Raw genomic sequence first — 57145 nt, forward strand, 5'->3', positions numbered from 1 at the left:
TCATCGCGGCCTTCTTCGTAGACCCGCAGGAAACCGTCGAACAACACCACCTGACCGGTGGCGCGCAGTTCGACCTGACCATCGCCGCTCGCGATATCCACGGTCGTGCGTTCCATGCGCGCGGCCTCCATCTGGCTGGAGATCGTCCGCTTGTAGATCAGATCATAGAGCTTGCGCTGGTCAGGGTCCGCGATCTTGGCGTCCTCGGCGGACAGGCCCAGATCGGTGGGGCGCACGCATTCGTGGGCCTCTTGCGCGTTCTTGGCTTTGTTCTTATAAATCCGCGGCTTATCGGGCACATACTCCGCGCCGTATTTGTCTTTGATGGCATCACGGGCGGCGGTGACGGCCTCCGGTGCCATGTCGATGCCGTCGGTCCGCATGTAGGTGATCAGGCCTGCCTCATACAAACGTTGGGCCGCGTTCATGGTCATCCGCGCGCCAAAGCCGAACTTGCGCGACGCCTCTTGTTGCAGGGTCGAGGTCATGAACGGCGCGGAGGGGTTGCGGTTTGCAGGTTTGGCCTCAACCGATTTGACGGTCAAATCCCGCGACATCACAGCCTGCTGGGCCAATTCCGCCTGCGTGGCGTTTTCCAGATCAAATTTTTCGAGCTTTTTGCCCGCTAGCACGGTCAAACGCGCCTCAACCTGCTGGTTGCGCGGCGTTTCAAGCTGGGCTTTGACGGACCAGTATTCGCGGTTGTTGAACGCCTCGATCTCCATCTCGCGTTCGACGATCAGACGCAGGGTGACAGATTGCACGCGCCCTGCGGATTTCGCACCGGGCAGGCGACGCCACAACACGGGCGACAGTTTGAAGCCCACCAGATAGTCCAGCGCGCGGCGCGCCAGATAGGCGTCCACCAATGGCTGGTCCACCTGACGGGGATTTTTCATCGCCTCGGTCACGGCGGCTTTGGTAATCGCGTTGAACACCACGCGGCTGACGGGGGTGTCTTTCTTGATCGACTTGCGTTTGCGCAGCGCCTCTTCAAGGTGCCAGCTGATGGCCTCCCCCTCACGGTCGGGGTCGGTGGCGAGGATCAGATTGTTGTCCTCGGCCAGTGCATCTGCGATGGCTTTGATGTGCTTTTTGCTGTCGGAGGCGACCTCCCACTGCATCTCGAAATCATCGTCCGGATCAACAGAGCCGTCCTTGGGCGGCAGGTCACGGACATGGCCGTATGAGGCAAGAACGGTGTAGTCGGACCCCAAATACTTGTTGATTGTCTTGGCCTTAGCCGGAGACTCTACGACAACAACGGGCATGGGAATCCTTCCGAAATTCGAAAATGCAATAAGTCGGCAAGATGTGGGCGCGGTTGCTGAATTGTCAATGGAGGTTCGTTGCGGGGAATTTTCAGCCCCCTGTCACCCCGCTGGATCGGGCCCTAGATCGTCCGTGCGAGGATGCCGCCTGATTGCCGGATCACCTTTCCGTCCAGTTCAAGATCGACAAGTGCGGGTGCGACGGTGTTCGCCGATGCCCCCAAGGCGCGGATCAGCTGATCTTCGGCCAACGGGCCGGGCAACAGACGATCCAGAATAGCATCGTGCAGGGCCGCAATATCGCGCAGGGGGCGGGGGGGCGCCGCAGGTGGCACATCAAGCGGCAGTTCCGGTTCAGAGGGTTTCGGATTGCCCAGATGTTCGATTATGTCCTGTGTGCCGCGGATCAAAGTGGCCCCGTCGCGGATCAACATGTTGCACCCCGCCACGCGCGCATCAAAGGGATGGCCCGGCACGGCCAATACGTCACGGCCCTGATCCAATGCGGTACGTGCGGTGCCCAGACTGCCGGATTTCGCCGCAGCCTCAACCACGACAACCGCCCGAACAAGGCCGGAGATGATACGATTGCGCGCCACAAAATGCCGTGCGCGGGGCTGAAACCCCATGGGTTGGTCGCTAAGACACAGACCGTCACGGGCGATCTGTCGGGCAAGTTCCGCGTTTTCAGCAGGATAAAGGACATCGACCCCCCCTGCGACCACCGCAATTGTGCCGGTGGACAGCGATTTAATATGCGCTGCTGCATCAACCCCGCGTGCCAGACCGGACACGATCGTGAACCCTGCTTCCCCCAGTTCTGCTGCCAGTTTTGACGCCATCCGCGTGCCGAGCGAGGACGCATTGCGCGCGCCGATCAAGGCGACCATCGGCGTGTTCAAAAGATCCGCGCGGCCTGTCATCCACAGCGCCACGGGCGCATCGTCTATATCATAAAGAGATTTGGGAAAGCCCGCCTCGCCCGCGAATACAAGGCGCGCACGCGCCAATCGTCCCGCCTTGAGTTCCGCATGTGCGACGCCTTCAGGACAGGCCCTGTAGCCCGCAATACCAGCATCGGCCGCAATCTGTGGAAGGGCATCAAGGGCGGCGTGTGCCGTTTTGTGTTCATTCAGCAAGCGCCTGTAGGTCGCAGGACCCACCCTGCGCGAGCGCAACAGACGGAGATGGGCAACGCGATCATCTTCCGTGGTGGGTGGGAGTGGGGGGTGAGTAGAAGACGTTTCGTCCAATGTCATCCGTGGCTCCGCCTGTTGCAAAACCAGAATTATGGCAACGAGGTTAACGAAAGGTTAGCGAAAAACCTTAATTTTTCACCATTTATGGGGGGGCTGACGGGGGAAGGCCGCCGGTGCGGTCAGGCGCATGCCGAGCCAGAACAACATCGCCAATTCGGCCCCGAACACGCCCCCGATGACCAACGCCTCGGTCCAAGTGCCCGCGATCAGGCTGTAGATGACGGCCCCGACCGGAACGCCGACACCCACCGCCATCAGCCATCCCGCACGCCCTTGGCGTAATGCCACGCCTGCGGCGGGCAGGGCAACCAACAGTCCCACCCAGGAGATCATCGGAGAATAGAGCGTCATGAACCCGAACCCTTCGAGCACGCTCATGGCAAGCCCCGATGGTCCCAGCACCTGAAGCGCGCTGTGTACGGTCAACAGCGCCGCACCCAGTAGCACAGCGCCGACCAGTGCGGCGACTAAGCCTGCCAGCAAGGGCCGCCACAGCGGCCAGCCCCCCGAAACGGGCACGGTGTGCACCGCAGGCCAGCCGCGCCGAGCCTGCATCAGGCGGCGGCCCCACCCACGGTCAGCCCGCCGATCAACAGCGACGGCTGGCCCACGCCCACGGGCACCCATTGGCCGGCCTTGCCGCAATTGCCGATGCCGGGATCCAGCGCCATATCATTGCCGATGCCCCGGATTTGTTTGAGCGCCGTGGCCCCGTCCCCGATCAGCGTTGCGCCCTTGACGGGCGCGCCGACCTTGCCGTTCTTGACGCGGTAGGCCTCGGTGCAGCTGAACACGAATTTGCCGTTGGTGATGTCCACCTGACCGCCGCCAAAGCCCACGGCGTAAATCCCGTCCTTAAGCCCCGCGAGCATGTCTTTGGGGTCGGCATCGCCGCCCAACATATAGGTGTTGGTCATGCGCGGCATGGGGATGTGGGCGAAACTTTCGCGCCGCCCGTTGCCGGTTGGGTCAACCCCCATCAGACGCGCGTTCTGGCGGTCCTGCATGTAGCCCACCAGCACACCGTCTTCGATCAGCACGTTTTTGGCCGATGGCGTGCCTTCGTCATCCACGGTGATGGACCCGCGCCTGTCGGGGATGGTGCCATCGTCCAGAACGGTCACGCCCTTGGCCGCGACCTGCTGACCCATCAGACCGGCAAAGGCGGAGGTGCCCTTGCGGTTGAAATCCCCCTCAAGCCCATGGCCCACGGCCTCGTGCAGCAAGATACCGGGCCAGCCGGGGCCGAGCAGGACGTCCATGACACCGGCGGGCGCGGGTTCCGCATCAAGGTTCACCAATGCGATGCGCAATGCCTCGCGGGCGACCGGTTGCCAATGGTCGGGGGAGGTCAGGCCGATCAGCCCCGCACGCCCGCCGCCGCCCATGCCGCCGCTTTCACGGCGCCCGTTGTCTTCGACGATGACAGAGATATTGAGCCGCGACATGGGCCGCGTGTCCGTGACCAGCGTGCCCTCGGGCCGCAGGATCAGCACCTCCTGATGGGAGGCCGCCAAGGTGGCGGAAACCTGAACGACCCGCGGGTCGAGGTCGCGACAAAAGGCGTCAATTTCCTTCAGCAGGTCGATTTTCGCAGGAAACGTGGCCTCGGCCATGGGGTCGGCATCGGTATAAAGGACGGTGTTGGTGCCTTTGGGGCCATCGGCAATCGTGCCGCCGCCATCGCCCACAGCCAGCCGGGCTGTGGCCACCGCACGTTTCAGCGCGTGTTCGTCGATGGTGGTGGAATGGGCGTAGCCTGCGACCTCACCGCGTACGGCGCGCAACCCGAACCCTTCGGAGGCGTCGTAGCTGGCGGTGCGGATGCGCCCGTCATCAAAGGCCAGAACCTCGGACCGGCGACGTTCCAGAAACAGCTCCCCGTCATCGGCACCGTCCGTGGCCTCACGCACCAGGGACAAGGCGGTGTCGTGGTCCAGATTCGTTTCAAACGGGCGAAAGGGGTCGTGGGCCATGACAATTCCTGACTGTTTCTCGGATTTGGGTCAAAAAGCGACCGTTTGACACGTCTGGATCGCTTGAGTTGGTGGTCAGGATATGGGATGACCCGCCTCAAATACAATGGGATTCCGAATGGGGGATTCCATCCCGACTGTCCGGGAAACCACCAAGTCGGCGCACAGCCTTGCGCCTAAATAGGGATCGATATGCACATGATGAAGTTTGCAAAACGTTTTGGTCTGGCCGCTGCGGGTGCAGTGGCTGCGGGTGCCGCACAGGCACAGACCGCCATTGAGGACCTCGAGATCGTCGGCGCGCCAACCCCCGGTGCCACCGGGTTTCAGCCCGCCGCAACCGAACTGATGCGCGATCTGGTCTGGCTGGACGGCATGTTGCTGGTCATCATCACGCTGATTTCGCTGTTCGTCACCGGCCTGCTGGCATGGGTCATCCTGCGCTACAACGCCAAGCGCAACCCTGAGCCTGCGACCTTCACCCACAATTCCCCGCTTGAGGTTGCGTGGACGGTGGTTCCGATCGTCATTCTGGTATTCATCGGCGCGTTCTCCCTTCCGGTGCTGTTCAAGCAGCAGGAAATCCCTGAAGGCGACATCAACATCACCGTCACCGGCTATCAGTGGTTCTGGTCCTATGAATACACCGATGAGGACGTGTTCTTCGAAAGCTACATGATTGGCTACAACGAAGGAAACCTGAACGACGATATCATCGCCCAGCTTGAAGAAGCCGGCTATTCCGAGGATGAATTCCGTCTGGCCACCGACACCGCCGTTGTCGTGCCCGTGGGTGCCACTGTTGTGATGACCGTGACGGGTGCCGATGTGATCCACTCCTGGACGATCCCGTCTTTCGGGGTGAAGCAGGACGCCGTGCCCGGTCGTTTTGCCCAGTTGTGGTTCAATGCCGAACGTGAAGGTGTTTATTTCGGCCAGTGTTCCGAACTCTGCGGTAAAGACCACGCCTATATGCCCATCACCGTCAAGGTCGTGGACCCTGCCGTCTACGAAGAATGGCTGGCCGGTGCGAAAGAGGAATTCCCCGCTTAATCGGCGGAAATTGCCGAAGGGCGGGACCAAACCCGCCCTTCGACCGTTACCCTTTTAGGCAGGTCTCGCCCTGCCATTTATCAAAGGACTGACATGACCGACGCCACACACCAGACGCAGACCAATGACGCACAGATGGGCGATTACTTTGCCCTCATGAAGCCGCGTGTCATGCAGTTGGTCGTTTTCACGGCTTTGGTCGGGTTGTTGGTCGCCCCCGTCGGGGTGAACCCCTTTGTGGGCTTCGTCGGCATTTTGTGCATCGCCGTGGGGGCAGGGGCCTCGGGTGCTTTGAACATGTGGTGGGACGCGGACATCGACGCCATCATGAAACGCACGACCAACCGGCCGATCCCGTCGGGGGCCGTGCAGCCAGGTGAGGCGCTGGGCATCGGGCTGGCGCTGTCGTTCTTCTCGGTCATCTTGCTGTTTCTGGCGACCAACGCATTGGCCGCAGGTCTGCTGGCCTTCACCATCTTCTTTTACGCCGTCGTCTATTCCATGTGGCTGAAACGTTCGACCCCGCAGAACATCGTGATCGGTGGTGCGGCAGGGGCCTTCCCGCCCATGATCGGCTGGGCTGTCGCCACGGGCAGCGTGTCGATTGAAAGCGTGTTGATGTTTGCGCTGATCTTCATGTGGACACCGCCCCACTTCTGGGCGCTGGCGCTGTTTGTGAAATCCGACTACGGCAACGCCAATGTGCCCATGCTGACGGAAACCCACGGCCGCAGAACCACCCGCAACCATATTCTGGCCTATTGTGTGCCGCTGGTGCTCGTGGCGCTTGGCCTTGGCTTTACCTCTATTGGCGGGCCCTTCTATCTGGCCGTGGCTTTGGGCCTGAACGCATGGTTCCTCAAGGGGTGCTATGACATCTGGGCCCGCAGCGATGCGGACAGTGAGGCGGACAACCACGCCGTTGAAAAGCACACGTTCAAGGTCTCTCTCTATTATCTGTTCGGCCACTTCGGTGCCCTGCTGGTTGAGGCGCTTTTGCGCGCAAACGGCCTGACAGCTTGGGCGGGGTGGTAAGCCATGGCGATGAAAGTCGAACATGAAATGCACGAACGCCGCAAAGGCCGGAACATGGGCGTTTTCGTTCTGTTGCTTGGCCTGATCGGTATTGTGTTTGGCCTGACCGTTGTGAAGGTCCTTGGCCTGTCTGACATCCGCCAGATGGAACGCTTTGATCACGTGGCCCGCCCGGCACTGGAACCCGGCGCGCTTGAGGCCGCTGAGCGGCGCGCCGCAGAAATTGCCGCCGAGGCCGAAGCCAACGCTGCAACAACAGGGGGCGACAACTGATGTTTAATCCGTTCTCCCGCATCCCCGAAGGCCCGACCCGCACCGCGACCCAAGCGGTGAGCGTGGTGTTCCTGATGGGCGGCCTAGCTTGGGCGTCTGTGCCGTTTTACGACTGGTTCTGCCGCGTCACGGGCTTTGGCGGGGTGACCAACGTGGCCTCTACGGGGTCCGACGTGATCCTTGACCAGACCATCACAGTCCGCTTTGACAGTTCAACCGCGCGGGACATGCCGTGGACGTTCGAACCGGTACAACGCGAAATGGAAGTGCGCATCGGGGAAACAGCGCTGGCCTTTTATGAGGCCACGAACCCCACCGACCAACCCATCGCGGGGTCCGCGTCCTATAACGTCGCCCCCTATGAGGCTGGCGCGTTTTTCGACAAGATCGACTGTTTTTGTTTTGAACAGCAGGTCCTGCAACCGGGTGAAACGATCAACATGCCGGTCACCTTCTTTGTGGACCCTGCCATCGTGGATGACCGCGAAGGACAGTATGTTCATACGATCACTTTGGGATATACGTTCCACCGGAACGACCTTCCCACCGAACAAGCCGCGCTGGACACACCGGCGCAACCGACCGAATTGAATTAAGACCACACTCGTCAAGGGAACAAACGAATGGCCCACGAAAAGAACCACGATTATCACATCCTGCCGCCATCCATCTGGCCGCTGCTGACCGGCGTTGCCGTGTTTGTCATGCTGTTTGGTGCCGTCATCTGGATGGATACGAAAGACAACCCGTACATGTTCCTCATGGGCTTTGCCGGTGTGCTGTACTGTATGTATGCATGGTGGGCCGAGGTTATCGTTGAAAGCCATCAGGGGGATCACACGCCTGTTGTGCGCATCGGCCTGCGCTATGGTTTCATCATGTTCATCATGTCCGAAGTCATGTTCTTTGCCGCATGGTTCTGGTCCTTCTTCAAACACGCGATGTACCCCATGGGGCCACAATCCCCCGCCGTAGACGGCCAGTTCCCCCCTGCGGGCATTGAAACCTTCGACCCATGGCACCTGCCGCTGATCAACACCCTCATCCTGCTGTGTTCCGGCGCTGCCGCCACTTGGGCACACCACGCGCTGGTGCATGAGGACAACAAGGAAGACGTGAAATCCGGCCTGATCCTTGCCGTGATCCTCGGCGTGATCTTCACGATTTTCCAAGCCTATGAATACAGCCACGCAGCCTTCGGCCTTGCCGGCAACATCTACGGCGCGAACTTCTTCATGGCGACGGGCTTTCACGGCTTTCACGTAATCATCGGCACGATCTTTTTGTTCGTGTGTTACCTGCGTGTCCGTCGCGGCCACTTCACTGCCGAAAAGCACATCGGGTTCGAAGCTGCAGCCTGGTACTGGCACTTCGTTGACGTCGTCTGGCTGTTCTTGTTCGCAGCCGTCTACGTCTGGGGCCAGTAAAACAGGCGGGGTCTTGACCTCCGCCAGTTGACAGGGACAAAACGCGCGAGAGCCTTTGCCGCCCTCGCGCGTTTTCCACATTCAGGACCATATGATGCGTAAGCTTCTGTTTCCTCTTCTGATCGGTGCCGGTGGCATCGCGATCCTGCTGTACTTGATGGTGTGGCAGTTGAACCGGCTCGACTGGAAAGAGGGCGTCATCGCCGAGATAGAGGCGCGTCTGGCCGCCGATCCAGTGCCCCTGCCTGAGGCGGTGACACCAGAGGCGGACAACTACCGCACCGTCATTATGCAAGGGTCTGCCACGGGCGAAGAAATCCGGTTTCTGGACAGTGGCACCGCCGCAGGCACCGGCCACCGCATTATTTCCGCGTTTGAAACCCGCGAGGGGCGGCGCGTGATGCTGGATCAGGGCCTGTTGGAAATCAACGATGCCGCAGCGCAAGCCGCCGATCCGCTGACCGACACGGTGACCGTGCAGGGCAATCTGATCTGGCCCGATGACGTGTCCGAACAAGCGCCCGAAGGTGATGAGTGGTACGCCCGCGACGTGGCCGCCATGGCGCAGGCCCTCAACACGGAACCGGTGCTGGTGGTCTTGTCTGCCGCAACCGCCTACGATCCGCGGTTGGCCCCCTTACCGCTGAGCACGCGAAACATCAAAAACGACCATCTGGAATATGCCATCACATGGGGGCTTCTGGCGCTTGTGTGGTTGGCAATGACGATCTTTTACGTGGCGCGCGGGATGCGCCGGAAGGACGACTGAAATGCACTATATTTCAACCCGTGGCACCGCCCCGAAACTGACGTTCGAAGAGGCGATGATGACTGGCCTTGCCCGTGATGGCGGCCTGTATGTCCCCGAAGACATCCCCGGCCTGTCCCACGCACAGATCGCCGCTATGGCGGGTCAATCCTATGAAGACGTGGCCTATGCCGTAATGCGCCCCTTTATTGGCGACACCTTCACCGACGATGAATTCCGGGGCCTGATTGACGCGGCCTATGCAGGGTTCAACCACGCGGCGCGCGCACCCCTGAAACAACTCGACAGCAACCACTTTTTGCTTGAGCTGTTCCACGGCCCCACGCTGGCGTTCAAAGACTTCGCCATGCAGCTGATCGGGCAGATGTTTCAAGCGTCGCTCACGCGGTCCGGCAAGCGCATCACGATTGTCGGGGCCACCTCCGGCGACACGGGATCGGCGGCGATTGAGGCGTTTCGCGGCCTCAGCAACGTGGATGTTTTCATCCTCTTCCCCCATGGTCGCGTGTCCGAGGTGCAGCGCCGCCAGATGACAACGCCCACCGAAGACAACGTGCACGCGCTGGCGCTGGATGGTGATTTTGACGACTGCCAAGCCGCCCTGAAAGACATGTTCAACGATTTCGACTTCCGCGATGGGGTGAACCTTGCCGGTGTAAATTCCATCAACTGGGGCCGCGTTTTGGCGCAGGTGGTCTATTTCTTCACCTCCGCCGTGGCTGTGGGTGCACCGCACCGGCCCGTCAGTTTCACCGTGCCCACGGGCAACTTTGGCGACATTTTTGCAGGCTACATCGCCAAGCGTATGGGGCTGCCCATCGACAAGCTGGTGATTGCCACGAACCAGAACGACATCCTGCACCGGACGCTGGAAACCGGCGCGCAGGTGAAGGAAGGGGTTACGCCCTCCATCAGCCCGTCCATGGACATTCAGGTGTCGTCCAATTTCGAACGCGCCCTGTTTGAAGCCTACGGGCGCGATGGGGTCACGGTGGCCGAACAGATGGATGACCTCAAATCCAAGGGCAGCTTTACGATCAGCCAAGGGGCGATTGACATGCTGCGCGACACCTTCGCCTCTGGCCGCGCGTCCGAGGAGGAAACCTATCATGCCATCACGTCAGAACTGACGCGGTCGGGTGAATTGCTTTGCCCCCATTCGGCCGTCGGCGTACACGTGGCGGACGCCCACCAGTCCGATGTGCCCATGATCACACTGGCCACGGCGCACCCCGCGAAATTCCCCGCCGCTGTGGAAAAGGCCACGGGCATTCATCCCCCCTTGCCGCCGCACATGGCCGACCTGTATGACCGGCCCGAACGCGTTGAACGGGTCCCCAATGATCTGGCCGCGCTGCAAACCCTCATTAAGGAGCGGATCGCCAAGTGACCGTCCAACACCACACGCTGTCCAACGGCTTTCGCATTGTCACAGAACAGATGCCCGGCCTGAAATCGGCCTCCATCGGGATCTGGGTCATGGCAGGCGGGCGGCATGAACGCCCCGACCAGAACGGCATTGCGCATTTTCTGGAACACATGGCGTTCAAGGGCACCCAGCGCCGCAGTGCCTTGCAGATCGCCGAAGAGATTGAGGACGTGGGCGGCTACATCAACGCCTATACCTCGCGTGAGATGACGGCCTATTACGCACGCGTGCTGGAAAATGACGTACCGCTGGCCTTGGACGTGATCGCGGACATCCTGCTGAACCCTGTCTTTGATCCCGCTGAGATCGAGGTAGAACGAGGCGTGATCCTGCAAGAGATTGGCCAGTCCCTCGATACACCTGACGACATCATCTTCGACTGGCTTCAGGAAGAGGCTTTCCCCGATCAGGCGCTTGGCCGCACGATCCTTGGCCCCACCGAACGCGTCAGCAATTTCGCCAAATCCGACCTGAGCGATTTTGTCGGTGAACATTACGGCCCCGACCAGATGATCCTGTCTGCGGCAGGCGCCGTTGATCCGGATGCGCTGTTGGTGCTGGCAGAAAAGCTGTTTGGCCATCTGCCCAGCCGGTCCCAGCCCCATGCGGCAGAGCCTGCGGCCTTTTCGGGCGGCGAACGGCGGGTCGTGAAGGGTCTGGAACAGGCGCATTTTGCACTGGCGTTTGAATCGCCCAACTACCGCGATCCAGGGATTTATGCGGCCCAAATCCACGCCATCGCCATGGGCGGCGGCATGTCGAGCCGCCTGTTTCAGGAACTGCGCGAAAACCGTGGCCTGTGCTACACGATCTTTGCCCAAGCGGGGGCCTACGCCGACACGGGCATGATGACCGTCTATGCGGGCACCTCGGCTGAACAGCTTGGTGAATTGGCAACCTTGACCATGGACGAGTTGAAGCGCGCCGCCGACGATATGACCGCCGAAGAAGTTGCCCGGGCGCGTGCGCAGATGAAGGCGGGGATGTTGATGGGGCTGGAAAGCCCGTCCAACCGCGCCGAACGGCTGGCCCGCATGGTCGCGATCTGGGGTGAGGTCCCCACGATCGACGACACCATCGCGCGCATTGATGCGGTGACCACCGGTGATGTACGCGATTTCGGTGCCGGATTGATCACCGACGCCGGATCGGCGCTGGCGCTTTATGGTCCGGTGGAAGACGCGCCCGCACTTGAGGCGCTGAAGGCGCGACTGGTCGCCTGATGCTTCGGACGCGGCGCAAGGTCCGGCTGGAGACAGAGCGGCTGACGCTGCGGCCCCCGTCCCATGCCGATTTCCGCCAATGGGCCGCGTTGCGACAGGAGTCCGCCGAATTCCTGCAACCGTGGGAGCCCACATGGGCCGGCGATCACCTGACCCGCAAAAGCTTTACAAACCGCGTTTATTGGGCCCAGCGGTCCATCGCCAATGGCACCGCCGTGCCGCTGTTTTTGATCCGTCGCAGTGATGAGAGCGTTTTGGGGGCGATCACGCTGGATCACATCCGCCGTGGCCCCGCGCAGGCGGGCACCACCGGTTATTGGATCGGGGAGGCTTTTGCGCGGCAGGGCTACATGCGTGAGGCCATTGAGGCTGTGGTGCATTATGCCTTCACCACGTTGGATCTGAGTCGTATCGAGGCGGGCTGTCTGCCGGAAAACACGCCCTCACGCGGGTTGCTGGAGAGCTGCGGCTATAAATACGAGGGCGTGGCGCAGGCCTATTTGCAGATCAACGGACGCTGGCGGAACCATGTTCTCTATGCCAATTTGCGTCATGACCGGCGCGGAAAGACCGACGTCGGATAAGGGCGATCTGACGATCGGGTCCTGCGGACGGCGGGGGGCGCCCCTGCGGGGCGCTGGTGGATGTGAGTGGGGTTTCGGTCTAGGTCGGGACGGAGGAGGGGGCGCTGCCCCCCGGCCCTTCGGGTCCGTCCCCCGGGATATTTTTGAGACAAAGAGACAAGGAGCGTGCGGCTATGGAAACCCTGTCATCTGCAACGGGTGCTGTGTTGGAGCGGATCAGGGCGGCGTTGCCCGAGGCGGCGTTTCAGGCTGAGACGGCCGCGTTCCTGGAAGAGCCGCGGGGCCGGTGGCGCGGGCAGGGTGTGGTGGTGTCGCCTGCCTCTGTGGATGAGGTGTCTGCCTTGATGGCGGTTTGTCATGCGGCGCGGGTGCCCGTGGTGCCCTATTCCGGCGGGACCGGTTTGGTTGGTGGGCAGCTGTCGGAGAGCGGTGCGGTGCCTGTGGTTCTGTCGTTGGCGCGGATGGCGCGTATTCGCGCGGTTCATGCGGATGAGAACGTAATCGAGGTTGATGCGGGCGTCATTTTGGCGGATGTGCAGCGGGCGGCGGCGGATGTGGGGCGGTTGTTTCCCCTGTCGCTTGCGTCCGAAGGGTCGGCGCGGATTGGCGGGCTTATGGCCACAAACGCGGGCGGGTTGAATGTGATCCGTTATGGCAATGCGCGCGCGCAATGTCTGGGGTTGGAGGTTGTTCTGGCCGATGGCACGATCTGGAACGGGATGAGCCGGTTGCGCAAAGACAACACCGGGTATGATCTGCGCGATCTGATGATCGGATCCGAGGGGACATTGGGGATCATCACCGGCGCATCGCTGCGCATGATGCCGCGTCCGGCAGAAGAGGCAACGGCGATGTTCGTGGTCCCATCGCCGCGCGCGGCAGTGTCGCTGCTGGGGGTGGCGGGCGCGCGTTTGGGCGAGGTGATCAGCGGGTTCGAATTGATCCATCGGCAAGGGTTTGATTTTCTGGATGAAACGGGCCTGAGCTATCATGCGCCTTTCGCCCAAACGCCGGAATGGTCGGTCTTGATGAAGGTCGGGATGGGGGCGGGCAGCGACCCGACGGACGCGCTGGCAGGGGTGTTCGAGGCGGCGGGTGAGTTGGTTCTTGATGGTGTGATTGCGCAGTCCCAACAGCAGGCAGACAACCTTTGGACGATCCGCGAGATGATCCCCGAAGGCAACCGGCGGATCGGGTCGGTGTCGTCCCACGACATATCCGTGCCGATTTCCTGCGTGCCGGAGTTTATTGACCGCGCGCCCGCTTTGCTGGCCGAAATCGACACCTTCCGCATCAATTGTTTCGGCCATCTGGGCGACGGCAACCTGCACTACAACGTATTCCCGATGCCCGGAAAAACCCGTGCGGATCACGAGCATCAACGTGATGCGGTCAAGACGACTGTGCATGATCTGGCGGCGTCCCTTGGCGGGTCCGTCAGTGCAGAACATGGCATCGGGCGGCTGAAGGTGGGCGATCTGGAAACCTATGCCGATCCCGCCAAACTGACGATGATGCGCGCGATCAAGCAGGCGTTGGACCCGCGTGGCATCCTCAACCCTGGTGCGGTTTTGCGGGCCTGACCTTGCGTCCATGGCCCCCGCAGAATAAAGGGGGCGCGAACATGCGACAGGGAAGACTATGCCAGTTCTGGTGATGAAATTCGGCGGCACATCGGTCGCCACATTGGACCGCATCAAACGCGCCGCCAAACGGGTGGGCGTCGAGGTTGCCAAGGGCTACGACGTGATCGTCATCGTGTCCGCGATGTCGGGCGAAACCAACAAGTTGGTGGGCTTTGTGGGCGAAACATCGCCCCTGTACGATGCGCGCGAATATGATGCGGTGGTGTCGTCGGGTGAGAACGTGACCGCGGGTCTGATGGCGCTGACCCTGCAGGAAATGGACGTCCCGGCGCGCAGCTGGCAGGGCTGGCAGGTGCCGGTCAAAACCACCTCCGCCCATTCCTCCGCCCGGATTGAGGAAATCCCCACGGACAACATCATGGCCAAATTCGGTGAGGGCATGAAGGTGGCCGTCGTCGCGGGCTTCCAAGGGGTCAGTCCCGAGGGCCGGATCACCACGCTGGGGCGCGGCGGGTCCGATACGACTGCTGTGGCTTTTGCGGCGGCCTTCGAGGCGGAACGCTGCGACATTTATACGGACGTCGATGGCGTCTACACCACCGATCCGCGTGTGACCGACAAGGCCCGCAAGCTTGATAGAATCGCGTTTGAGGAAATGCTGGAATTGGCGTCCTTGGGGGCCAAGGTGTTGCAGACACGGTCGGTCGAACTGGCCATGCGGTACAAGGTGCGCCTGCGCGTGCTGTCATCATTTGAAGAACAATCCGACGAGGCCGGAACCCTCGTTTGTGCGGAGGAAGAGATTATGGAATCCAACGTGGTGGCCGGTGTGGCCTTCAGCCGTGACGAAGCAAAGATGACGCTTATTTCTGTGGCGGACCGCCCCGGCATTGCCGCTGCGATCTTTGGTCCGCTGTCTGAGGCGGGGGTGAATGTCGATATGATCGTGCAGAACATCTCGGAAGAGGGGCGGACGGATATGACGTTCTCTTGCCCTGTCGATCAGGTGGCGCGCGCCGAAAAGGCGATGGAAGAGGCCAAGGCCGCAGGCAACATCAATTTCCATGATCTGGTGGCCGATCAGAACGTGGCGAAAGTGTCGATCGTGGGCATCGGCATGCGGTCCCACGCAGGCGTTGCGGCCAAGATGTTCGAAACCCTGCGCGACGAAGGCGTCAACATCAAGGTGATCACCACCTCTGAGATCAAAGTCAGCGTGTTGATCGACCGCAAGTATATGGAACTGGCCGTGCAGGCCCTTCACGATGCCTTTGGGCTCGACCGCGCGGCATGATTGTCCGGCCTGTCACGCAGGCGGACAGGTCCGCTTGGGACGCGCTTTATGCAGATTACGCGGCCTTTTATGATGCCGCACAAACCCCGCAAATGCGCGCGCGGGTCTGGGATTGGATCATGGACCCAGCCCATGAGGTCGACGGGCTGGTCGCTGATGCGGATGGCACCTTGATCGGGTTTGCCCATATCCGGCCCTTTGCAAGGCCCCTTGCGTCCACTACGGGCCTTTTTCTGGATGATCTGTTCGTGGCGGAAACCGCCCGTGGCACAGGGGCTGCACAGGCCTTGATTGAGGCTGTGCGCCAGCACGCCGAGGACGCGGGCCATACCTCTGTGCGGTGGATGACAGCCCATGACAATGTCCGTGCGCGCAAGGTTTATGATCAGGTCGCAGCCCCGATCCCTTTTACGACCTACGATATGGACGTCTGACGCAAAGGCGTACAATCCATGATTGCGGGGGCCAGTTTGCGCAGATAGTCTGGCGGCGAGGACACGAGGAACACCATGCCAGCCAGTTTTGAGACCGAAAGCCGCAAACTGCTCGGCCGTCTCCGCGATGTCATGGCATCGGGGGGCGAAGGGCAGGCGCGTTTGGACGAAATCGTGCGTCTGATCGCATCGTCCATGAAAGCCGAGGTCTGTTCGATCTATCTGTTCCGTGACGCCGAAACGCTGGAACTTTGCGCCACCGAAGGGTTGGAGCAGGAGGCCGTGCACCAAACGCGGATGCGTCTGGGGGAAGGTCTGGTGGGCCGCGTGGCGACCACCAAACAGGTGGTAAACACCGCCGATGCCCCTGCCGCGCGCGGGTTCCGCTATATGCCCGAGACAGGCGAAGAACGGTATTCCAGCTTCTGTGGTATTCCCGTCCAGCGGTTGGGCACCACCATGGGCGTTTTGGTTGTGCAAAGCCGCGCCAGCCGCGAATTTACCGCAGATGAGGTTTACGCGCTTGAGGTTGTGGCCATGGTTCTGGCCGAGATGACCGAACTGGGCGCTTTTGTGGGGGAGGGCGCTGCCCTCAAGGCGCGCCATCAGGAACCGGTCATGTTCCGGGGCAATGTGGGACAGGAAGGGGCCGCAGGGGGCAACGTCTATCTGCACGAACCCCGTGTGGTCGTGACCAATGTGATCGCCGATGACCCCGAGGCCGAACTGGCCCGCCTGCGCGAGGCCGTCGATACCCTGCGGGTGTCTGTGGATGATATGCTGACCCAGACGACGACGGTGAATAGCGACCAAAAACAGGTGCTTGAAGCCTACCGCATGTTCGCCAATTCACGCGGCTGGATGCGCCGGATGGAGGCCGACATCGCCCAAGGCCTGTCGGCTGAGGCCGCCGTGGAAAAGGAACAATCGCTGGCGCGCAACCGCATGGGGCAGGCCGACAGCTATCTTCGGGACCGGCTGCACGATCTTGATGATCTGTCCAACCGCCTGTTGCGCATCCTGACGGGGCAGGGGTCGGATACGGGCGCTGAAATGCCCGCCAACCCTGTGCTGGTGGCGCGCAATATCGGCCCGGGTGAACTGTTGGACTATGGCAAAGCGCTGAAAGGAATTGTTCTTGAAGAAGGCTCTGTCGGGTCGCACGCGGCCATTGTAGCGCGGGCTTGGGCAATCCCGCTGGTGATCCGCGCCCAAGGCATCACGACCGAGGCCCTGAACGGCGATCCGATCCTTGTGGACGGGGAACAGGGCATTGTGCACCTGCGTCCGGACGAACAGGTGCAATCGGCCTTCAAAGACAAAATCGCCATGCAGACCGAGGCGCAGCTACGCTACGCCAGCATCCGCGATCTGCCCGCGCAGGCGCGGTGCGGGTCGGTGGTGTCTTTGCACATGAACGCAGGCCTGATGGCGGATTTGCCGTCGTTGGAAAATTCCGGTGCCGAAGGCGTCGGGCTGTTCCGCACGGAACTGCAGTTCCTCGTGCGCAGCCAGATGCCCCGCCGCGCTGAATTGTCGGCGCTTTATTCACGGGTCATGGATGCAGCCCAAGGCCGCCGCGTTGCCTTTCGCACCTTGGACATCGGGTCGGACAAGGTGCTGACCTATATGAAGCCCAACGATGAACCCAACCCCGCCATGGGCTGGCGCGCAATCCGTGTAGGTCTGGAAAAGCCCGGCGTGCTGCGCATGCAGTTGCAGGCGCTGATCCGGGCGGCCAACGGGCGGCCCTTGACGGTGATGTTTCCCTTTGTGGCCCAATTGGAGGAATTCCGGCTGGCCCGTGCGGAATTCGACAAGGCGATGGAACGCGAACGCATTCTGGGCCATCCGCTGCCAGCGTCGGTGGAAATCGGCGCGATGCTGGAGACCCCCAGCCTCGCCTTTGCACCGGATGTGTTCTTTCAGGAGGTCGATTTTATCTCCATCGGGGGCAATGACCTTAAACAATTCTTCTTTGCGGCGGACCGTGAAAACGAACGGGTGCGCCGCCGCTATGACACCCTGAATGTCAGTTTCCTGACCTTCTTGGAAAACCTGATCGCGCGCTGTCACGCCCATAACACCCCCGTCAGCTTTTGCGGGGAAGACGCAGGCCGCCCGATTGAGGCCGTGGCCTTTGCCGCCCTCGGGTTGCGCAGCCTGTCCATGCGTCCGGCGTCCATCGGGCCGGTCAAACACCTGCTGCGGCGGCTGAACCTCGATGATGTGCGCGATGTCATCCACGAGGCGCGCGTGCGGGGCGACATGTCCGTGCGCAGCGCCATCAGCGACCATCTGCGCGAACAGATTTAGCCTTCGCTGCAAATTTATTTTGCGCGCGCTGAAACTCTCGGCGGCGGAGGTCCGTGTCTTCCTGCATACCGCCCCAAGGATTGGGGACCGGATGACACAGTCTTGAAAGGACTCACATGTTTACGCGCCTTATGACAACCACCGCCGCCCTGACCTTGACCGCTGGTATTGCTGCCGCAGACGGCCACGCCTCAACCATGGGCTACGCCCTTGCCAATGACGGTATGACACTGGTGACGATGGACAGCATCGCCGCCCCGGCTGAGGCACAGATGTTCGATCTGGCACAAAAGGTCGACGCCATTGCCTATCGTCCGGTAACGGGCGATCTGTTGGGCTACACCAATGGCGCGATTTTCAAGATCAACCCTGCGACCGGCGAATTGACCGATCTGGGCGCGGCCTTTGCCGATGACGCCATGATCATGGAAGGTGCAACCGTCGCCTTTGATTTCAACAATGCGATTGATGCGGTCCGCGCTGTGGCGACATCGGGTGAGAACCTTGTCTATTTCCCCGAAGGCTTCGGTGACAATGACGAGCGTGCCAATTCGGTGCTGCGGTTCACCGATCTGGCCTATGCAGAGGGCGACGTGAACGCCGATGTCACACCAGGCGTCTATGCAAACGCCTACACCAACGCCATTGCCGGTGCGACCGCCGAAAGCACTTTTCAGTATGCGCTGGACTACAACGCCAATGCCTTGATTTCACTGGCCAACAATGCCGGCACGTTGGAGACGGTGGCTTACGTGACCGTAGACGGCGAGACCGTTGATCTGTCCTCCATGGGTGGGTTCGACATCGTGTCGCCCGAGGTCGGGACCGACGCGGCCTATGCCATCTTGCAGATGGACGGCGCTGAGACCGCTGGCCTTTATGCCATCGACCTTGAAAGCGGTGCGGCCACGTTGCTGAGCGATCTTGGGATGGGTGGCATCACCAGCTTTGCCGTTTCCATGGGGATGTAATCCTCACTGGATAGAGGCGGGGGAACCCGCCTCGGATGGCGGCGCAACTGGGGAGGGTGCGCCGCCATTTTCTATGGCATCCACAGCGCCGTATCAGGATGGAACTGTGACCACGCAAACCAGAAGGCCTGATGCGATCCAAGGTCTTCGCCGTCCTGCCCCACGGCGCGAATGCCGCCCGCGTCCAGCGCCAGGCGCACGTTTTCAAATGTCACCTCCGCACCCGATTGCAACGCCAACTGTGCTGCACCCCGTTCAAACGCCACCGGCGTACCAGAGGCTGTGACCACGCCGATCACGTCATCCTGCACGGCCAATCGCGGGTCCACATCGCCCACCGGAAAGATCGGCCCGTCTGCATCGCGTCCGTTGCGAAAGTCAAAATCGCGGCCCAAGGCCAGGTCTTCGACCAAAACCGTGGTGTCCGGATGCGCCTCTTTCCATGCGCCCCATGTGGTCGTCAGAACGGTCGCTTGGTCCAGCACGACACCGGCTTCAGCCAAGGGGCCTGTCACGGCGCGGCCCAGAAAGGTGTCAAACACCGACCACGTCGCGCGGTCATACATGACCTTGTTGGACCGGATCAAAAGGCCCGAGGTGCGCAGCACGGGGCGGGTCACAGCACCCGGCACATCATCTGTGAAATAGGCCTGCATGGCGCCACACAGCGTACAATAGGGGATGCCCAGATCACGCCCGCCCAAGGTGTCGTTCACCATCTCGCGGACTTCCATGATCTGGCGCGGATAGGCGCGGGCCTCCCCGTTGATTTCAATGCCGAAGACGACGTCATCCTCATCCAGCCACGTGGCCTCGGCTGCGGTTTCCACCTCAGGGTTGTCGACGGCGGGGATGCAATTGCACAGCTCATCCATGCCAAAAGGGCGGTCATCAATCAGCACACCACCCCAGCTGACCATGCGCCAGTCAATGTCGCCTTCCACAAAAATGCGGTCCCAGCCGGGCACGAAATGGGTGAAAATCCCGCGTTTGTGGGCCAGATAACCGGGGTAGGCGGGGATGTCCCATGCGATCAGGTGGTTCGTCAGTTCGTCCCAGCGGCGAAAGGCCGTGTATTCAATGCCCAGCAGGTCGGCTGCGGCCTGCGCCAGCGCATCGTCAAAATCGCGCCGCCATGTGAACCGCATCATGTCGCTGATCAGCCACGCCAGACGGGGGTCACCTGCGGCCACGATATCGGCCAAAGCCTCTTCCTGGTTGGTGGTCCACAACGACTGGGCGAGGCTTTCGACAAAGACGACGGCCACGGCCTGTTGCAGATCGGGGGACAAGTCGCCGGTCGGAATGGCGGGCGGCGTGCCGAATTCGGCAATGACATAATCCGGCAGATCGGCCTGCGCGCTGGCGGCCTGCGGCCCGATGAGGGCGAGGCCCAAAAGCGATACATCCAAAAGCGTGCGAAACCGGGAACGGGTAGGGCGGGACATCAAAACAACCTTTCGATCAGGACTGCGCGCACCATCACCGATCACACGCTCGCGCGCCAATCAAACTCTCGTCAGTCTGTTCAGATGCGCGACACCGGCGCGGGTTTGATCCTTGCCAGCTCTTCGTGAAAGGCATCCTCGACCGCATCGGCCCCGTGTTCGCGCGCAAGGGCACGCAGACCGAAGTGGACATGGGCCAAATCGGTGTAATAGCTGACAAAGGTGTAATTTGTGCCCGCCCCTGCCGCGGCCCCCAGAAGAGGCACCGTCTGGCTGGCCAGCTTCTGGCCAAGCACGGTTGCAAAGCGGGGGGCGACCCGACTGATCAAGGCATTGATGGCACTGCCGGACAGTCCAAGCCGTGCGCCGATAAAGGTGGTGTCGACTCCGTCATCCTCACCCCCGGGTCCGCCCTTGCCGAACACATGCAGGCATTGGGCGCGGGTTTCGGCGGACATGGGATCCTCGCCGTGATGTTCTGCAATTTGCTGAACTGCGCGGAAAATGACCGTCGTGGCCAGCGGCAATTCAGCAAGCGCGGTCGGCAATCCACCCAGTCCACCCAATGCGCCCGAGACCGAGGCCAGCGCCTTGTGCGCGCGGTCCGTCGCGACCAGACGGCCCAATCCGCCCTGCGTGCGACCCGCCGCGTCATAACTGCTGCGTAAGGCGCGGGTGGCGGCCCCGTCTAGGCGCGCCCGCGCGTAAGACGGCAACAGCTTCATCCCGTCCTCAACCTGGCCGCCCAGGTAGGTGATCAATTGCATCATGATGCCGGATGCGTCCTGTTGGCGTTTGGCGATGGCCCTGATTGCGTCGCGCGCTTGAGGCGTCAACGGAGCAGGGGAGGTGTCGGAGAGAGCGTCGTGCGGCGGGGTGGGTTGGGATGTCATAATCTATATTTGGGGGCGGGGGCCGTGTTTTCAATCCGGCAATGCCTCAAGCCGTTTGCGCACGCGGCCCCGGATACCAGCCCACGGGCCGAACCCAAGAACACGGTCGGGATTTGTGGGCGCAGGCATCACGACCCCATTCAGCCGCCGGAACCCGAAGCGTTCGTAATAGGGCGCGTCCCCCACCAGCAACACGCGCGGCCATCCGGCCCCGCCTGCACGCGCGAGCACATCACGGATCATCAGTCCGCCCAGCCCTTCGCCCTGACGGGTGGGGTGAACGGCGACGGGGCCCAGCAACAGCGCGTCGTGGTCCTCCACCCGGATCGGCCAGCACCGGATGGCACCGCCGACGATGTCGCCGTCCCGAATGACACTGCAAAAGGCGGGAACCGGAGGGACCTCATCGCGGAGCCGGTAGGACGACAGCGCCTTGCGACCGGGGGCAAAGCACAGATCGTATAATGATTCGACCTGTGGCGTGTCGGCGTCGGTTTCAGGCGTCAGTTCCATGAACTTGGTTGAACCGATGTTTCACCCGCATTGCAATGGGGTTATCACGAGGCACGCAACCGGAGCCCCGCGATGTTCTATGAACCCAAAGACGGCCATGGCCTGCCGCACAACCCGTTCAACGCCGTTGTGGCCCCGCGCCCCATTGGCTGGATTTCCACCCGTGGGGCGGATGGTGCGGATAATCTGGCGCCCTATTCGTTCTTTAACGCCGTGGCTTACGTGCCGCCGCAGGTGATGTTTGCATCGACCTCTGCCAAAGAGGATCGCGGGGATACGAAGGATTCGGTGGCCAACATCCGCGAAACGGGCGTCTTTACGGTCAATATCGTCGAATACGCCATGAAGGATGTGATGAACCGGTCCAGTGGCCCGTGGGCACGCGATGTGGATGAGTTTGATGATGCGGGGATCGCAAAGGCCGCGTGTCAGACGATTGATTGCGCCCGCGTGGCGGATGCGCCGGCGGCTTTGGAATGCCGGATGACCCAGATCGTGAAGATCGAAGGGGAAGCGAATTTTGTGGTCTTCGGGGAGGTCACGGGCGTCCATCTGCGCGACGATTGCATGATGGAGGGCAAGTTCGATGTGACCCGTTTCACGCCACTGGCGCGGATGGGGTATCAGGACTACACCGCCGTGCGCGAGGTGTTCCCCCTCAAACGGCCCGAATAGGATCGGCGGGGCGGGACTGTTTGGCCCTGCGGCCCAAAGGCGCCCGCCCACCGACCCGTTTGGTTTAATGCCCGCCGATGATGCCCGTACGCACTGAATAATCCACGGCGATTTCGTAGTCGGGGTCATCGTCGCTGTCGACCACAAGGTGTCCGGCTTTCGACAGCAATGCGTGACAGTCGCGGGTCAGATGGCGCAGTTGCACGGCTTTGCCCTGTTCTTCGTATTTGGCGGCCACGGCCTCAATCGCCTGAAGCGCCGATTGGTCGGCCACGCGGCTGCCTTCAAAGTCGATGATCACGGTTTTGGGGTCTGCTTCGACCTGAAACAGTTCCATGAACCCGTCGGAGGAGCCGAAGAACAAGGGGCCATTGATTTTATAGACCTTCGCGCCTTCAGGCGTGGTGTAGGTGCTGGCGTAGATGCGTTTCGCGTTCGACCAGGCGTAGGCCAAGGCGGACACGATGACACCCACGACCACGGCGGTGGCAAGGTCTGTCATCACGGTGACGATTGTGACCAGAACGATGACGAAGGCATCGGTGCGTGGCACCTTGGTCATGATCTTGAAGCTGTTCCACGCAAAGGTGCCGATCACGACCATGAACATCACGCCGACCAAGGCGGCCAGCGGGATTTGTTCGATCAGGCCGGAGGCGAACAGGATGAACGCCAGCAAAAACAGGGCCGCGACCGTGCCCGCGATCCGTGTGCGACCACCGGATTTCACGTTGATCATGGACTGGCCGATCATCGCACAGCCGCCCATGCCGCCAAAGAAACCGGTGACCGTGTTGGCCACACCTTGGGCGATACATTCCTGGCTCGCGCCGCCGCGTTTGCCGACGATTTCGCCCACAAGGTTCAGGGTCAGCAGGCTTTCGATCAGGCCGATGGCAGCCAGTATCAGCGCGTAAGGCAGGATAATGTAGAACGTCTCGAGCGTGAACGGCACGGCCGGAATGTGGAACGGTGGCAGGCCGCCTTCGATGCTGGCAAGATCGCCCACCAGCGGCACATCCAGACCCAAGGCGATGACCAGAATGGCCACGATGCCGATGCCCGCCAAAGGCGCGGGGATCAGGTTGGTGACACGCGGCCAGACCCAGATGATCGCCATGGTCAGTGCCGTCAGCGCCAACATCAGATAGAGTTTCGACCCGGACAGCCATTCACCGCCCGACACGCCGTGTCCCGTGACCTCGCCCGATCCGGGCACCTGGAATTGTGTCAGCTGGGCCAGGAAAATCACGATCGCCAGACCGTTCACAAAGCCCAACATCACCGGATGCGGCACCAGACGGATGAATTTGCCCCAGCGCATGAACCCGACGATAAGCTGGATAATCCCCATCAGGACCACCGTCGCGAACAGGTATTCAACCCCGTGGACAGCCACCAGCGACACCATCACGACCGCCAAGGCCCCCGTGGCACCGGAAATCATCCCCGGACGCCCCCCGATCAGCGCTGTGATCAGACCGACAATGAACGCCGCATACAGCCCGACCAGCGGTTCCACCCCGGCCACAAAGGCAAAGGCCACGGCCTCTGGCACCAAGGCCAGTGCCACGGTCAGACCGGAGAGAACCTCAATCCTGAGCCGGTCAGGCGTCAGATTGCGGGACGAAGGCTTCAGATCGGCGTCTTCAAGACGACCGACGAGATTGGCGAACATGGATTGACGCAACGGATCACCTAAGAAAGTTGAGGGGTGTTTTCGGGCCGTGTACCGGAGGCGCGCAGGCATGTCACCCCCCGCAGCGGAGCGGCAATGGTCTGTTGCGTCTTCACAAGCCCTGCATCACACGGCTAGGTTGCGACAAGGTTAAGGCAGGATGCATATGCAGACGAAAATCGGAATTATCGGCGGGTCGGGGCTTTATGACATTGACGGGTTGCACGATGCGGCGTGGCAAACGGTGGAAACACCGTGGGGTGCGCCGTCGGACCAAATCCGCACCGGCACGTTGAACGGGACGCCAATGGCGTTTCTGCCGCGTCACGGGCGCGGTCATGTGCATTCACCCTCAACCGTGCCCTACCGCGCCAATATTGATGCGCTTAAACGGTTGGGGTGTACGGATATCATTGCCGTCAGCGCCTGCGGGTCGTTTCGGGACGACATGGCACCGGGGGATTTTGTGATCGTCAGCGATTTCATCGACCGCACCTTCGCGCGCGAAAAATCCTTTTTCGGCACCGGCTGCGTGGCGCATGTCAGTGTGGCCCATCCGGTCTGCGCGCGCCTTGGCGATGCCGCAGAGGCCGCTGCCCGTGCCGCCGGTGTCACCACACACCGCGGGGGCACCTATCTGGCCATGGAAGGCCCGCAATTTTCCTCCGTCGCAGAAAGCCGGCTCTACCGCGATGTCTGGGGTTGCGATGTGATCGGGATGACCAATATGCCTGAGGCGAAACTCGCCCGTGAGGCTGAGATCTGCTATGCCTCCGTCGCGATGATCACGGATTATGACAGCTGGCATCCGGATCACGGGACCGTTGATATCTCAGATATTATAAAGACTTTGGGCGGCAACTCGGCGGCGGCGAAAACCATGGTCGCGGATATTCCCGCCCGTCTTGGCCGCGACCGTGCCCCGTGCCCGTGTGGCTGCGACCGCGCGTTGGAGCATGCCATTATGACAGCCCCCGACGCCCGCGATGCAGCGCTGGTTGCCAAACTCGACGCTGTTGCAGGCCGCGTGCTGTGATCTGCGTACCACGCCCCACCCGAACAAGGACCGCCCCATGAAAACCGTTCAGGATTATATCCGCACGATCCCCGATTTCCCCCATGAGGGGATCATGTTCCGCGATGTCACGACGCTCTTTGCCGACCCGCGCGGGTTTCGGATGGCGGTGGATCAGTTGCTGCATCCCCATGCGGGCGCGGACATTGATGTGGTTGTCGGGCTTGAGGCACGGGGGTTCATTCTTGGCGGGGCAATTGCGCACCAGCTGGGGAAGGGCTTCGTGCCGATCCGCAAGAAGGGCAAGCTGCCGGGCAAGACCATCGAACAGGCCTATACGCTGGAATACGGTGAGGCCGTGATGGAACTGCACGACGACGCGATTGAGGCGGGGGCCAAGGTGCTGGTGGTCGACGATCTGCTGGCCACGGGTGGCACCGCAGAGGCGGGGATCAAGTTGATCGAACGATTGGGCGGGGTCGTCGTGGGCTGCGCCTTCGTGATCGACCTGCCGGACTTGGGCGGCCGCAAGAAACTGGAAGGGATGGGGATGGACGTCCACATCCTGTGTGAATTCGAAGGCGACTAGCCCGCCACGGATCAAGCGGGATGGGCTTGGCCGTCGTAGGTTTCAAACAGCCCCGTGTTGGTGATGTTCAGCGCGTCAAAACGGGCGATCAGCCCTGCGGCGCTGTCCTCAGGCGAGACGGCGGCGGAGGCACCGCCCATATCCGTGCGCACCCAGCCGGGGTGATAGGCCCCCACGGCCACGCCATCTGACCTAAGGTCCGTGGCCAGATTGAACGCCAAATTCGTCGCTGCAGCCTTGGACGCGCGGTAGATATAGCCACCACCGGAGGCTTTGGTCGACGCGCCCATCTGGCTTGAGATGATGGCGATTTTACCCTTGGCCGCCCGCAAATTCGGCAGCAAAGCCTGCACCGTCAGGAACACGCCTGTTACGTTGATCGCGAAAACCTCTGCCCACATGTCGGCAGGAAAACCCGTGCTCAGGTCTTCGCCCCGATCCGGGAAGACGCCGGCATTGCACACCAGCAAATCCAGCGGTTTGTCACCAAAGGCATCGGCCATGGCGCGGATGGACGCCGCATCAGACACATCCACCGCGATATCGCGCCCGTATCGCGCCACAGCCGTGACCGTATCGCCCCGCGCCTCAAGCTGTGCGGTCATCTGTGCGCCAATGCCGCGGCTCGCCCCTGTGATCAAAACCTGCATTAGTTCGTCTTTCGTTTGGGCATAAAGGGAAGGGGGGCCACGGGGATCCCGTCCTCGATCAGCTTTTTGGCGTCGTCCAACTTGGCCTCACCGTAGATGGCCCGTTCAGGGGCATCACCGTCATGCATTTTGCGCGCTTCGGTGGCAAAGGACATGCCGACGTAGTCGCTGTTGTCCTCGACGTGTTTGCGCATTTTTGTCACTGCGTCCTCGGCGTCCGACATCGGGGCTGCCAAGTCCGCTGTGTTGGATTTCGCGGGCACGGACGGGGCCATAAGGCTGCGTGTCACCTGTGCCGACCCGCAGACCGCGCAGGCCAGATGACCGGCCTTTTCCAGCGCATCAAACGCGGACGAGGATGCGAACCAGCTTTCGAACCGGTGGTCTTGGTCGCAGGTGAGGGTGTAGCGGATCAATGATAGCCCCTTTGGTCTGCCCAATAGATAGGGCGCGACCGATGGCAGAGCAATATGGCGCGGTCCTGTCGGGTGTTAGGCAGGCTGAAAGCGCAGGATAATTTCACCCAGTTCCGCATCGCTGACCATGGCGGCGGCTTTCTTGCGCGACACCCACTTGCGCTGACGTTCCTTTTTCTCGGGCCAGCGGCTGTGTACCTTTTTGACCTTGAGGGCGTAAAGAACCGCCATGCAGGGCAATTCGTCCTCCGTGCGGACCTTGTAATAGCTGAACACGCCTACGGGCTGGGGCGATATTTTGCCTTCGACGCCCGCCTCTTCAAAGGCTTCGGTTGCGGCGGCGTCCATGGGGGTTTCGCCATTCATCGGCCAGCCTTTGGGCACGATCCAGCGGCCCGACCGGCGCGAGGTGACCAGACAGAATTGCAGTTTATCGTTCTTGATGCGGTAGCACAGCGCCGCAAACTGGGTGCGAAGATCGGTTTTGGCGGCATCGCCCAAATCAATCTCTTGCTGTTGCAAACCTTTCATGTTTGCCATGGGTACGGTTCTTCTTCTTAACTCTTTTTGGCGTCCTCAATGCCTTCAACCTAGACTGGTGCCCTCAAAATTGCAACGAATCGTGCAAAAACTCCTTTATTTGCTGTGCGCGGCGGGTCTTTTGACGGGCGCTGCGGCGGCGGAGCCTATCACCGTCTTCGCCGCCTCGTCGCTGCGCGATGCGGTTGAGGAGATGGCCGAAGATTTTGAGGCCGCAACGGGGGCCGATGTGGTGACGGTCTATGCCGCAAGTTCCGCGCTTGCGCGGCAGGTGGCCTTGGGCGCGCCTGCGGATGTGGTGTTGCTGGCGGACCGCGATTGGGCCGATTGGCTGGTGTCCGAAGGGGTCGTGTCGCAGGCACAGGATTTTGCCTCCAACCGGTTGGTCCTGTTGACCCGAGACGGACAAGCCGTTGATGACATGTCGGAATTTCCCGACATTTTGGACGACGGCCTGCTCGCCATGGCCCAGATTGAGGCTGTCCCCGCAGGACGATACGGACGTCAGGCGCTGGGGGAGCTGGGCCTGTGGTCCACCCTTGAGGCGCGCGTCATTCAGGCCGCCAATGTCCGCGCCGCCCTGCGTTTTGTCGACCTTGGTGAGGCCACCTATGGCATCGGCTACGCCAGCGATCTGGTGGCCTTTCCGACCTTGGTTGAGGCCTATGCCTTCCCCACCGACAGTCACATTCCGATCACCTATGCCGGCGCGGCCGTCACCATGGAGGGGGCGGCGATGATGGCCTTTGTGCTGTCGCCTGACGGACAATCCGTTCTTGCACGATGGGGCTTTTTGCCCCCGCCGGAGGGATCATGACCGATTGGCTGGGCCCTGCGGAATGGACTGCGTTGTGGCTGTCCCTGAAGGTCGCGTTCTGGGCGACTTTGTTCAGCCTGCCGGTGGGCTTTGGTGTGGCCTATGCCCTGTCACGGGGCGATTTCTGGGGGCGTCAGGCGCTGAACGTGCTGGTGCATTTGCCGCTTGTCATGCCGCCGGTGGTCACGGGCTATCTGCTGCTGTTGGGCTTTGGCCGCACCGGCCCGTTGGGTGAGGCGTTTGAGGCGCTGTTCGGTCTGGTCTTTGCCTTTCGCTGGACGGGGGCCGCATTGGCCGCCGCAATCATGGGTTTTCCGCTGATGGTCCGTGCGATCCGATTGTCGCTGGACGCCATTGATCCGGGGTTGGAGGAGGCCGCAAGCGGGCTGGGTGCCACGCGCCTGCGGGTGTTGCGGACGGTGACCTTGCCACTGGCCTGGCCTGGCATTTTGGCGGGGGCGGTGTTGGGCTTTGCCAAAGGCATGGGCGAGTTTGGCGCGACGGTGACGTTTGTGTCCAACATTCCCGGTCAGACGCAAACGCTGGCACTGTCCATCGACACGCTGCTTGAAGTTCCGGGGGGTGAACCTTTGGCCCTGCGCCTTGCGGTCGTGTCCATCGCCATCGCTGCCGTCGCCCTGATGGTGTCCGAGGGTTTGGCCAGCCGCGCTGCGCGGCGCAGGGGGCGGTGATGTTGCAGGTGGATGTCCGCAAAACCTTTGACGCCTTCACGCTTGACGCCGCGTTCGATGTGCCTGCGGGGATCACGGCGGTTTTTGGCCCCTCAGGGTCGGGCAAGACCAGCCTGATCCGCGCCATTGCGGGCTTTCTGCGGTGCGATCAAAACACCGTCACCCTTGATGGCCGCGCCCTGTCCGCCTTGCCGCCGCACCGGCGCAACATCGGATACGTCTACCAAGACGCCCGTCTTTTTCCGCATATGACGGTCCTGCAAAACCTGCGCTACGGGGGCCGCGTGGATGAGGAGAAGATCATCGCGCTGCTGGGGCTTGAGGCGCTGTTGGATCGCACCCCAGCCACCTTGTCAGGGGGCGAAGCGCAGCGCGTGGCCTTGGGCCGTGCTCTGATGTCGGGGCCGGATGTGTTGCTGTTGGATGAACCCCTGTCGGCATTGGACGCGCCGCGCAAGGCGGAGGTCCTGCCCTATCTTGAGGCGCTGCGCGACCAGACCGCAATCCCGATGCTTTACGTCAGCCATGACATGGCCGAGGTCGCACGCCTTGCCGGCCAGATCGTCGTGTTGGACCGGGGTCAGATCGTGGTGTCGGGGCCGGTCGATCGCGTGCTGTCGGACCCCGCTGCCGTGCCCTTCATCGGTGTGCAGGACGCAGGTGCCGTCTTGACGGGCCGTGTGGTGGGCCATGCGGATGATGGTCTGACCAAGGTTGAAACCGACGCCGGTGCCCTTTGGGTGCCCGGCCCCGTAGGCCGCGCGGGGGGCACCGTGCGCGTGCGGGTGCCCGCGCAGGACGTGATCCTGTCGCGCACAGCGCCTGAGGGGATGTCGGCGCTCAATATCTTGGCCGTGCAGATTTCTGCGGTGGATCAGGGGCAAGGCAATGGTGTGGTTGTGGGACTGCAAGCCGGTGAAGCGCGGCTGCTTGCGCGGGTGACACAGCGGTCGGCCAAGGCCATGGGCTTGGCTGTGGGCGAGCGCATCTATGCGATCGTGAAAACCACAGCCATCGCCTCTGCCCGCGTCAGTTAGCGGCCCCATAGGTCGGGATCAGGTCGCCCGCGGCCGGTGTCGCCGCATAAACCGCACGCGCAATCGCGCGGCTGAGGCAGGTGGCAGCTGCCGCCCCCACAGGCGCATAGCCCGCCACATCCAAGGGCGCGCCGGTGCCCGTGGACACGCCAAACACCAAATCCCCATCAAGTGGCGTATGGGACGGTACAATCGCGCGGGCCATCCCGTCATGGGCGTTGACCGCCAGCCTGTGACATTGGGTTTTTGTCAGCGGCGCATCGGTGGCGACAATGGCGATTGTCGTGTTTGCCCCTTTGGCGGCGTGCAGGCCCATGGCCTGTTCTTTCAGGCTGGGGTCAGGCGTGGTGTAGGCCACATCGGGGTCCGGGCCGAACCCGCCAAACTCATCGCCCATCTCGAACGGGGCGGCCCAGAAATGACGGTCGCCGGGTGTCGTGACCGACCCCAACGCGTTGACCACCACCAGCGCACCGACCGTCGTGCCATCCGGCAAAACCACCGAGGCGGACCCCAGCCCGCCTTTCTGACGCGCAGCCATGGCCCCCGTGCCCGCACCGGCGGTGCCAATGGCAAAGTCGACCCCAGCCGCATTGTACGCAGCACGCCCCAAATCCGGATAGGGGTTGGCCCCCCACGCCTTGTCGCCCCCGTTGATCAGGTCAAACACGATGGCACCTGGTACAATCGGCACGGTCACATTGCCCACCGCAAAACCGCGTCCGGCGTCTCGCAGGGCGTCGGCCACGCCCGAACAGGCGTCCAGACCAAAGGCGGACCCGCCCGACAGCACCAGCGCGTCCACCTGTTGGACGGTCTTGTCGGGGGCCAGAAGGTCCGTTTCCCGCGTGCCGGGCCCACCACCCATCACATGGACCGACGCCGTAAACGGCACGTCCCCCAGCAACACCGTGCTGCCGGATTTCAGGGTTTCGTCCTGTGCATTCCCCACCGTCAGGCCGGACACATCGGTGATCAGGTTTCGGGGGCCGGTGGTGTAGGTCATTGTGTCATCCATGATAGGCCGCAACGGTTTTGAGGGTGGAAAAGCCGTAGAGCGCTTCGAACCCTTTTTCGCGACCATGGCCTGATTTGCCCACGCCGCCAAAGGGCAATTCCACACCGCCGCCTGCGCCGTAGTTGTTGATAAAGACCTGACCGGACTTCAGCGCCCGCGCCAGCCGCATCTGTCGCGCGCCGTTTTCCGACCAGACGGAGGCCACGAGGCCAAAGTCGGTTCCGTTTGCGATTTCAACGGCTTGGGCTTCATCATCAAAGGGAATGAGGACCTGCACAGGTCCAAAGATTTCGCGCTGGGCTAAGGCGTGATCCGGGGGCACGTCGTCAAACAATGTGGGCGCCACATAGTGCCCCGCCGCGTCGGTGACGATCTGGCCTTGGGCCGCGATGGTCAGGTCCGCACCTTGATCCAAAAACCCCTCAACGATGGATTTTTGTTTGGCTGAGATCAGCGGGCCCACGTTGAAATCCTCAAGCGCGGGGCCTGTGCGCAGGCGTCGGTAGGCGTCGGCCATGCGGTCGCGGACACGGGCGTAAATGCCGCGCTGCACCAAGATGCGCGAGGAGGCAGAGCAGGTCTGGCCTGCGTTCTGAATACCCGCGTTCACAAGAAACGGCAGGGCACGGTCCAGATCGGCGTCATCAAACACCAGTTGCGGGGATTTGCCGCCCAGTTCCAGCGTGACGGGGATGACGTTTTTGGCGGCAGCGGCCTGTATTGCTTCGCCCGTTGCGACAGATCCCGTGAAGGACATGTGCTGGATGCCGGGATGTGCGGCGAGGGCCGCACCGGCCTCTGCCCCCAGCCCCGTGACCACGTTCAGCGCCCCGTCAGGCAGGCCCGCGTCTGTGGCGATCTGGGCGAAGGCCAGTGCCGTCAGGCAGGCGTCTTCGGCGGGTTTCAGAACGCAGGCATTGCCCATGGCCAGCGCCGCCCCGACGGAGCGTCCGATGATCTGCATGGGGTAGTTCCACGGGATGATATGGCCTGTGACGCCATGGGGTTCGCGCAGGGTATAAACGGTGTAGCCGTCCAGATAAGGGATGGTTTCGCCTGTGATTTTATCCGCCGCCCCGCCGTAGAATTCCAGATAGCGGGCCAGCGCCACAGCGTCTGCACGCGCCTGCGTCAGCGGCTTGCCCACGTCGCGGGATTCGAGCTGGGCCAGCGTATCAACATGGGTCAACACGGCCTGCCCGATGCGGGTGAGGATGCGGCCCCGGTCCAGCGCGGTCATGGCGCCCCACGCACCGTCACGGGCTGTCTGGGCGGCGGCCACCGCACGGTCGATGTCGGCGGCGGTGCCGCGTCCGATGGTGGTCAGCGGGCTGTTGTCGGAGGGGTCGGTCACGGGGAGCGTATCTGCGGCCTGCACCCATGCGCCCCCGATCAGGTGGTGGGCTTGGGGGATGTTAAAGGGGGTCAGCGGCATATCAAACCTCAGCAAAATCGGGGAGGTGCGGGGCGGCGGCCAGCAACTCTTTGGTGTAGGGATGTTGGGGGGTGTCGTAGACTTGGGCGGTTGGTCCGTCCTCAACAATGCGGCCCTTTTGCATGACCAGAACACGGTCGGTCACAGCGCGAACGACGTGCAGATCGTGAGAGATAAAGAGATAGGCCAGCCGCCGCTTTGTCCCAAGATCGGCAATCAGATCAAGGATTTGCGCTCGCACGGAGACATCAAGGGCCGAGACGGCTTCGTCGAAAATGATCAAATCCGGCTGGGTGATCAGCGCACGGGCAATGGCGATGCGCTGACGTTGGCCGCCGGAAAATTCGTGGATGTATTTGTCGGCATCAGACGGGGTGAGGCCCACGTCGGTCAGGGCCTGCGCGATCAGGTCAGGGCCGTTTGGTGGCTTGGTTTCCAGCAGGTGCCACGGTTCCGACACCAGCCGCCCCACGCGGTGGCGCGGGTTGAACGACCCATAGGGGTCTTGGAACACCACCTGCATCTTGCGCCGCACGGTCAGGTTGGGGCGGTTGCCGGTAAACACCGGATCACCGTCGAGTGTGATGGTCCCCGCCTGCACATCCTCCAACCCCAGAATGGCCCGTGTGAGGGTGGATTTGCCGCAGCCGGATTCCCCCACAAGGCCCACGCGCTCCCCCGGTGCAATCGTCAGGCTGACGTTATCAAGGGCGCGGAAATGGGCGCGGCGGCCTAGGATAGTCTGGCGCGGCAGGGGATAGGTGCGGGTGACGTTTTGAACGACGAGGCCGGGGGTGGCGGGTGTCTGGCTGGCGTATGGCTCTCGTGTGGCTGGCTGATGGCTGGACGCGGCCAGAAGGGCCTTGGTGTAGGGGTGCTGTGTCTGGGTCAGCACGCGGGTCGCGGGGCCGCTTTCCACCACGCGGCCTTTTTTCATGACAGTGATCGTATCCGCCACATCGGCCACCACGGCGAGGTCATGGGTGATCAGGATCAACCCCATCTGAAATTCATTCACCAGCGATTGCAGCAGGGTCAGGATGCGCGCCTGCGTGGTCACATCCAGCGCCGTTGTGGGTTCATCCGCGATCAGCAGCTTGGGACGCAGGGCGATGGCCATGGCAATCACAACGCGCTGGCGCTGGCCGCCGGAAAGTTCATGCGGATAGCGGTCGGGCGGCACATCCAGCCCCACGCGTTTCAGCATCGTCGCGGCCTGCGCCATGGCGTCGGTTTTTGAAGCTTTGGTGTGGATGCGGATGGTTTCGGCCACTTGGCTGCCGATGGTGTGCACCGGGTTCAGCGCGGTCATGGGTTCTTGGAACACCATGCCGATGTCATTGCCACGGATGTCACACAAGTCCGGTTCGGATGTTTGCAGCAGGTCGCCGCCTTCGAAGGTAATCGTGCCGGTGGTGTTGGCGCCCTTGGGCAACAGGCCCATGATGGCCAGCGCCGTCATGGATTTGCCGGACCCGCTTTCGCCCGTGATGGCGGTGATCTTGCCCGCCTCAACGGTCAGGTCCACGTCATGAAGGATCGGGTGGGGGCCGATATTGAGGGTCAGGTTCTTCACGCCGAGCAGGGTCATGTGCGGTCCACCCTCAGGCGCGGGTCAAGCCAATCGCGTAACCCGTCGCCCAACAGGTTCAGCCCCAGCACCATGGCGATGATCGTACAGCCGGGGATCAGCGCGGTGTGCGGGGCGATCGCCGTCAGGGTCTGGGCATCGGCCAGCATCCGGCCCCAGCTGGCTGTGGGCGGCTGCGCGCCAAGACCGATATAGGACAGCGCGGCCTCAGCCAGAATACCAAGGCTGAACTGGATGGTGCCTTGGACGATCATCAGGTTGGTGATGTTGGGCAGGATATGTTCGGCGGAGATGCGGGCAGGGCCTTTGCCCGCCACGCGGGCGGCGAGGATGAAATCGCGTTCCCACAGCGGCAGGGCCGCACCACGGCTGAGGCGCGCAAAGACGGGGATGTTGAAGATGCCGATGGCGATGATCGCATTGGTGGCCGACGCGCCGTAGACGGCGGTGATCAGGATGGCGATAACAAGGCTGGGGAAGGCGAAGACCAGATCATTGCCGCGCATAATGACTTCGTCCAACCACGTTCCCCGCCGGGCGGCGGCCAGCAGGCCAAGGGGCACACCCGCCGCGATGCCGATGCCCACGGCCAGCAGCGCCACGGCAATAGAGGTGCGCGCGCCCATCATGATCATGCTGAGGATGTCGCGCCCGAATTGGTCAGTGCCCAGCAGGTAGGTGGCATTGGGGCGTTGCAGTTTGTTGGGAATATCGAGGGACTGGATGTCATAGGGCGTCCAGACAAACGACAGCGCGGCCAGCGCAAGGAACAGCGCCGTAAGTGCTGCCCCGATGTAGAACGACAGTTTCATGCGCGCCGCCTGAGGCGCGGGTCGACAGCGGCATAGGCCAGATCGACGGCGAAATTCACCACGATGACGGTGAAGACCAACAGCATCACCACACTTTCCACCACAATCAAATCACGGGCGGAGATGCTTTGGAAAATGAGCCGTCCGAGGCCGGGCAAAAAGAACACCTGTTCGATGATGATGCCACCGGCCAGCAGGAAGGAGAATTGCAAGCCAATGATGGTGAGCACCGGGATCAGCGCATTGCGCACAGCGTGCCGCCAGAGCGCTTGGCGGCGGCTGAGGCCCTTGGCGCGGGCAGTGCGGATAAAATCCTCCCCCAGCATATCCAGCAAGGACGAGCGCATGACACGGGCCAGAATAGCGGCCTGCGGCAGGGCGAGCGCTATGGCAGGCAGGGTGAGGGATTTGAGCGCCAGCGCGGGGTCCTCCCACCCCGGAAAACCACCGGCGGAAAACCAACGCAGATTGATCGCAAAGATCAGCACAAGGATCATAGCGAACCAGAAATTGGGGATGGCCACGCCCAGCTGCGTGGCCCCCATGATGGTGACATCCGCAGGCCCGCCGCGACGGGATGCGGCAATGATGCCTGCGGGAAAGGCAATAAGGGTGGACAGCGTCAGCGCGTAGATCGCCAGCGGCAGGGACACCCAGATGCGGTCGGCCACCAGATCGGCCACGGGGGTCTTGTAGGTCCACGACGTGCCAAGGTCGCCGGTCAGCAGGCCGGTGACCCAGTTGAGATAGCGCACGGGCAGCGGGTCATTCAGACCCATCTGGTCACGCAGGGCGGCCAGCGTGTCTTCGCGGGCGTTGACGCCCAACATGAAGGACGCAGGATCGCCGGGGATGACTTCGATCACGGCAAAGATCACGATGGAGGCGGCGATGAGGCTGAGGATGAGGGACGCAAGGCGACCGGCGGTGTAGCGGATCATGGACGGATCTGCGCCTGCGGCGAATGGGGGGCCAAAATTCCGGAATTTTGGCGCGGCAAGAGGGGGGCGCTGCCCCCGTCGCGTGACCGCGCCTCCCCCGGAGTATTGAGGGCAAAACGAAACAGGGCGGCGGGGTGGCACCGCCCTGTCTGATGCTTGTTCATTCGGACCAAGATACGCCTGTCAGATCAACAGCCGCTGTGGGCTGGTCCGTCCACAGGCCATTCAGGCCGGCCTGCGCCACTGTGGGCACGGCGAGCTGGAAGAGGTAGCCGTTGACATAATCCTCGGAAATGATGGTCTGGGCTGCCGCCATCAGTTCGGAGCGCATAGCGGGATCCGTGGTCGCGTTCAGCTTTTCCATCACCGCCTGGAAGACGATGTTGTCGTACTGGAAATAGTAGTCCGGGTTCGCATAGATGCCGATATCCATGGGTTCGGTGTGGCTCACGATGGTCAGGCCGAAGTCCTTGGCTTTGAACACCTCTTCGAGCCATTGGGCCCATTCGAGGTTGGTAATCTCAGCCTCGATCCCGACCTCACGCAGCTGGGCTGCGATGATTTCCCCGCCACGGCGCGCGTAAGACGGGGGCGGCAGTTTCAGTGTCGTGGTGAAGCCGTCGGCAAAGCCCGCTTCGGCCAGCAGTTCGCGGGCGCGGTCGGGATCGTGGGGGGAGTTGCCCAACAGATCCACGTAGTCGGGGTTGTGAGGGGCAAAGTGCGTGCCGATGGGCGTGCCGTAGCCGAACATCGCGCCGTCGATGATGGCTTGGCGGTCGATGGCCAATGCCACGGCTTCACGCACCAGCACATTGTCGAAGGGCGGCATCTGGTTGTTGGTGGACAGGATCGTCTCACCTTCGGTGTTGCCGACGAGCACTTGGAACCGTGGGTCCGCTTCAAACTGGGGAAGATTTTCGGGGGCGGGGAAGCCCACGAAGACGTCCACGTCTTCGGCCATCACCGCCGCAAACGCAGCCGTCGGGTCGGAGATGAAGCGGAAGGTCGCGGTTTCCAACGCCGGGGCATCACCCCAATATGCGTCATTGCGGGTGAGTTCCAGACGGTCGCCCTGCACCCAGTCGGTGAAGGTGAACGCACCGGTGCCCACGGGGTTGGAGGCGATGGTTTCGATGCTTTCGGGGGCCACGATCACGGCGTCACCCCAAGCCATATTAAACAGGAACGACCCGTTTTGTTGGGACAAGGTCACTTCGACCGTTTGGGGGTCGATCACTGTGACCTCTGCGATGTCAGCGAAGAGGCCCTTCTGGGCATTCGTGCTGTCCTCGGCGCGGGCGCGGTCGAGGGAGAATTTGACATCTTCGGCGTCCATTGCTGTGCCGTCATGGAAGGTCACGCCTGAGCGCAGGGCGAAGGTGTAGGTCAGCCCGTCTTCGGAAATGTCCCAGCTTTCCGCCAGGCCCGGCACGACGGAGCCGTCGGCCATGAAACGCGTCAGGCCCTCGAACACGTTGGAATACAGAACGCTGTCGATGGCTTGGGCGGCGCCCCCCGTCGGGTCAAGGTTTGGCGGCTCAAGCTGGATGGCGACGGTGATGTCGGTCTGGGCGGTTGCGGTCGTCGCCATCAGGGCGAAGGCTGACACGGCAGTCAGGCGGGTGAGAAAGGTCATGGTAGGTCCCCTGTTTTCGATTGCGCACAGTCTTTACGTGCAGGCGCGGAAATTCAAGCAGTTGGTTCGTGTGACGTTGGGCGCGGCCTTACGGCAAAAGAATGGTCGTAAGGCTGAGCGCCATGACCTTGGCGGAGGCCACCATATCGGCCACGTCGATATATTCATCGGGTTTATGGGCCAGTTCCAGAATGCCCGGCCCATAGGCGATGCAGTTTTTCAGCCGCCCGATCCGGTCAATGTGTTTTTGGTCGTAGGTGCCGGGGGAGGCCACGTAGTCGGGCGTCTTGCCCATCACGTCGCGGATGGCCTGTGTCACGGTTTGGACCACGGGCGCGTGTTTGTCTGTCATCGAGGGCAGGACGGAATTGAGTTCGCGCAGGGCGTAGGTGAAATTCGGCCGGTCGGATTTAAGTCCCTCCAACATCGCTGTGATTTCTCCGCGCACGGTGTCGAGGGGCTCTTCGACGAGAAAGCGGCGGTCGATGACGATGCGGCAGCTGTCCGGCACGCAATGGGCGGGCAGGCCGGTAAAGTCATCGGCCTGTTCGGCCTGACCGCCGTGGATGGAATTGATGTTCATGGTGGATTGCCGCGCGCCTTCGGGGACGACGGGCATATCTGTGCGGCGCTTGGCCATGGCGGGGAACAGCTCGGCCTCGAATTTCTCGAGCACGGCCCCCATGTGACGCACCGCGCAATCGCCCAAGAACGGCATGGAGCCATGGGCAATTTCGCCAAAGGTTTCGATTTCGGCCCACCAGCCGCCACGATGGCCCAGACAGATGCGGTCATGGCCTAGCGGTTCGGGAATGATCACGTGTTGCACGCGCGTAGGGTCAAAATAGCCCTGTTCGGCCAGATAGGCGACACCGCCGTAGCCGCCTGATTCCTCATCCGCCGTGCCGGAAATTTCGATGGCACCCGCGAAGTCGGGATATTCTTCCAAGAACGCTTCGGCGGCGATGACGGAGGTGGCAAGGCCCCCTTTCATATCGCAGGCCCCGCGCCCGTAGACGCGTCCGTCGATGAGGGCGCCGCCAAAAGGATCTTGCGTCCAGCCTTGGCCGACCTCAACCACATCCGTATGGCTGTTGAAATGCACGGTGTCGCCGGGGGACGTGCCCTCGCGGCGGGCGACGATGTTCCAGCGGGGGTATCTGTCGCTGTCACCGGGGGTGCCGTGGGCGCGGATCAGTTGGGTGGCAAAGCCCGCAGCGCCCAAGCGACGGTCGAGATAATCGCAGATGTCGCGGTAGCAATCACCCGGTGGATTCAGTGTCGGAATGCGGATCAGATCCTGTGTCAGCGCGATCAGGTCGTCGGTTTTTGCATCTATGCGCGCCAGCAGGGCGCTGTGGGGATCAGGAGGGGTCATCGGGTCAGACTGGCGCGGAACGGCTGGCGCTGCAAGCGGCAGCGCGGCAGAACGTTTAGCCGATTTGCTAAGCGATCAAACTTTCTACAAATGCGGTGCGGCGGCTTGACGCGGGGGGGAAACACGCCACTCTTTCCCGAAAGTCTGACCTTGGAGGGATCACTATGACGCGACGCAATCTTGGCACAACGGCATTGATGGGGGCGGCGTTTGCAACGTTTGCCATGGGGGCTCATGCGGAAACCCTGCGCTGGGCATCCACGACCGACCCGCAGACAATGGACCCCCATGCGGTCAATTCCGCACCGGTTCTGTCCTTTTTGAACAACGTCTATGAAGGTCTGGTGCGCCGTGGTGAGGACATGTCGATCGAGCCGTCCTTGGCCACATCGTGGGAACCGCTGGAGGGCGAAAACGGCTGGCGTTTCACGCTGCGTGAAGGCGTGACCTTTCAGGACGGGTCGGATTTCACCGCCGAAGACGTGTTGTTTTCGTACCAGCGCGCATCTGATGAGGCCGCTGATGTGCGGTCGTGGTTCGCGCCTGTAAGTGACGTGCGGGTGGTCGATGACTTCACGATTGATTTTGTGACCACAGCGCCGAACCCGCTGTTTCCCGACAGCATCGCGAACTTCATGATCCTCGACAAAGACTGGGCCGAAGGCAACGATGCCGCCTTGCCTGCGCGCGACGCGGAAAACTTTGCGACCATGAACGTCAACGGCACAGGGCCCTTCACGCTGGCCGGTCGTGACCCTGGTGTCCGCACCGTTCTGGTCCCGTTTGAGGGCTGGTGGGACGACGCCCAGCACAATGTGACCGAGGCCGTGTTTACGCCCATCGGCAATTCCGCGACCGGATTGGCAGCCCTTCTGTCAGGTGAGATTGATTTTATCCAGCCGATCCCCTTGCAGGACGTGGCGCAGGTCGAGGGCCGCGACGGGTTCAAGGTGCTGGAAGGCGAGGAAACCCGCGTGATCATGTTCGGCTTTGGTCATGAACATGATGCGCTTCTCTATTCCGCAGACGTGACCGACGCCAATCCGTTCCAAGACCCACGTGTGCGACTGGCCGCCGCCCACGCGCTGGACATTGACAGCATCGACCGCGTGTTGTTCCGTGGCAAGATCGAGGCCGCCAACCAGTTGGTGCCCGAAGGCATTTCCGGCTATTCGGAGGCCAACACCGACCGTCCCGCCTATGATCCCGACCGCGCCCGCGAACTGCTGGCCGAGGCGGGCTATCCTGACGGGTTCTCCTTTGGTCTGAAGTGCACGAACGACCGCTACATCAACGATGAGGCGCTGTGCCGTGCGGCGGCGTCGATGTTCGCAGCTGTGGGTCTGGATGCGGAGCTGACGACAGGCCCCGTGCGCGATTACTGGACGCAGTTGCGTGAGGACGATTTCGATATGTACCTGCTGGGCTGGTCGCCCGGCACCTTCGACATGGAACACCCCATTCGTTTCCTGATGCATTCTCAGGATGATGAGGCCAAGCTGGGGTCGTGGAACTTCGGCAATTATTCAAACGCGCGCGTGGATGAATTGCTGCCGATGATCCAGCAAGAGATCGACCCCGCCGCCCGTCAGGCGATGATCGACGAGGTCGTGGCGATCACGCAAGAGGAGGTCGCCTATATCCCGCTCTATACCCAGCCGCTGATCTGGGCTGCCAAGGACAATATCGATCTGGTGCAACGTGCGGACAACTTCTTCATGTTGCGGTGGGTCACGGTCAACTGACCGGATAGAAAAGCAAACAGGCGATGGTCTATTTCATCCTCAAACGGCTGGTTCAGTCGGTCTTTGTGATGCTGGCCGTCGCCTTTTTGGCGTTTTCGCTGTTCCGGTTCGTGGGCGATCCGGTCAGCCAGATGACGGGGGTGGAAACCTCTGTCGCGGATCAGGAAAAGCTGCGCGACGATCTGGGGTTGAATGACCCGTTTGTTGTGCAATTTTATCGGTTCACGACCGATCTGTTGCAGGGCGATTTCGGGTTTTCCTACCGCACGCGCCAGCCTGTGGCGGATATGATCGCGGACCGGATTCCCGCGACGTTGGAATTAGGGATTGTGGCGCTGCTGATATCGCTCATCGTGGGGATACCGGCGGGGGTCTATACCGCGCTCAGGCCGAGGGGCGTGGCCACGCAGGCCATTTTGATGACCACGTTGGTGGGCGTGTCGATCCCCACCTTTGTCATTGGCATCATGTTGATTTTCATCTTCGGGGTGCAGCTGGGCTGGTTGCCGACCTTTGGGCGCAGTGGCACGGTGCAGATCGGCGGCTGGGAAAGTTCGCTGTTCACCATCGAAGGATGGCGGTCGCTGCTGCTGCCGGCGATCACGCTGGGGGTCTATCAACTGACCCTGACCATGCGCCTTGTGCGCGCCGAGATGATGGAGGTTATGCGGTCCGACTACATCCGGTTCGGCATGGCGCGCGGGGTGCCCATGGGGCGGCTGCATTACCGTCACGCGCTGGCCAATACGATGGTGCCGGTGATTACCATTATCGGGTTGCAGTTCGGCGGCGTCATCGCCTTTTCCATCGTCACCGAAAGCGTCTTTCAATGGCCCGGCATGGGGCTGCTGTTTCTGGAATCCATCCGCTTTGTCGATATCCCTGTCATGGGCGTCTATCTGGTCGTCATCGCGTTTTTCTTTGTGTTGGTGAACTTGGTCGTGGACCTGCTTTACGTGGCCATTGACCCGCGCTTGCGGGTGAGGGACGTGTGATGGTGGACTGGCTCAAACGCCGCGAAGGGGTGTGGTTGTTCGTTCATTCCCCCGCTGCGATTGTTGCGGCGATTGTGGCGCTTGCGATCATTCTGGGGGCGGTCTTCGCGCCGTGGATTGCGCAAGTCGACCCCTATGATTTGTCGTCGTTCAGCCTGTTTGACGGGCTGCTGCCGCCTGTGTGGGAAGACGGCGCGAACCCCAAGTACCTGCTGGGCACGGACGATCAGGGGCGGGATATGATCTCGTCGATCCTGTACGGGGCACGACTGTCGCTGGTCATCGGGATTTCCGCGCTGACCATTGCCGCCGTATTGGGGGTGGGGCTGGGCCTTGCCGCAGGGTTCTACGGCGGACGGTTTGACGCGGTGGTCATGCGGATTGCCGATGTGCAGCTGGCGCTGCCCGCGATCCTGACGGCACTGTTGATTGACGGCATCGCGCGGGGCGTGTTGCCTGCATCGGTGCAGGCGGACCTGCGGGTCGCGGTGCTGACGCTGGCGATTGCGTTGTCGCTTTGGGTGAATTTTGCACGCACGGCGCGGGCGTCCACCTTTGTGCAGATGCAAAAGGAATACGTGCAGGCGGCGATCATGATGGGCCAGCGGCCCGTGCGGATCATGTTTGTGCACATTCTGCCCAACATCCTTGGGCCTTTGCTGGTGATCATGACCGTCGATCTGGCCAGCGCCATCTTGCTGGAGGCCACACTGTCGTTCCTTGGCATCGGCCTGCCTGCGGACAGCCCCAGCCTTGGCACGCTGATCCGCATCGGAATGCAGTTCTTGCTGTCGGGGGAATGGTGGATTTTGTGGATTCCGACGCTGTTTCTGGTCGCCTTGGTCGTGTCCATTAACATCCTTGGCGACTTCCTGCGCGATGTCTTTAACCCGAGGCTGCGCTGATGTTGGTGATCAAGGATCTGGCCGTAAAGTTCCCGTCGCGGTTTGGCGATTTTACCGCGATTGAGGACGTGGATATGGTCATCCGTCCCGGTGAAATTCACGGGTTGGTGGGGGAAAGCGGTGCGGGGAAATCGACCGTTGGGGCCGCCGTCATCGGGCTGTTGTCCAGCCCCGGATATATCGCGGGGGGTGAGATTTCGCTGGGTGACACCGACCTTCGCACGCTGACCCCGTCCGAGGCCCACGCCGTGCGCGGCGACCGGATTTCGATGATCTTTCAGGACCCGCAGACATCCCTCAACCCGCTGATGACGATTGAAGATCAGCTGATTGAGACCATTCAGGCCCATTCCGATGTGACCCATGCAGAGGCCCTTAAACGCGCCGTTGATTTATTGGAGGAGATCGGGATTAAGGATGCGGCCAAACGCATCAAGGCCTATCCGCACCAGTTTTCGGGGGGCATGCGCCAGCGGGTCGTGATCGCTCTGGCCATTTGCACGGACCCCGAACTGATTATCGCGGATGAACCCACAACGGCGCTGGATGTTGCGGTGCAATCCCAAGTGCTGGACCTGATCAAACGATTGGCGCGGGACCGCGATATCGCCTTCATGCTGATCACCCACGACATCGGCGTGATTGCGCAAGTGGCCGACCGCGTGACGGTCATGCGCCATGGCAAAGTCATGGAAAGCGGGGAGACGCGGCAGGTGCTGGGCGCGCCGGAACACCCCTATACCCGCGCGCTGATGGATGCGGTCCCGCCGCTGGACCGCCGGATTGATCGGTTTCGCGTGCCCGAAGAGGCGCCGATTGCGGGCGATGGCCCGACGGGGAACCTGGCGGAAGACTGGTTGCTGGAGGGCCAACGGTCCGACCTGTTGGGCCTGAAACTCACCGACCTGACCGTCACCTTTGCCGCCCCGCGCACGTCGATTTTCCGCAAACCGGACCCTTACGTGGCCCTAGATAACGTGAGCCTGACGGTGCGTCCCGGCACGATTATGGGGCTGGTGGGTGAAAGCGGGTCGGGCAAATCCACGCTCGCCAAGGCCATCACCGGGCTGGTCAGCCCTGCGTCCGGTGAGATGCGTTTAGGGGATGCGGAATTGCCCTATGGCAAGACACGCAGCCGCTATCACCCGTCGCGGCAACTGATCCAGATGGTGTTTCAGGACCCGTATTCGAGCCTGAATTCCCGCCACCGGATCGGGGATATCTTGGAGGAGCCTTTGTGGTTCTATGGGTTTGTCACCGAGAGGGCAGAGCGGCGGCGGCTGGCGGCGGCCATGCTGGAACTGGTGGGCATGGCGCCGGATGCGATTGACAAATACCCCCATCAGTTTTCGGGGGGTCAGCGGCAACGGATCGCTGTGGCGCGTGCGCTTTTGGCGCGGCCACGGTTCTTGATTTGTGACGAGCCGACGTCGGCGCTGGATGTGTCGATACAGGCGGAAATCCTGAACCTGCTAAAGGATTTGCAATCGACCTTTGGCCTGACGATCCTGTTCATCAGCCACAATCTGGCTGTGGTGCGCCAGATGGCCGATGACACGGCAGTGTTGCGGGCCGGACGGATCGAAGAGGTGTCTTCGACCGAGAACCTTTATGAAAACCCGCAGGCCGATTACACGCGGTCGCTGCTGTCGCTGACGCCGGTGATGCCCAAGGACTGGGTCGCGCGCGGGTCCTGATATCTGGACAGGACAGGCTGTCTGGTGGCCATGACACCCTTAATTTGCTGCGTATTCAAGGGCGTCCGTTGGGGCGAAACATTCTTTCAACATAATTCTTGCAACCGGTTGCAAACTCTCTAGAGTGATCAGTGGCGAAAGTGGGAATCGCTTAGTGCCGCGGCGAGGAGGCCGCAGCATTCAGGGAACGAACATCAGGTTGGGAGACCTGAGATGTCCGCTTTCAACATGAAACGGCCTTGTCATGCGCAGGTGTGGCAGGGCTCCGGTGAGATCAAAAATGAGGCGCGCCGGACGCCTGTTCCTAGGGAGGACACCATGAACAAACTTATCCTTGCGACCGGTATCACGGCACTGATGGCAACATCCGCCATGGCCCAGACCATCGGCGCATCCATTGCCCGTTTTGACGACAACGGCCTGACCATCATGCGCAACGGCATGACCGACCACATCGGCACGCTGGACGGTGTTGAACTGCAGATGGAAGACGCCCAGGACGACGTGGCGCGCCAGCTGGACCAGATCAACAACTTCATCGCCGCTGGCGTGGACGCGATCATCGTGAACGCTGTTGACACCAACGCGACCGAGGCAATGTCCAACGCAGCCGCCTCTGCCGGTGTGCCGCTGGTTTACGTCAACCGTCAGCCCATCAACATGGACACGTTGCCCGAAGGTCAGGCGTTTGTTGCGTCTAACGAGATCGAATCCGGCACGCTTCAGGCGTTCCAGATTTGCCGCAACCTGCGCGCTGAAGGCAAATCCGGTGGTGCAACCGGCTATCTGATGAACGGTCAGCTGTCCAACCAGGCCGCCGTGCAGCGGTCCAAGGACGTCTATGACGTGATCGGCATGGACATGTGTAACTTCATGACCCTGATCGACGAGCAGACAGCAAACTGGTCCCGCGACGAAGCACAAGACCTTATGACCAACTGGATGTCCTCCGGTGAGCCCTTCGATTTCGTCATCGCCAACAACGACGAAATGGCTGTGGGTGCGATCCAGGCCATGAAGGCAAACGGCATCGACATGGCTGACGTGCAGGTCGGTGGCGTGGACGCGACACCTGACGCGCTGGTGGCGATGTCTGCTGGTGATCTGGACGTGACCGTGTTCCAGGACCTTGCAGGTCAGGGCGCGGGCTCCATCGACACTGCGCTGGCGCTGGCCGCGGGTGAGGACGTGGACAAGACAGTCTTCATCCCGTTCATCCTGGTCACACCTGAGAACGCTGCTGAATACCAGTAAGCCTATCGGCACATGATCCGAGGCGGCGCGTTTCAGCGCCGCCTCACCCCATAAAATTCCCCGAAAAATGCTGAGGACATAAGGAGCAACCGATGGCGGATACGTCCCACGGAACAGGCGGGCTGACGTTCGACAAGACAAAGCGGTCCTTGCCCGGTGAGATCAACATCTTCCTGGCTTTGATCATCATTGTGGTGATCTTTGAGGTTCTGGGGCAGGTGCTGCCCTATATGAACGGGCAGAGCTTTCTGTTCGACACTCAAGACCGGTTCGACAGCATTTTCAACGAAGCGCGCTTGCGCATCATTATCCTTCAGGTGTCGATCATCGGCATCATCGCGCTGGGGGTCACACAGGTGATTATCCTCGGCGGGATTGATCTGTCTTCCGGCCCCTTGGTGGGGGCGACGGCGATGATCGTGATGTCCTTTGCGCAGACCGAACTGGTCAACGGCAACCCTAACCCCAAGGCGGTGTTTGATTGGGCTTTTGATCTGCCGGTGATCCTGCCGGTGCTGGTGGGCCTTGCCTTTGGTGCGTTCATCGGGGCGATCAACGGATCGCTCATTGCCTTCACCCGCATCCCGCCGTTCATCGCGACCTTGGGCATGTTCCTGATCTGTCGCGGCATCGCACAGGCGTGGACACGCGGCCAGCCGGTTTCCTTCCCGACAGAAAGCTACGCGACTTTGGGCAAATCCATGAATCCGGTGTTCTGGTTCATCGGCCTCGCCATCGTGCTCCACTTTGTGATGAAATATACGCTTTACGGCAAACACACCTATGCGATCGGATCAAACGAGGACGCAGCCCGGATGTCCGGCATCAACGTCCAGCGCCACAAGGTGCGGGTCTATATGGTGGCGTCGATGCTGGCGGCTTTTGCGGCGATCATCCTGTCGTCCAAGAACCTCACAGCGCAATCCGGCATGGGCATCTTTTACGAACTTTACGCCATCGCCATGGCCGTCATCGGGGGCGTGTCCCTGACCGGCGGGCGCGGGTCGATTGTGGGCACAGTGCTGGGGGCGATGGTCTTTGGCGTCATCCAGTCGGGCTTTACCTACGTCAAACTGGACGCCTTCTATCAGCTGATGGCCATGGGGGCGATCATCATCAGCGCCGTGGTCCTTGATAAAATGCGCCAAGAGCGCGCAACATCCAGACGTTAAGGGAGGCCGACATGGCAGATGTTATTCTTGAGACTAAAGGCCTGACCAAACACTATGGCGGGGTTCATGCCCTTGAGGGGGCGGATTTCCTCCTCCACAAGGGGGAACACGTGGCGATTATGGGCGACAACGGGGCGGGCAAATCTACCTTCGTGCGCCAGATCACCGGGGTCGAACAGCGCACCAGCGGCGACATCATCTTTGACGGCAAGCCGGTGCACTTTTCAGGCCCGATTGATGCCCGTGAGGCAGGGATCGAAACCGTGTTCCAGACGCTGGCCCTGGCCGACGATCTGGATGTGCCGGACAATCTGTTTCTGGGCCGCGAGATCACCAAATGGAACTGGCTGGGGCCGTTCCGCGTGCTGGACTACAAAGCCATGCGCGAGGCCACCATCGAAGGATTGCAGCGCACGGCGGTGAAAATCCCCAACATCCGCAACACGATCCAGAACATGTCGGGCGGCCAGCGACAGTGCGTGGCGATTGCACGGACGGCGACCTTTGCCTCCAAGCTGACGATCATGGACGAACCCACGGCGGCCTTGGGTGTGCAGGAAACCGAACAGGTGGAAAACATCATCCGCACCCTGAAAGAGGCGGGCGAGCCCCTGATCCTTGTCAGCCACAACATGCGGCAGGTCATGGACCTTATGGACCGGATCGTTGTATTCCGGCGCGGACGGATCGTTGCTGATCTGCGCAAGGAAGAAACGGACGGTCAGGACATCGTCGCCTATATCACGGGCGCGAAGACCCAGCCGCAATTTGAGGGCGCTGCCTAAGGTGGTTGTAACACTGAAAGATGTGGCCGAACGGGCAGGCGTATCCCGGTCGGCCGTATCACGAACCTTTACCGAAGGCGCATCCGTGTCCGCGCGGACCCGCGAAAAGGTGGAAAAGGCCGCATCGGCCTTGGGCTACAGCCCCAATGCTCTGGCCTCGTCGCTGACCACGGGGCGCACCAAGATGATCGGGGTTGTGTCGAACAACTTTCACAACCCGATCTTTTTGCAGGTCTTTGATCTGGTCACCAAAGAGCTTCAGAACCGCGGGCTGCGGCCCTTGCTGGTGAACCTCAGCGATGAAACGGACCCCGCGAAATCCTTAGCGATGCTGCGCCAGTATTCCGTGGATGGTGCGATTGTGGCATCCTCAACCCTGCCGGTCACCTTCGCAGAGGCCTTTCAGGAGGCCGGATTGACGGTGGTGCATCCATTCGGTCGTCAGACGGCGCACCCCAAGGTCACGACCATCGGCATCGACAATCACGCCGCGGGGGCGCTGGCGGCGTCCACTTTGATTGCACGGGGATATCGCCGGATCGCCTTTCTGGGTGGCCCCGAAAGCGCCACATCCACCCAAGACCGCCACGCGGGCTTCCTTGATGAGGTGGCGAAACATTCGGATGTGGAGGCCAGTGTCTCCTATGCCGCCAGCTATTCGTTCAACGGCGGGCGCGACGAGATGCAGCGCCTGATCGGCGCCGATCTGGCCGAGGCCTATTTCTGCGGCGATGATGTGGTTAGCATCGGCGCGCTGTCCGCATTGCAATCGGCAGGCATCGACGTGCCGGGGCAGGTGGGGCTGATCGGGTTGAATGACATGGAAATGGCCGGTTGGGCGAACATCAACCTGACGACCATTCACAACCCCATCGGGGACATCATCCGCGAAAGCGTCGATTTGATCGCCCAGCAGGTGGGCTGCGACCCGAGCCCGCCCGAAGGGCGTCTGCATTCAGGCTGGATCGTGGAACGCGGCACCCTGCGACCTTTGCCGCAGGGCTAGAAGTTTAGCGGAACATCGGCGGGCGGGCATCGACCCAGGCGCCGCCCTGTTTGGCCGAGGCCACCGATTGATGCACAGCCGCCATGGACCGCAGGCCGTCTTCGGCGGTGGGGTAGGCGCCATGGGCCTCGCCACGGATCGCGGCGGCCAGATCGACATAGATATTGGCCACTGCCATGGGGAAGCCTTCGGGGTGGGCGATGGCCACACGGCTGAGGCGGCTGGCCTCATCCGACAGGCCGCCTTCGCCCTTTTCCATGATCTGCGTGCGCCCGCCCACGGGCGTATACATCACTTGGTTGGGCTGTTCGGCCCACCATTTCAAACCACCCGTTTCGCCGAAGACCTGAATGTCGAAACCGTGCTGGCGGCCAATGGCCACGGATGAGGTCCAAAGCCGCCCCACGGTGCCGCCTTCCATGCGGAAGTTGACCATAGCGTCGTCTTCCAACTCGCGGCTGGCAATGGTTGAGGCAAAATCGGCAGACAGCGAAGCAACCTCATCGCCTGCAATGAAACTTGCCATGTGCATCGCATGGATGCCGCAATCGGCAAACTGGCCGGACGCACCGGCCATGGCCGGATCGTAACGCCAGCGCACGCGCGGGTTGTCGGCATCAGTGGCATCGCCGTGGTGGCCGTGGCTGAAATTGGCGACGATCAGACGGACCTTGCCAATCCCGCCCGAGGCCACCATGTGCCGCATTTCGCGCACCATGGGATAAGCGGAATAGCAATAGTTCACCGCACAGATTTTGCCTGTGGCCCGCGCGATCTTCACGATCTCCTCACCCTCTTCGACGGTCACGGTCATGGGCTTTTCACACAGTACATTGAACCCCGCCTCAAGGAAGGATTTGGTGATCTCGAAGTGGGTGGAATTGGGCGTGGCTACAGTCACCAGATCAACGCGGTCATCGCGCTTTTGCTCGCCCTCCAGCATCTCGCGCCAGTCGCCATAGGCGCGGTCGGCGGCCACCCCAAGACGCTGGGCATATTCACGCCCACGGTCCGCGTCGTGATCCAGCGCGCCTGCGGCCAGCACAAAGTTGCCATCGGCCTGTGCGCCCAAACGGTGCGCCGGCCCGATCTGGCTGCCTTCGCCGCCGCCAATCATGCCCCAGTTCAATCGTGTCATTCTCGGTCTCCCTCAGGGCGTGTCCCCTGCTTCATCTTGGTAAATACAACTCCCCCCGGAGGGTCGGTCTGCGTCAAAATCCGATGCTCTGCAAATAGGCGCGGTTCAGTTTGGCGTCGTGCAGGGGCGAGGTGTCGCCCTCTGGGTCGCAGTCCTGTTCCACCGTGCACCAGCCCTCAAATCCGGCATCCAGCAGCACCTGCCGCACGGCAGGGAAATCCACATCGCCGTCACCCAGATTGCAGAAAATGCCCTGACCGCAGGCTTCGTAGAAATCGGTGCGGTTGGCGACCACATGGGCCTTCACCGTGGGGTCGATGTCTTTGAAGTGCATGTAGCTGATGCGGTCGATGTGCTTTTTCATAAAGGCCACGGGGTCAAACCCCGCATAGGAATGATGGCCCGTGTCAAAACAGATTTTCAGAATGGCCTCGTCGACCTCACCCAGCAAACGTTCCAGTTCGGGTTCGAAATCAATGAAACCTGCGGCATGGGCGTGCATGCCCACGGTCAGACCGTATTCTTCAGCGCCCATTTTGGCGACGGTCGCGATGCGGTCGCGAAAGGCGGCCCATTCGGCGGCGTCCATCTGCTCGGCTTCATCCGCGCGGCCAGCGGTGGGCGCGCGACGGGGGGAGATGCTGTCGATCAGCACCAGATGCTGCGCGCCATGCGCCTTGAGGGCTTTGCAGGTGCGCACGGCCCCGTCCATCACATCATCCCAGGCGTCTGGGTCGTGAAACGGGCGGAAGACCACGCCGCCGACGAGTTCCTGATCGAATTCTTCCAGCGCATCCGCAAGGATCGCGGGGTCCTCGGGCATAAAGCCCACGGGGCCGAGCTCAATCCCCTTGAAACCTGCTTTGGCGTTTTCTTCCAAAACCTTGCGCCAAGCCGGGTTGCGGGGGTCGTCTGCGAATTCCACACCCCAGGAACAGGGCGCATTTCCGATTTTAATCATGTCTGTTGTACCTTTAGTAATCTGCGACGTTGACCCAAGTACCCGCAGCACTTGAGGCGAATGTGGCGGCCACGATGCGGTTGACCTCAAGCCCTTCGCGGAACGTGGGCCAGACGGGGCGCTTTTCGGCGATGGCTGTCAGGAAATCCTTGGCCTCGATGATGATCTGGTCCTGATAGCCGGTGCCGTGGCCCGGTCCCTGACAAAACGGCAGGTAATCGGGGTGTTCCGGCCCGGTGAGGATTTTGCGAAAGCCGCGTTCGGCCTCGGGCCCTTCGGTGGTGTACAGCCACAGGGCGTTCTGATCTTCCTGATCAAAGCGGATATGGCCGTGGGTGCCGTGGATTTCATAGGCGTAGCCCATCTTGCGGCCCGTGGCGACGCGGCTGAAGAACATGTGCCCCTGCACGCCGCTTTCAAAGGTGCACATCATCTGCGCCTGATCGTCGTTGGTGACAGGTTCACCGGCGCGGGTCGGGTGGACGGTTTGCACCATCGCGTTAAGCGTCGTGATCGGCCCCATCAAGGCGCGTGCGCAGTTGATCATGTGGGGGGCCAGATCGCCCATGCAGCCGTTGGCGGCGCCTTGTCCGCGCCAGCCGCCGATGTCTGGATCTGCGAAGAAATCTTCGGTCATTTCACCCCGAAACCACGTCACTTTGCCGATGCGGCCTTCGTCCAACAGCTTGCGCACGTATTGCGTGGCCGGGGTGCGCACGTAGTTGAAACCGACCATGTTGGCCACGCCCGCAGCCTCTGCTGCGTCCACCATCGACTGGCTTTGGGCCACGGATACGCCCAGCGGTTTTTCACACAGCACCGGTTTTCCGGCGGCAAAGGCGGCTAGTGCGATGTCGTGGTGGGTCGCTTGGGGGGAGGCGATGACAATGGCCTCAACCTCAGGGTCGGCCACCATGACACGCCAGTCGGATGTGGCCTTTTCGAAGCCGTACGTCTGGCGGTAGCGTTCGGCGCTTTCGTCGCTGGATGCGCAGATGTGCACCAGTTTCGGGCGCAGCGCGGTGTCGAAGACACTGGCCACGGCGGCAAAGGCCACGGAGTGCGCTTTGCCCATGTAACCGCCACCGACGACGCCAATTCCGATGTCTGTCATGATGCCCTCGATCCTACTTTGCAACCGGTTGCAAAATGCGTATCTGGCTTTGTGGTATCGGGTCAATAGCAATAATGCGTGGCGGCGCAGACGAAGGGTGTGTGAAGAGGCGGCACAGGCCGGTCATGTGCCCAAATTTCATGCGCAAGAAATTGAATTTTCGACCGATTTTGACGGCGGCCTTGCGTTTTGCGACGAATGATCCGAGGCTGGGGCATGGATAAGCCGAAGACCTTTTTCAATGAGATGATCGGCAATGGGACCCCGCGTGCGCCTTATGCCAAATACGGGTCCTGGTTTTCGGCGCAGAATGGCGACCGATTGGCCCAGAAAAGCCAAGAGGCCGAGGGTTTTTTCCGCCGCGCGGGAATCACGTTCAATGTTTATGGTCAGGCGGACGCCGAAGAACGGCTGATCCCGTTTGATCTGGTGCCGCGCATTTTGTCGAACAGCGAATGGACCAAACTGGCCAAGGGTGTTGAACAACGGGTCCGTGCCATTAATGCGTTTTTGCACGACATTTATAACCGGCAGGAAATTCTGCGTGCGGGCGTCGTGCCGACACGGCTGATTGCGCAAAACGATGCGTTCCTGCCGCAGATGATGGATTTTGTTCCGCCCGGCGGCGTTTACACCCACATTGTCGGGACGGATATCGTGCGCACCGGTGCGGACGAATTTTTCGTGCTGGAGGACAATGCGCGGACGCCCTCGGGGGTGAGCTATATGCTGGAAAACCGCGAGACGATGTTGCAGATGTTTCCCGAGCTGTTCAGCCAGATCAAGGTGCAGCGCGTCAGCGATTACCCCAAAAACCTGCGTGCGTCGCTTGAGGCGTCGGCCCCGCCGAACTGCGAAGGGCGCCCGTTTGTGGTGGTCCTGACGCCGGGTATTCACAATTCGGCCTATTATGAGCACAGCTTTCTGGCGGACCAGATGGGGGTTGAACTGGTCGAGGGGCATGACCTGCGGATTGTGGATGGCAAAATCGCCGTGCGCACCACGCGCGGCTATCGCACGGTGGACGTGATTTACCGGCGGGTGGATGACGATTTTCTGGACCCGCTGACGTTCAACCCCACGTCGATGCTGGGCGTGCCGGGCATCATGGATGTGTACCGCGCGGGCAACATCACCATCGCCAACGCCCCTGGCACAGGCGTGGCGGACGACAAGGCGATTTACAGCTATATGCCGCAAATTGTCGAATTCTACACCGGCGAAAAGGCGATCCTGAAGAACGTGGAAACGCACCGCTGTTCCGAGCCTGAGGCGTTGAAATACGTGCTCGACAATCTGGCTGATCTGGTTGTCAAAGAGGTGCACGGATCGGGCGGCTACGGGATGTTGGTGGGGCCTGCGGCCTCCCGCCAGGAGATTGAGGATTTCCGCGCCAAACTTAAAGCGCGGCCTGCCAATTATATCGCCCAGCCCACGTTGAGCCTGTCCACCGTGCCTATTTTCACCGACGCCGGTCTGGCCCCGCGCCATGTGGATTTGCGGCCTTTCGCGCTGATGTCGCCGGGGTCGGTTGATATCGCGCCGGGCGGGCTGACGCGCGTGGCCCTGACCGAAGGCAGCCTTGTGGTGAATTCCAGCCAAGGGGGCGGCACCAAGGACACCTGGGTGCTGGAGGACTGATATGCTGGGCAAGACCGCAGGTGGATTATACTGGATGTTCAGGGGGTTGGAACGCGCCGAGAATACCGCGCGCCTGATCGAGGCGGGCTTTCGGATTGCTCTCACGCGCTCTTCCGACCCCACGTCGGACTGGCAGTCTGTCATCGTCACCTCGGCCCAGCAGGGGGCATATCTGGCGCAATATGACACCTACACCAGCCAGAACGTCTGCGATTTTCTCCTGCGGGAACCGTCAAACCCAAGTTCGGTCCTATCGGTCGTCAAAGCGGCCCGTGACAACGCACGGTTGGTGCGCACGGCGCTGACGACAGAGGTCTGGTGCGCGGTCAACGAGACATGGATGGTCCTGACGGAGCTGTTGAAAAAGCCCATCGCGGAAGAGGACGTGCCCCAGACGCTGGAGGCCATTCGCCAGCAATCGGCGCTGGTGCGTGGGGCGTTGCATGGCACAATGCTGCGCAATGACATCTACAATTTCTGCCGCTTGGGGACGTTCATTGAACGGGCCGACAGCACCGCGCGGATCATTGATGTGAAATACCACGCGCTGTTGCCGTCACCGTCCTTTGTGGGCAGCCGGCTGGACAATGTGCAATGGGAAATGGTGCTGCGGTCTGTGTCGGGCCACCGGTCGTTCCGCCACGCGGTCGAGGGCGAATATAACGCCGCCAATATCGTGCAGTTCCTGATGCTGGATGCACGGTTTCCGCGGTCTTTGGCGTTTTGCGCGGCGGCGATTGTAGAGAACCTTGATCTTTTGGCGCAGGACTACGGCGGGGAGAGCCGCAGCCTTGCAGCGGCGCAAGCCATGCTGGGGCGGTGCGCAGGGCGGGATGTGTCGTCGATTTTCGAGGAGGGTTTGCATGAATATACCACCCAGATCCTGCGTGACCTTACCATGTTGGGTGCCATGATCGAACAACAATACAGGTTCATTCAATAGATGCGCATCAAGGTTTCCCACCAAACGGAATACACCTACGCCGAACCCGTGTCCGGTGCGCTGCAACAGGTGCGGCTGTGGCCGGTGGACAGCCCCATGCAACGGGTTACGGATTGGGCGGTGACCGTTGACGGCGGCCGGGTAGAGGCGGGCTACAGCGATCATCACGGCAATCAGGTGCGGCTTGTCTGTGCCGACGAAGGGGTGCAGGCGTTGACGATTTCCGTCGAGGGGGAGGTCGAGACGGCCGATACCTCGGGAATACTGGGTCCGGTCTATGGCCGTGCGCCGTTGTGGTATTTCCAGCAGCCCACCGCCCTGACCACCGCAGGCGACGGTGTGACGGCGCTGGCCGACAGCGTGCGCAATGTCACGGGTGATCTGGACAGATATCACGCGCTGTCGGGCGCCATTCTGGACAAGGTTGCCTATGTGCTGAACCAGACGGACATGGCCACCACCGCCGAGGGGGCGGTGTCGCAAGGCAGTGGCGTATGTCAGGACCACGCCAATATTTTTGTGGCCGCCGCCCGCCATCTGGGGGCACCGGCGCGCTATGTCAGCGGGTATCTGTTCATGGACGACCGGATCGAGCAGGACGCAAGCCATGCGTGGGCCGAGGTGCATCTGGACGGGCTTGGCTGGGTCGGTTTTGATGTGTCGAACCAGATCAGCCCCGATGAACGTTACGTCCGCCTTGCTATTGGACGCGATGCCAAGGATGCAGCCCCCATATCCGGGCTGCGGATGGGGCAGGGGGATGAGAACCTCGTTGTGTCTTTGCAGGTGCAGCAATAGGGTGGCTGCCAGACTGATTTAGGGAATCCAGATGACATATTGCGTCGCCATGCGCCTGAACCGCGGCCTTGTGTTCATGTCCGACACACGGACCAACGCAGGCGTCGACAACTTCGCCTCAACCCGCAAAATGTTTACCTTTACCGTTGAAGGCGAACGCAACATCACATTGATGACAGCCGGCAATCTGGCGACCACGCAGGCGATGATCAGCCTGCTTGAGGAACGCACGCAAGCCGCAGATGACCGCGATCCGTCTATCCTGAGCCAGCCCACGATGTTTCAGGTCGCGCGGCTTGTGGGGGCCACCCTGAAAGAGGTGATTTCCTATTCCGCGCCGGGTGGCCCGGCCTCTGCCGATGCGTTCGGGGCATCGGTGATCGTCGGCGGGCAGATCGCGGGCGGCAAGCCCACCATCTTTCTGGTCTATCCGGAAGGCAATTTCATCGAAGTGTCCGAAGACACCCCGTTTTTCCAGATCGGAGAAACGAAGTACGGCAAGCCCATTCTGGTGCGCGCCTTCGATCCGGATTTGACGTTTGAGGACGCGATGAAGCTGTTGCTTGTGTCCTTTGACAGCACCGTAAAATCCAACCTCTCGGTGGGGCTGCCCTTTGACGTGCATCTGTTCGAAGACGGACAGTTTGATGCATCGCGCCGGGGCCGGGTCGAGGTGGATGATCCGGTTTATCGTACCATTTCAACAGGGTGGGGTGAGGCGTTAAAGACAGCACTGGATCAGCTGCCCGCCTACAAGATCACCTCAGACGAGGTCTGACAGTTTCAACCGCTGGATTTTCCCTGACGGGCCCTTGGGCAGTTCGGGCAGAAAGTCGATGCAGTCGGGGGATTTGAACGCGCCCAGACGGTCGTGGCACAGGGCGATCAATACAGCCTCCGACAGGATAGAGCCGCTGCGGATCGCCCCGGCAGCCACAACTGCATCGCGATAGCTTTTGCAGGGCCGCGTCAAGGCTGCGGCTTCGATGACGTCAGGTTCGGAATAAAGGACTTCGTCGATTTTGCGCGGGGCGATGTTTTCTCCGTCCTTGATGATCAACTCCTTCAAGCGACCGGTGACGTCGACATAGCCGTCGGCGTCCATATGTCCCTGATCGCCGGTGCGCAGCCAGTCACCTGCAAAAGTTTTGGCCGTGGCGTCGGGATTGTGCAGATATTCGGCCAACACATTAGGGCCACGCACGGCGATTTCACCGCTGTGCAAGGGTGGGGCGAGGGCCGCCGTTCAGCCACCTGTCAGAAGGCTCGCATGCGTATGAACGACCTCCTTGGGCGTGAAGCGCTTTTCGTGCAACATCCGACAATTCCGATAGTGCCCAGCTCATGGGGTTGAACAACCACATGTGTTTGGGATGGCCACGGCGCTGGCCTTCGCGGTGACGGCCATTGCGGGTATCCTGCTGGGCGTGCGCACCAGCTTTGGTCTGTCCGCGGGTGGTGTGCGCCTGATAATTGGGGGCGAGGATGGGATTATAGGGTGGCTCGGCTATGGTTGGGGCACGATCGTGCGTGGCGTCATTCTAAAGGTCGCGCAGACCCTGGCTCAAAATGCGCGCCGGTCACATCGCGATTCTAGTCGCCTCGGCCATCCACCCGCAGGGCCCGTTTCCGAGGGTGGAATATTGAGCGCGCGCTGTTAGAACCAGCCGCCTTGCTTAATCGGCCACCGTCATCACGCTCAAGGCACCCAAATCCGTTTGGGGTCTGATCCGCAGCCGCTTGATCTGGAACTTTTCCCCTCAGCTACCGCGTCCGCACCGACGCCGACGAAGGACCCTAACCCTTGGCCGAACATAGCGCACCATCATCATCTGTTCGGTCAAAGGCGCGATCCATACGCCAACAATGTCGGATGCTTTGCGCTACACCTATGATGACATCACCGCCCGAGCGATCGAAGCGGTAGAGGCCGGAGCCTTGATCTTGCTCCTTCATACCCGCGACAATAAGACGGGCGCGCCTTCAGTGAACCATGACGATAACAGCCCCTTTCTGGGCTGCATCAAACAGGCCAGTGATGTTGTGATGAACATTTTTAACCGGTCAATCGCTCACACTGTCCATTCAAGACCGGATCAAGCCCGCAGCCACGTTCAGCGCAGAAATGCGCCGCATGAACATGGGGTCGATGAATTTCAGCTTTAACCCGCTCGCCAGACGCGTCGGCGATGACGATTGAGGGTTCGACTGGGAAAAGGATTATGTCGCAAATCCCCACGGCGACCACCGGCAGCCAGATGGGAGGTCACGTGGGCGTGGGGCTAGACAACAGCTTGTTCATCTCGCGCGGGGAACG

At 61.5% G+C, this 57145-nt stretch carries 56 protein-coding genes (1 of these 56 cut by a window edge); 34 read left to right on the top strand and 22 right to left on the bottom strand.

The features are described 5' to 3' along the window. The 4 genes from topA to tldD all read right to left on the bottom strand — a co-directional run. A partial coding sequence (topA, locus tag QZ653_RS07370; RefSeq protein WP_296419047.1) for a type I DNA topoisomerase occupies positions 1–1271 on the bottom strand: 1271 nt, incomplete at its 3' end. A 122-nt stretch (positions 1272–1393) separates the two neighbouring features. Next, positions 1394–2530, bottom strand: a complete 1137-nt coding sequence (dprA, locus tag QZ653_RS07375; RefSeq protein WP_296419048.1) for a DNA-processing protein DprA — start codon at positions 2528–2530, stop codon at positions 1394–1396. Between the two features lie 75 nt (positions 2531–2605). Beyond that, on the bottom strand, positions 2606–3085 hold the full coding sequence (locus tag QZ653_RS07380; protein ID WP_296419050.1) for a hypothetical protein: 480 nt from the start codon (positions 3083–3085) through the stop codon (positions 2606–2608). Further along, the gene (gene tldD, locus QZ653_RS07385; protein WP_296419052.1) at positions 3085–4506 is read right to left on the bottom strand and encodes a metalloprotease TldD; all 1422 of its coding nucleotides are present in this window, start codon (positions 4504–4506) and stop codon (positions 3085–3087) included. The genes QZ653_RS07380 and tldD overlap by 1 nt, the downstream gene beginning before the upstream one ends. A gap of 198 nt (positions 4507–4704) precedes the next feature. On the opposite strand from tldD, the gene coxB reads away from it, so the two are divergent. The 14 genes from coxB (at position 4705) to QZ653_RS07455 (ending at position 18900) form a co-directional block, all read left to right on the top strand. Beyond that, positions 4705–5559, top strand: a complete 855-nt coding sequence (gene coxB, locus QZ653_RS07390) for a cytochrome c oxidase subunit II (protein WP_296419054.1) — start codon at positions 4705–4707, stop codon at positions 5557–5559. 93 nt (positions 5560–5652) lie between these two features. Further along, positions 5653–6594 carry a heme o synthase gene (gene cyoE, locus QZ653_RS07395; protein ID WP_296419056.1) on the top strand — a complete coding sequence of 314 codons (942 nt, stop codon included), beginning with the start codon at positions 5653–5655 and terminating at the stop codon, positions 6592–6594. Between the two features lie 3 nt (positions 6595–6597). Then, positions 6598–6867, top strand: a complete 270-nt coding sequence (locus QZ653_RS07400; protein ID WP_296419058.1) for a hypothetical protein — start codon at positions 6598–6600, stop codon at positions 6865–6867. After that, positions 6867–7463 carry a cytochrome c oxidase assembly protein gene (locus QZ653_RS07405; RefSeq protein WP_296419059.1) on the top strand — a complete coding sequence of 199 codons (597 nt, stop codon included), beginning with the start codon at positions 6867–6869 and terminating at the stop codon, positions 7461–7463. The genes QZ653_RS07400 and QZ653_RS07405 overlap by 1 nt, the downstream gene beginning before the upstream one ends. A gap of 27 nt (positions 7464–7490) precedes the next feature. Next, positions 7491–8294: a cytochrome c oxidase subunit 3 gene (locus QZ653_RS07410; RefSeq protein WP_296419061.1), complete on the top strand. Its 804-nt coding sequence runs from the start codon at positions 7491–7493 to the stop codon at positions 8292–8294. Positions 8295–8385: 91 nt separating this feature from the next. Beyond that, positions 8386–9063 carry an SURF1 family protein gene (locus QZ653_RS07415; protein ID WP_296419063.1) on the top strand — a complete coding sequence of 226 codons (678 nt, stop codon included), beginning with the start codon at positions 8386–8388 and terminating at the stop codon, positions 9061–9063. 1 nt (position 9064) lies between these two features. Further along, on the top strand, positions 9065–10453 hold the full coding sequence (gene thrC, locus QZ653_RS07420; protein WP_296419064.1) for a threonine synthase: 1389 nt from the start codon (positions 9065–9067) through the stop codon (positions 10451–10453). Then, on the top strand, positions 10450–11715 hold the full coding sequence (locus tag QZ653_RS07425) for a M16 family metallopeptidase (protein WP_296419066.1): 1266 nt from the start codon (positions 10450–10452) through the stop codon (positions 11713–11715). The genes thrC and QZ653_RS07425 overlap by 4 nt, the downstream gene beginning before the upstream one ends. Further along, entirely contained in the window at positions 11715–12299 is a 585-nt protein-coding gene (locus tag QZ653_RS07430; protein WP_296419068.1) for a GNAT family N-acetyltransferase, read from the top strand. The genes QZ653_RS07425 and QZ653_RS07430 overlap by 1 nt, the downstream gene beginning before the upstream one ends. A 173-nt stretch (positions 12300–12472) precedes the next feature. Beyond that, positions 12473–13882, top strand: coding sequence for an FAD-binding oxidoreductase (locus QZ653_RS07435; protein ID WP_296419069.1), 1410 nt, complete (start codon positions 12473–12475; stop codon positions 13880–13882). A gap of 58 nt (positions 13883–13940) precedes the next feature. Then, a complete protein-coding gene (locus QZ653_RS07440) occupies positions 13941–15179 on the top strand; it encodes an aspartate kinase (RefSeq protein WP_296419070.1) in 1239 nt (412 codons plus the stop codon). Next, positions 15176–15613: a GNAT family N-acetyltransferase gene (locus QZ653_RS07445; RefSeq protein ID WP_296419072.1), complete on the top strand. Its 438-nt coding sequence runs from the start codon at positions 15176–15178 to the stop codon at positions 15611–15613. Before QZ653_RS07440 ends, QZ653_RS07445 begins: the two co-directional genes overlap by 4 nt. 75 nt (positions 15614–15688) lie before the next feature. Then, positions 15689–17929: a phosphoenolpyruvate--protein phosphotransferase gene (gene ptsP / locus QZ653_RS07450; RefSeq protein WP_296419074.1), complete on the top strand. Its 2241-nt coding sequence runs from the start codon at positions 15689–15691 to the stop codon at positions 17927–17929. Between the two features lie 116 nt (positions 17930–18045). After that, a complete protein-coding gene (locus QZ653_RS07455) occupies positions 18046–18900 on the top strand; it encodes a DUF4394 domain-containing protein (protein ID WP_296419076.1) in 855 nt (284 codons plus the stop codon). Between the two features lie 71 nt (positions 18901–18971). On the opposite strand, the gene QZ653_RS07460 is transcribed toward QZ653_RS07455, so the two are convergent. The 3 genes from QZ653_RS07460 to QZ653_RS07470 all read right to left on the bottom strand — a co-directional run bounded on the left by QZ653_RS07460 (position 18972) and on the right by QZ653_RS07470 (position 21754). Further along, positions 18972–20348, bottom strand: coding sequence for a DUF3179 domain-containing (seleno)protein (locus QZ653_RS07460; RefSeq protein WP_296419078.1), 1377 nt, complete (start codon positions 20346–20348; stop codon positions 18972–18974). A gap of 80 nt (positions 20349–20428) precedes the next feature. Further along, entirely contained in the window at positions 20429–21241 is an 813-nt protein-coding gene (locus QZ653_RS07465; RefSeq protein WP_296419080.1) for an EcsC family protein, read from the bottom strand. Between the two features lie 30 nt (positions 21242–21271). Beyond that, complete coding sequence (locus QZ653_RS07470) at positions 21272–21754, bottom strand: GNAT family N-acetyltransferase (protein WP_296419081.1); 483 nt, start codon at positions 21752–21754, stop codon at positions 21272–21274. Between the two features lie 72 nt (positions 21755–21826). On the opposite strand from QZ653_RS07470, the gene QZ653_RS07475 reads away from it, so the two are divergent. Then, entirely contained in the window at positions 21827–22429 is a 603-nt protein-coding gene (locus QZ653_RS07475) for a flavin reductase family protein (RefSeq protein ID WP_296419083.1), read from the top strand. Positions 22430–22493: 64 nt separating this feature from the next. Here QZ653_RS07475 and QZ653_RS07480 read toward each other — a convergent pair whose 3' ends face one another. After that, positions 22494–24107, bottom strand: a complete 1614-nt coding sequence (locus tag QZ653_RS07480; RefSeq protein WP_296419085.1) for a SulP family inorganic anion transporter — start codon at positions 24105–24107, stop codon at positions 22494–22496. A gap of 166 nt (positions 24108–24273) precedes the next feature. Between QZ653_RS07480 and QZ653_RS07485 the strand changes: the two genes are divergently transcribed. Together QZ653_RS07485 and QZ653_RS07490 are read left to right on the top strand one after the other, a co-directional pair. Beyond that, on the top strand, positions 24274–25143 hold the full coding sequence (locus tag QZ653_RS07485) for an S-methyl-5'-thioadenosine phosphorylase (protein ID WP_296419087.1): 870 nt from the start codon (positions 24274–24276) through the stop codon (positions 25141–25143). Positions 25144–25180: 37 nt separating this feature from the next. Continuing rightward, positions 25181–25711, top strand: a complete 531-nt coding sequence (locus tag QZ653_RS07490; RefSeq protein ID WP_296419091.1) for an adenine phosphoribosyltransferase — start codon at positions 25181–25183, stop codon at positions 25709–25711. An 11-nt stretch (positions 25712–25722) separates the two neighbouring features. Here the strand turns inward: QZ653_RS07490 and QZ653_RS07495 are convergent, their stop codons facing one another. The 3 genes from QZ653_RS07495 to QZ653_RS07505 form a co-directional block, all read right to left on the bottom strand. Beyond that, positions 25723–26361 carry an SDR family NAD(P)-dependent oxidoreductase gene (locus QZ653_RS07495; protein WP_296419094.1) on the bottom strand — a complete coding sequence of 213 codons (639 nt, stop codon included), beginning with the start codon at positions 26359–26361 and terminating at the stop codon, positions 25723–25725. Next, complete coding sequence (locus tag QZ653_RS07500) at positions 26361–26777, bottom strand: DUF1178 family protein (protein WP_296419096.1); 417 nt, start codon at positions 26775–26777, stop codon at positions 26361–26363. The genes QZ653_RS07495 and QZ653_RS07500 overlap by 1 nt, the downstream gene beginning before the upstream one ends. 75 nt (positions 26778–26852) lie before the next feature. Continuing rightward, a complete protein-coding gene (locus QZ653_RS07505) occupies positions 26853–27317 on the bottom strand; it encodes an NUDIX hydrolase (RefSeq protein WP_366933063.1) in 465 nt (154 codons plus the stop codon). 82 nt (positions 27318–27399) lie between these two features. On the opposite strand from QZ653_RS07505, the gene modA reads away from it, so the two are divergent. From modA to modC, 3 genes are read left to right on the top strand one after another with little or no spacing between them, the layout of a single operon-like run. Then, on the top strand, positions 27400–28134 hold the full coding sequence (gene modA / locus QZ653_RS07510; protein WP_296419098.1) for a molybdate ABC transporter substrate-binding protein: 735 nt from the start codon (positions 27400–27402) through the stop codon (positions 28132–28134). Continuing rightward, positions 28131–28826, top strand: coding sequence for a molybdate ABC transporter permease subunit (gene modB / locus QZ653_RS07515; protein WP_296419099.1), 696 nt, complete (start codon positions 28131–28133; stop codon positions 28824–28826). Before modA ends, modB begins: the two co-directional genes overlap by 4 nt. Then, entirely contained in the window at positions 28826–29863 is a 1038-nt protein-coding gene (modC, locus tag QZ653_RS07520; protein WP_296419101.1) for a molybdenum ABC transporter ATP-binding protein, read from the top strand. The genes modB and modC overlap by 1 nt, the downstream gene beginning before the upstream one ends. Here modC and QZ653_RS07525 read toward each other — a convergent pair. From QZ653_RS07525 to QZ653_RS07555, 7 genes are all read right to left on the bottom strand, one after another. After that, positions 29856–30869, bottom strand: a complete 1014-nt coding sequence (locus tag QZ653_RS07525) for a P1 family peptidase (RefSeq protein WP_296419148.1) — start codon at positions 30867–30869, stop codon at positions 29856–29858. The genes modC and QZ653_RS07525 overlap by 8 nt on opposite strands. A gap of 4 nt (positions 30870–30873) precedes the next feature. Continuing rightward, positions 30874–32316 (bottom strand): aldehyde dehydrogenase family protein, encoded by a 1443-nt coding sequence (locus tag QZ653_RS07530; RefSeq protein WP_296419102.1) that lies wholly within the window; start codon positions 32314–32316, stop codon positions 30874–30876. Between the two features lies 1 nt (position 32317). Then, a complete protein-coding gene (locus QZ653_RS07535; protein ID WP_296419104.1) occupies positions 32318–33907 on the bottom strand; it encodes an ABC transporter ATP-binding protein in 1590 nt (529 codons plus the stop codon). Continuing rightward, a complete protein-coding gene (locus QZ653_RS07540; protein WP_296419106.1) occupies positions 33904–34719 on the bottom strand; it encodes an ABC transporter permease in 816 nt (271 codons plus the stop codon). The genes QZ653_RS07535 and QZ653_RS07540 overlap by 4 nt, the downstream gene beginning before the upstream one ends. Continuing rightward, positions 34716–35660, bottom strand: coding sequence for an ABC transporter permease (locus QZ653_RS07545; protein WP_296419108.1), 945 nt, complete (start codon positions 35658–35660; stop codon positions 34716–34718). The genes QZ653_RS07540 and QZ653_RS07545 overlap by 4 nt, the downstream gene beginning before the upstream one ends. A 160-nt stretch (positions 35661–35820) precedes the next feature. After that, on the bottom strand, positions 35821–37296 hold the full coding sequence (locus QZ653_RS07550; protein WP_296419110.1) for an ABC transporter substrate-binding protein: 1476 nt from the start codon (positions 37294–37296) through the stop codon (positions 35821–35823). A gap of 88 nt (positions 37297–37384) precedes the next feature. After that, positions 37385–38674, bottom strand: coding sequence for an acetylornithine deacetylase/succinyl-diaminopimelate desuccinylase family protein (locus QZ653_RS07555; protein ID WP_296419111.1), 1290 nt, complete (start codon positions 38672–38674; stop codon positions 37385–37387). Between the two features lie 164 nt (positions 38675–38838). Between QZ653_RS07555 and QZ653_RS07560 the strand changes: the two genes are divergently transcribed. The 8 genes from QZ653_RS07560 (at position 38839) to QZ653_RS07595 (ending at position 48233) form a co-directional block, all read left to right on the top strand. After that, on the top strand, positions 38839–40419 hold the full coding sequence (locus tag QZ653_RS07560) for an ABC transporter substrate-binding protein (protein ID WP_296419114.1): 1581 nt from the start codon (positions 38839–38841) through the stop codon (positions 40417–40419). Between the two features lie 23 nt (positions 40420–40442). Continuing rightward, positions 40443–41414 (top strand): ABC transporter permease, encoded by a 972-nt coding sequence (locus QZ653_RS07565; protein ID WP_296419117.1) that lies wholly within the window; start codon positions 40443–40445, stop codon positions 41412–41414. After that, positions 41414–42319, top strand: a complete 906-nt coding sequence (locus tag QZ653_RS07570; RefSeq protein ID WP_296419119.1) for an ABC transporter permease — start codon at positions 41414–41416, stop codon at positions 42317–42319. Before QZ653_RS07565 ends, QZ653_RS07570 begins: the two co-directional genes overlap by 1 nt. Beyond that, on the top strand, positions 42319–44016 hold the full coding sequence (locus QZ653_RS07575; RefSeq protein WP_296419120.1) for a dipeptide ABC transporter ATP-binding protein: 1698 nt from the start codon (positions 42319–42321) through the stop codon (positions 44014–44016). The genes QZ653_RS07570 and QZ653_RS07575 overlap by 1 nt, the downstream gene beginning before the upstream one ends. A 318-nt stretch (positions 44017–44334) precedes the next feature. Continuing rightward, the gene (locus tag QZ653_RS07580; protein WP_296419122.1) at positions 44335–45270 is read left to right on the top strand and encodes a substrate-binding domain-containing protein; all 936 of its coding nucleotides are present in this window, start codon (positions 44335–44337) and stop codon (positions 45268–45270) included. Positions 45271–45362: 92 nt separating this feature from the next. After that, positions 45363–46442 carry an ABC transporter permease gene (locus QZ653_RS07585; protein ID WP_296419124.1) on the top strand — a complete coding sequence of 360 codons (1080 nt, stop codon included), beginning with the start codon at positions 45363–45365 and terminating at the stop codon, positions 46440–46442. Between the two features lie 11 nt (positions 46443–46453). After that, positions 46454–47227, top strand: coding sequence for an ATP-binding cassette domain-containing protein (locus QZ653_RS07590; protein WP_296419126.1), 774 nt, complete (start codon positions 46454–46456; stop codon positions 47225–47227). Position 47228: 1 nt separating this feature from the next. Continuing rightward, a complete protein-coding gene (locus QZ653_RS07595; protein ID WP_296419128.1) occupies positions 47229–48233 on the top strand; it encodes a LacI family DNA-binding transcriptional regulator in 1005 nt (334 codons plus the stop codon). Positions 48234–48237: 4 nt separating this feature from the next. Here the strand turns inward: QZ653_RS07595 and QZ653_RS07600 are convergent, their stop codons facing one another. The 3 genes from QZ653_RS07600 to QZ653_RS07610 all read right to left on the bottom strand — a co-directional run bounded on the left by QZ653_RS07600 (position 48238) and on the right by QZ653_RS07610 (position 51446). Continuing rightward, positions 48238–49371 carry a Gfo/Idh/MocA family protein gene (locus QZ653_RS07600; protein WP_296419130.1) on the bottom strand — a complete coding sequence of 378 codons (1134 nt, stop codon included), beginning with the start codon at positions 49369–49371 and terminating at the stop codon, positions 48238–48240. Positions 49372–49444: 73 nt separating this feature from the next. Next, a complete protein-coding gene (locus tag QZ653_RS07605; RefSeq protein ID WP_296419132.1) occupies positions 49445–50332 on the bottom strand; it encodes a TIM barrel protein in 888 nt (295 codons plus the stop codon). Between the two features lie 13 nt (positions 50333–50345). Beyond that, on the bottom strand, positions 50346–51446 hold the full coding sequence (locus QZ653_RS07610; protein WP_296419133.1) for a Gfo/Idh/MocA family protein: 1101 nt from the start codon (positions 51444–51446) through the stop codon (positions 50346–50348). 216 nt (positions 51447–51662) lie between these two features. Between QZ653_RS07610 and QZ653_RS07615 the strand changes: the two genes are divergently transcribed. The 4 genes from QZ653_RS07615 to QZ653_RS07630 are packed head-to-tail and all read left to right on the top strand — an operon-like array spanning position 51663 to position 55606. Beyond that, positions 51663–53087, top strand: a complete 1425-nt coding sequence (locus tag QZ653_RS07615; protein ID WP_296419135.1) for a circularly permuted type 2 ATP-grasp protein — start codon at positions 51663–51665, stop codon at positions 53085–53087. Position 53088: 1 nt separating this feature from the next. Beyond that, complete coding sequence (locus tag QZ653_RS07620) at positions 53089–54030, top strand: alpha-E domain-containing protein (protein ID WP_296419137.1); 942 nt, start codon at positions 53089–53091, stop codon at positions 54028–54030. Next, positions 54031–54828 (top strand): transglutaminase family protein, encoded by a 798-nt coding sequence (locus QZ653_RS07625; RefSeq protein ID WP_296419140.1) that lies wholly within the window; start codon positions 54031–54033, stop codon positions 54826–54828. It abuts the gene before it with no gap. Positions 54829–54859: 31 nt separating this feature from the next. Continuing rightward, positions 54860–55606 carry a peptidase gene (locus QZ653_RS07630; protein WP_296419141.1) on the top strand — a complete coding sequence of 249 codons (747 nt, stop codon included), beginning with the start codon at positions 54860–54862 and terminating at the stop codon, positions 55604–55606. Here the strand turns inward: QZ653_RS07630 and QZ653_RS07635 are convergent. After that, positions 55592–56017 (bottom strand): class I adenylate-forming enzyme family protein, encoded by a 426-nt coding sequence (locus QZ653_RS07635; protein WP_412766001.1) that lies wholly within the window; start codon positions 56015–56017, stop codon positions 55592–55594. The two genes, QZ653_RS07630 and QZ653_RS07635, sit on opposite strands and share 15 nt — an antisense overlap. 641 nt (positions 56018–56658) lie before the next feature. Between QZ653_RS07635 and QZ653_RS07640 the strand changes: the two genes are divergently transcribed. Next, complete coding sequence (locus QZ653_RS07640; protein WP_296419150.1) at positions 56659–56994, top strand: 3-keto-5-aminohexanoate cleavage protein; 336 nt, start codon at positions 56659–56661, stop codon at positions 56992–56994. A gap of 92 nt (positions 56995–57086) precedes the next feature. Then, positions 57087–57145 carry the beginning of a hypothetical protein gene (locus QZ653_RS14960; RefSeq protein ID WP_366933064.1) on the top strand. 106 nt of this gene lie beyond the right edge of the window, so the window shows 59 of its 165 coding nt (coding positions 1–59); it begins with the start codon at positions 57087–57089; the stop codon falls past the right edge of the window.

Origin of the sequence: Pseudooctadecabacter sp. (assembly GCF_020627745.1) — a bacterium.
In the GTDB taxonomy this organism is placed as follows: domain Bacteria; phylum Pseudomonadota; class Alphaproteobacteria; order Rhodobacterales; family Rhodobacteraceae; genus Octadecabacter.

Coding starts and splice junctions, on each gene's coding strand:
- dprA (WP_296419048.1), bottom strand. CDS start 2,530: ATGACATTGGACGAAACGTCTTCTACTCACCCCCCACTCCCACCCACC.
- QZ653_RS07380 (WP_296419050.1), bottom strand. CDS start 3,085: ATGCAGGCTCGGCGCGGCTGGCCTGCGGTGCACACCGTGCCCGTTTCG.
- tldD (WP_296419052.1), bottom strand. CDS start 4,506: ATGGCCCACGACCCCTTTCGCCCGTTTGAAACGAATCTGGACCACGAC.
- coxB (WP_296419054.1), top strand. CDS start 4,705: ATGATGAAGTTTGCAAAACGTTTTGGTCTGGCCGCTGCGGGTGCAGTG.
- cyoE (WP_296419056.1), top strand. CDS start 5,653: ATGACCGACGCCACACACCAGACGCAGACCAATGACGCACAGATGGGC.
- QZ653_RS07400 (WP_296419058.1), top strand. CDS start 6,598: ATGGCGATGAAAGTCGAACATGAAATGCACGAACGCCGCAAAGGCCGG.
- QZ653_RS07405 (WP_296419059.1), top strand. CDS start 6,867: ATGTTTAATCCGTTCTCCCGCATCCCCGAAGGCCCGACCCGCACCGCG.
- QZ653_RS07410 (WP_296419061.1), top strand. CDS start 7,491: ATGGCCCACGAAAAGAACCACGATTATCACATCCTGCCGCCATCCATC.
- QZ653_RS07415 (WP_296419063.1), top strand. CDS start 8,386: ATGATGCGTAAGCTTCTGTTTCCTCTTCTGATCGGTGCCGGTGGCATC.
- thrC (WP_296419064.1), top strand. CDS start 9,065: ATGCACTATATTTCAACCCGTGGCACCGCCCCGAAACTGACGTTCGAA.
- QZ653_RS07430 (WP_296419068.1), top strand. CDS start 11,715: ATGCTTCGGACGCGGCGCAAGGTCCGGCTGGAGACAGAGCGGCTGACG.
- QZ653_RS07435 (WP_296419069.1), top strand. CDS start 12,473: ATGGAAACCCTGTCATCTGCAACGGGTGCTGTGTTGGAGCGGATCAGG.
- QZ653_RS07440 (WP_296419070.1), top strand. CDS start 13,941: ATGCCAGTTCTGGTGATGAAATTCGGCGGCACATCGGTCGCCACATTG.
- QZ653_RS07445 (WP_296419072.1), top strand. CDS start 15,176: ATGATTGTCCGGCCTGTCACGCAGGCGGACAGGTCCGCTTGGGACGCG.
- ptsP (WP_296419074.1), top strand. CDS start 15,689: ATGCCAGCCAGTTTTGAGACCGAAAGCCGCAAACTGCTCGGCCGTCTC.
- QZ653_RS07455 (WP_296419076.1), top strand. CDS start 18,046: ATGTTTACGCGCCTTATGACAACCACCGCCGCCCTGACCTTGACCGCT.
- QZ653_RS07460 (WP_296419078.1), bottom strand. CDS start 20,348: ATGTCCCGCCCTACCCGTTCCCGGTTTCGCACGCTTTTGGATGTATCG.
- QZ653_RS07465 (WP_296419080.1), bottom strand. CDS start 21,241: ATGACATCCCAACCCACCCCGCCGCACGACGCTCTCTCCGACACCTCC.
- QZ653_RS07470 (WP_296419081.1), bottom strand. CDS start 21,754: ATGGAACTGACGCCTGAAACCGACGCCGACACGCCACAGGTCGAATCA.
- QZ653_RS07475 (WP_296419083.1), top strand. CDS start 21,827: ATGTTCTATGAACCCAAAGACGGCCATGGCCTGCCGCACAACCCGTTC.
- QZ653_RS07480 (WP_296419085.1), bottom strand. CDS start 24,107: ATGTTCGCCAATCTCGTCGGTCGTCTTGAAGACGCCGATCTGAAGCCT.
- QZ653_RS07485 (WP_296419087.1), top strand. CDS start 24,274: ATGCAGACGAAAATCGGAATTATCGGCGGGTCGGGGCTTTATGACATT.
- QZ653_RS07490 (WP_296419091.1), top strand. CDS start 25,181: ATGAAAACCGTTCAGGATTATATCCGCACGATCCCCGATTTCCCCCAT.
- QZ653_RS07495 (WP_296419094.1), bottom strand. CDS start 26,361: ATGCAGGTTTTGATCACAGGGGCGAGCCGCGGCATTGGCGCACAGATG.
- QZ653_RS07505 (WP_366933063.1), bottom strand. CDS start 27,317: ATGGCAAACATGAAAGGTTTGCAACAGCAAGAGATTGATTTGGGCGAT.
- modB (WP_296419099.1), top strand. CDS start 28,131: ATGACCGATTGGCTGGGCCCTGCGGAATGGACTGCGTTGTGGCTGTCC.
- modC (WP_296419101.1), top strand. CDS start 28,826: ATGTTGCAGGTGGATGTCCGCAAAACCTTTGACGCCTTCACGCTTGAC.
- QZ653_RS07525 (WP_296419148.1), bottom strand. CDS start 30,869: ATGACCTACACCACCGGCCCCCGAAACCTGATCACCGATGTGTCCGGC.
- QZ653_RS07530 (WP_296419102.1), bottom strand. CDS start 32,316: ATGCCGCTGACCCCCTTTAACATCCCCCAAGCCCACCACCTGATCGGG.
- QZ653_RS07535 (WP_296419104.1), bottom strand. CDS start 33,907: ATGACCCTGCTCGGCGTGAAGAACCTGACCCTCAATATCGGCCCCCAC.
- QZ653_RS07540 (WP_296419106.1), bottom strand. CDS start 34,719: ATGAAACTGTCGTTCTACATCGGGGCAGCACTTACGGCGCTGTTCCTT.
- QZ653_RS07545 (WP_296419108.1), bottom strand. CDS start 35,660: ATGATCCGCTACACCGCCGGTCGCCTTGCGTCCCTCATCCTCAGCCTC.
- QZ653_RS07550 (WP_296419110.1), bottom strand. CDS start 37,296: ATGACCTTTCTCACCCGCCTGACTGCCGTGTCAGCCTTCGCCCTGATG.
- QZ653_RS07555 (WP_296419111.1), bottom strand. CDS start 38,674: ATGACCCCTCCTGATCCCCACAGCGCCCTGCTGGCGCGCATAGATGCA.
- QZ653_RS07560 (WP_296419114.1), top strand. CDS start 38,839: ATGACGCGACGCAATCTTGGCACAACGGCATTGATGGGGGCGGCGTTT.
- QZ653_RS07565 (WP_296419117.1), top strand. CDS start 40,443: ATGGTCTATTTCATCCTCAAACGGCTGGTTCAGTCGGTCTTTGTGATG.
- QZ653_RS07570 (WP_296419119.1), top strand. CDS start 41,414: ATGGTGGACTGGCTCAAACGCCGCGAAGGGGTGTGGTTGTTCGTTCAT.
- QZ653_RS07575 (WP_296419120.1), top strand. CDS start 42,319: ATGTTGGTGATCAAGGATCTGGCCGTAAAGTTCCCGTCGCGGTTTGGC.
- QZ653_RS07580 (WP_296419122.1), top strand. CDS start 44,335: ATGAACAAACTTATCCTTGCGACCGGTATCACGGCACTGATGGCAACA.
- QZ653_RS07585 (WP_296419124.1), top strand. CDS start 45,363: ATGGCGGATACGTCCCACGGAACAGGCGGGCTGACGTTCGACAAGACA.
- QZ653_RS07590 (WP_296419126.1), top strand. CDS start 46,454: ATGGCAGATGTTATTCTTGAGACTAAAGGCCTGACCAAACACTATGGC.
- QZ653_RS07600 (WP_296419130.1), bottom strand. CDS start 49,371: ATGACACGATTGAACTGGGGCATGATTGGCGGCGGCGAAGGCAGCCAG.
- QZ653_RS07605 (WP_296419132.1), bottom strand. CDS start 50,332: ATGATTAAAATCGGAAATGCGCCCTGTTCCTGGGGTGTGGAATTCGCA.
- QZ653_RS07610 (WP_296419133.1), bottom strand. CDS start 51,446: ATGACAGACATCGGAATTGGCGTCGTCGGTGGCGGTTACATGGGCAAA.
- QZ653_RS07615 (WP_296419135.1), top strand. CDS start 51,663: ATGGATAAGCCGAAGACCTTTTTCAATGAGATGATCGGCAATGGGACC.
- QZ653_RS07620 (WP_296419137.1), top strand. CDS start 53,089: ATGCTGGGCAAGACCGCAGGTGGATTATACTGGATGTTCAGGGGGTTG.
- QZ653_RS07625 (WP_296419140.1), top strand. CDS start 54,031: ATGCGCATCAAGGTTTCCCACCAAACGGAATACACCTACGCCGAACCC.
- QZ653_RS07630 (WP_296419141.1), top strand. CDS start 54,860: ATGACATATTGCGTCGCCATGCGCCTGAACCGCGGCCTTGTGTTCATG.